The organism is Kitasatospora sp. NPDC058046, from assembly GCF_042885595.1.
In the GTDB taxonomy this organism is placed as follows: domain Bacteria; phylum Actinomycetota; class Actinomycetes; order Streptomycetales; family Streptomycetaceae; genus Kitasatospora.
The window spans coordinates 1-54,063 of the sequence record NZ_JBHVRS010000023.1 but is presented as its reverse complement, the minus strand read 5'-3'; the positions used below and the strand labels follow the sequence as shown (position 1 = coordinate 54,063).

The following is a 54,063-nucleotide window of genomic DNA, read 5'->3' as shown; positions in this document are numbered from 1 at the left end:
TAGACGAACTCGTGCGTGTGGCGGCGGTAGGGCCCCGAAACGGCGGCGAGGCGGTTCGGCGGCCACACGTCGGAGCTCTCGCTGAGGCTCAGTTGGCCGTCCTGGCGCACCATCCAGACGTCCTCGTAGTCGAGGTGCAGGACCGCGTCTCCGGGCACCCGCGCGAGGAGGGCGTCGGCCAGGCGGACCATGTCGTCCTGCTGGCCCGAGAGGTCTGCGTTCTTCCCCAGCCGGAAGTCGATCGAGACGGTCGGGGTGAAGACGCGGCCGCCGATCTGCGGGTCCCCCCAGGCGATGGGCCTGCGCTGGGTTACCCGGATCCAGGTGCCGTACGCAGTGAGTGCTCCGGGCGCGACCAGTGTGTCGACGGTCTCGGAGAGTCCACCGCGGGCAAGCGCTGCTGGTTCGAAGCCGCGAACGCCGCGACCAGCTGGAATGGCCCCAGGTCATTGGCGAACCCGCGGTGCTCTTCCATGGTCCAGACGTCGGCAGCGGCTGACGAGAGCGTCATTGCGGGCCTGATCTATTCCTGGGTCGGTGCTCGCTGTCTTTGTACTCGCGAGACGGTGGCCGCTGCCCTGCCCGTCCTGCTCCGCGTCACCTGGCCCGGATCCACACCCCGCTCCCGTCCGACGGTCCGCCGCCCGCCGTCACCTGCACGGCGGGCGGTACGGCGTGCCAGGGAAGTAGCGGTGCCATTGGTCGGCGGTGATGGTGGCGCCGACCAGGTCGCAGAGGCGGGCGGTGACCCGGTCGATGTCGGGGTCGACGAGGTAGGCCCGACCCTTCCCGCTGCTGTAGAAGTCATTGGGATCGGCTTGTTTGTCGATGAGGAGAGCCTGCCCGTCGGGGCTGAACGAGGCGGCGTCGATCACGCCGGGGAGGGTCAGCGTGCCCACTTCGGTGGCGGCGCGCGGATCCTCCACCCGCCACAGATGGAACTGGCCGACGAGGGGGTCGGTGCGCCGCAACGCATTGGCAAAGCTGACAAGCAGACGGCCATCGGGGCTGAACCCGATCCCACCCGGCCGTTCGGCGGTGAGTGCGTTGGTCTTCACGGGGTGGTGGATGTCGGAGACGTCCCACAGGTCTATGGTCTTGTCGGTCGTCACCGCCAGGGTCCGTTCGTCGGGGCTGAGCCTCATGCCGTTCACGATGCCGTTGAGAAGTTCGGCGTGGTCGGGATGACCGGGGTCGGCGAGATTCCACAGCTGGATGGACTTCGGGTTCTGGGACTCGCTGCCGGTGGCGATGGCTAGCAGGTCCGATGTCCTGCTCTCGAACACGACGTCGTTGCCGAACGCGAGTGAGGGCGAGGCGACGGGTCGGCGGGGATCGCCGAGGTCCCAGACATCGATTCTCTGGCGGTCCTGCCGTTGGTCGATGGACACCAGTTTCCGCTTGTCGAGGAGGAGGCGGCCGGGCGGCTGCGGGGACTGCACGGTGGACAGCGGCTTCGCGGCGTTCGGGTCGCCGACGTCCCACAGGTGGATCAGCCCGTCGCTCCCGTGGAGGGCGAGGATTCCGTCCGCCAGGGCCACGTGGGCGTCGTGATGGCCGAAGCCGCTGTGGGGGACGTTCTCGGCGATCTCGTTGAGCGTGCTCCCCGGCGCCGGGTGGTCGGGGTCGGTGATGTCCCAGAGCTGTGCCGGACCGCCCTTGACGTACGAGAGCAGGGCCCGGTCATTGACCAGCAGGACGTTCGGAGCCATCAGCGTGCCGGCCGGGCGCACGTCGTAGGGCCCGTTGGTCCGCCACAGCCGGTACCTCTGCGTGAAGCTCTCGTAGTGGATGCGGGCGTCGGTGGCCCAGGCCAGGACGCGGCCCTCCGGGGAGTAGTCGCCGTCCGCGCGGGTGTTGGGCAGGGTGGAGTCGATGGAGGGGTACCAGTGCATGATCTCCGGTTCGGCGCCTGCGCTGAACAGGGACCCGCGTTCGCCGATCTGGACCGAGGTAAGCATCCCAGGGGTGGGAAAGTCTGTCAGGACGGCCGGCTGGTGCGGGTCGGTGATGTCGACGGTCTCGGCATGGCCGAGCTGGTAGCCGTCGTCGTTGGAGGCCCCGAGGGCCAGGGTCCGGCCGTCCGGGGAGAACCCCACCGTCCCCACGAGCTGACCGGGTGCGATCTTCACGGGGTCGGTCGAGTAGGGCGGATCCGCGATGTAGTTCGGTGTGGTGACCGGGGCTGGTCTGGCCGGGTCGGTGGTGTCCCACAGCCGCACACCGTCCCCGCCGCTGGTGCTGCCGACCGCGAGCAGCGGCTGGCGCGGGCTGAAGGCCAGTGAGAGGGCGTGGCTGTCGCCGAGCACCGCGGTGCGCGCGGGGTTGGCGAGGTCGGCGACGTTCCACAGCTCGGCCGCGTAGCTGCCGCCGGCGACGTTGACGGCGAAGGCGAGAACGCGCCCGTCCGAGCTGAACGCGACGGATTGGACCGTACCGGTGCCCGGGGGGATGGCACCCGCCCGGGCCGGCTGTCGGGGATCGGTGAGGTTCCACAGCTCGGACCGGTCCTTGTCGACGGCTGCCAGCACGTGGCCGTCCGGGCTGAAGGCCAGGGTGCCGTGGGTGTCCGCCAGGGTGGCGACGGCAGCGGGGCGGGCGGGGTCGGAGACGTCCCACAGCTGGACGGAGTCACCGGAGTTCGTGGTGGCCAGGAGCCGACCGTCGCTACTCAGAGCGAGGCTGGTGTCGTGGGTGTCGATCAGACCCACGGGCCGGGGCTGGCGGGAGTCCGAGAGGTCCCAGAGCCGGACGGTGTGATCGCGGCCGCCGCTGACCAGCAGGTGCCGTTCGGCGTTGAAGGCGAGCTTCCGGACGGTGTCGGTGTGTCCCTTGATCGGCGTGTAGTACGGGGCGAGCGCGGCGTTGTAGACGCTGCTGCGGGCCTCCGGGGTGTCGGCGATGTGGCGGGCGGAGAGGGCGAGTTGGAGGGCGAGGGTGGGGTCGGTCGTCCGGAGGCGGTCGGCTGCCTGGGCACCGAGCTTGGAGGCCAGGAGGTCGCGCTGCTCGTTGGCGACCCGGTTCTGCCAGACGGCCGCGCCGACCCCGGTGACGGCGACCAGGAGCAGCACGGCGAGGGTGGCGGCCAGGGCGCGCAGGCGGGTGGTGCGGCGGCGGGCGGCGTGCTGTTCGGCGGTCTGTCGGGCCAGGCTCGCCGTCACGAACTCCCGGGCCGCTGGGACGGTGCCGTGCCGTTCGGCGGACTCCTCGATCCACTGGCGGGCGGCGGCGAGCCGTACGCCCTGGTAGAGCGCTCCCTCGTCGCGGCCGTCCTGCTCCCATGCCTTCGCGGCGTCGTGGAGGCGTTGGCGGACCACCAGGCCGGCGCGGTCCTCGCGGATCCAGTCGGCCAGCCGTTTCCAGGCGCGTAGCACGGCCTCGTGGACGAGTTCGGCGTGGCCGTCGTCCACGACGACCAGGCGGGCCCGGACGAGTGCGTCGAGGGCGGTGGGTGCGGCCGGGTCGGTGTCGAGGCCGAGGTCGGCCAGCGGGGCGCGGCGGCGGGTGTCCTCGGCGCCGTCGACGATGTGTACCAGGTGCAGCAGGATCTGTTGGGCGGCCCGCTGTTCCTCGGGGGTGAGGGCTTGGTAGGTGTCCTCGGCGGTTTGTCGGACGGCGTGCCAGATGCCGCCTGATGCCTGGTAGCCGGTCAGGGTGAGGACTCGGCCGGTGCGTTTTTGCCAGGTGGCCAGCAGGGCGTGCGACAGCAGGGGGAGCGCGGTCGCGGTGTCGCGCCGTTCGTCGCTTCTGGTGCGGAGGTCCTGGAGGAGGAGGTCCACCAGGCCCTGTTCCACGCGTAGTCCGGCGAGGTGGGCGGGCTTCTCGATGGCGTCGCGCAGTTCCTCCGGGAGCATCGGGCCGACCAGGACCTGGCTGGCCTTCAGCGCGGTGTGCAGGGCCGGGTAGGCGGCGCAGTGTCCGTAGAAGTCGGCGCGCAGTCCGAGCAGGATCACGGCCGGCGGGGCGTGGCCCCGCTCGGTGCGTGAGCAGAGGGCGGACAGGGCGCGGATGAACGTCTCCCGTTCCTGCTCGTCCTTGCAGGCGGTGAACAGTTCCTCGAACTGGTCCACCACCAGAAGCAGGCGGGATCCGTCCGTCGGCAGGTCGGCGATCGATTCCGGGCTCGCGGTCAGGGTGTCGAGGAGGACTTCGCGGTGGGTGCCCGGGTCGTCTGGGAGCAGGCTGGCGAGGACGTCGGCGAGCCGGGAGAGCGGGTGCTCGCCCGGGGTGAGTACCGCGCGGGGCCAGCGCCAGGCGTTCTCGGCGCCGGGCAGGCCGCGGTCGAGTGCGGGCAGCAGGCCGGCGCGTAGCAGGGAGGATTTGCCGGCGCCGGAGGGGCCGACGAGCATGATCGGGCCGTCGAGTGAGAGTTTGGCGGATACCCGGGCGACGAGTTCGGCGGTCAGCTGCTCGCGGCCGAAGAAGAACCGGGCGTCCTGTGAGCCGAACGGTGCCAGACCGCGGTACGGACAGGTGTCCAGTTCGGGAGCGGCGCCGGGCTCCTCGTCTGGTCCGGTCGGCGGTGACGGCTCCGGTGGGGAGGTGTAGGCCGGGTTGGTGGTCAGTACCAGGTCGCCGGCCCGGTCCTCGGAGTGGCAGTACGGCTTGGGGAAGCCGCGGCTGGGCAGCGTCCGGGCCAGGTGCCGGTGGATGTGGCCCAGTGTCAGCTGTGGCGGGCCGGTCGGGTCGCCTTCCCGTAGCAGGCGCAGCAGTTCGCCGCTGAAGGCGGTGTATTGGGCGCCGACCGGGGCCAGTGCGAGTTCTTCCGGGGCGGCCGAGGCCAGCGTGAACCCGCCGCCGGGGTAGGAGGTGTCGAACAGGCTGGCCGCGCCGGCGACGGGGGCGGCCCGGCCGGAGTAGCAGCAGTCGAGGACGAGGACGATCGAGCGCGCCCGGGAGGAGGCCAGGACCTCGCGCAGCGCGGAGTAGCGAAGGGCCCGGAAGGCCAGGCCGCGGGTCAGGTGGTCGGTGGTGCGGGTCGCCAGGTGGAGTTCGCCGTCCAGCCCGACCAGGCCGTGGCCGACGTAGTACACGAGGAGTACTGATTCGGCCGCTTCGGCGGTGGCCGTCAGCGCGTCGCCGAGGACGAGCGGGTCTTCGGGGTCGATCACGGTGCGCACGTGGTCGGGGTCAAGGCCGCAGCGGGTGACGAGCTCCTCTCTGATCGCGTGGACGGTCCCGGCGGCCGCGGGGACGTCGGGCAGGACGGATCCGGGGATGTGGGTGCCGGTTCCGATGATCAGGGCCCGTGTGCCGGGCAGGCTCAGGGGCAGGCCGAGGGGGCCGGCTGGTGTCATCCGGGGGCCTCCGGTGTCACTCGTCGCCACCTGGCGTTACTCGTTGTCGGCCGATGGGGCGGCGGCCGACTCGGATGGGCTGGCGAGTAAGGTTCCGACCTCGCGGACGAGGGTGGCGAGGGCATCCGGGTCGAGTCCGTGGACGGCCGTCGCCCGCAGCTCGATCGAGCTGCCGTCCGAGCGTGTCACGTGGACGACCGTGTCGCCGCTCTGCCGGCGGATCCACGCGATCAGGGCGCTGGTCAGGCCGGAGGCGACTCCGCCGGCGCCGAGGGCGACGGTGAGCACGTCCGCGAGGGTGCCCAGCGAACCGGGTCGCGGAGCCGTCCCGACCGGTTCGACGCGCCCGCGCAGGGTGGGCTCGGCTCGGAGCCAGGCCAGTAGGGAGCCGATCGCGGTGGTGTCGGCGTCGTCCACGCGGATGAGCACCTTCTCGTCCAATGCTCCCCCAAGTCTCGTTTCTTGAACGTCTGTTGACTTAGCGTCAGTGTTGCGAAGGGCTCGGGTCAAGTGCCGAGGCAGGGGGCTGCGGCTCCGTGGTGGGCGGACTGGGTGTCCGGCCGGGCGAAAACAGCCGTAGCCCACCGTGTGCGTGGCATCATTCTGTGTGCGTGTCACCGTTGAGGGGGAGCGATGGCCATCGAGTTACCCGGTGGACTGGTATGGGTCGTGGACCTGCTGGGCGTGCCGTGGCCCCAGGTCAACGAGGACAAGGTCAGGGAGTACGCCGGTCATGTTCGCGGCTTCGCGACGAACATCGACCACACGCACGCGGCGGCAACTGCCACCCTGCGGGAGATGGCGCAGCATTACCAGGCGCAGTCGTACAACCAGTTGGTCGCGCGCTGGTCGAAGATGACTCAGGATCACCTGCACGAACTCGTTGCCGTGTGCAATGCGTCAGCGACCGCTCTCGACGTGGCTGCGGATGCCATCGTGGCGATGAAAGGCGCGGTGATCGTGGAGCTCGGCGTCCTGGCCGCCGAGGCGGTGGGTGGGACGATCGCCTCTGTCGCGACCCTTGGCGTTGCTTCGGTCGCCGAGGCGGCGGCGATCGCGGCGACGCGAAAGATCGTCAACCAGTTGATCAAGGAGGCCGAGGAGGAGGTCGTCGCCGTTCTCATCACCAAGGCCATGGATCCGCTTCAGAAGCAGGTCGAGAAGGCGGTGAAGGGGTTGGTGTTCGAGGGGGTGAAGAAGGCTCTGGCCGGTGCGGGGCCTGGCGCGGCCGGCAATGTCGGGACCGGGTTCCGGGTTGATCCCGCGAAGCTTCTGGCGACCGCGGAGAAGCTGAAGAAGCATGCGGATGACGTGCGAGGGCATGCCAGGACCTTCACGACGGCGACTGCGGCGGTGAGCTTCGGATGAGCCGGCACCCGATCACAAAGGCACTCGAAGATGCCGCCAAGAAGATTGGGAGGACCATCAGCAAGGAGGCGGCCGACGCGGTCAGTGGCATGTACGAGCATGCCAGCGCGGGTGCCAAGCAGGTCGTGAAGAACGTCACCGCGGCCGACGAGGCGCACAAGCGCAGCATCATCGAGCTCGCGGAGAAGATCGCGAAGAACCCGGGTACAGGTGGCAAGGGGGGAAAGGCGAGGCTTGCGGCGCAGGCCGACGCCAGGACCAAGCTCGCCGCGGCCGTCGGGGCCAAGGGGGACTTCGACGTCGAGTACCTGATCGACAGTGGCAAGTATCCGGAATCGGCCAGGCACATTGCGGAGGCTCAGAACGGGCAGATCTGGCGCGGCGCCTCGCACAGCCCCGGCGCGCCGCTTCCCTCCGTCCTGACCATCGACCGGGCGGGCGGTGACGATAATCGAGATAATTCGCTTCGCGGAATTCCAACCAGCCCTTCCGGGCAGCGTGACGAGTACCCCCCGGCCATGTTTAAAGAGGGAGGCAGGGGGGCTAGTGTAAAATACATCAACGGATCGGATAATACCGGCTCCGGCTCGACCATGGGGAAGGCCTTAGGCGGACTCCCCAACGGGACGAGAGTAAAGATAAAAGTGAAATAGATGAAGATCGGAGGTGGTTGTGAACAAGAGTGAGAAGATTATCTCCAACGCAAGGGGGGGCAACTTCCTTGCCGATCTTCCTGCCCTGTTGGAGATCGCCGGCAGGAAGGGCGGGGCCCGTGGGCCGGTGTGGGAGGCCGCAGCCGCCGCTGTGCAGATCCTCTTCTGGACCGGGGAGTTCGGGCAGGCCGCCGATCTGGCGGAGGCGTTGATCGAACGCGACGGTCCCCTCGGCGGGGAGCTCTGCGACCAGTCCACTCCCTTCCGGCAGGCTCTGCTCGCCGCCCAGCTCCATGCGCAGAAGCCGGCCGCGCCGCGTCTGGCCGCATGCGCCGAACATGTTCCGGCGGGTCGCGTCATGCGCAGGGACTTCGAGTGGGCCTCCGGGGAGCTGGCCCGGCAGGGCGCGGAGCGTCTTCTTCCCTGCCACAGCGACTGGGGCGGTCCGGTTCTCCCGCAGGACGGCGTCATCGGCGCGGAACTCCTGGACCGCGACTTCCGCGACCTGGACCAGCGGCAGGGCCGACTGGTGTGGGAGGCGCTCTGCGAGACCAACGACTTCACCCGGGCCCACCAGCTCCTGACCGAGACGGACGCGGAACCCGAGCAGTACGCCATCTGTCTGTGGATGGCCGGCTGGTACGCCACGCGCGGCGAGACCGAGCACGGCGAGCGCATGCTCCTGGCCGCGCACAGCCGTTGGTGGCCCTACGCGAAGTGGGACGCGATCCCGGACGCGCCCGTCCTCCAGCCCACCCTGCGCCTCGTGGCCACGGACCGGGTGCGGCATCATTACCTCACCAGGGCGATCGGCCCGGAAGCACGAGCAGCGGAGTGAAGATGCCCGACAGTCCACTGGACCAGCTGCTCGGCCGTGCCCGCGGCCCGATGGGCCCGGCCATCGACCTCGACTTCGGTTTCGACACCGGACCGCTCCAGGAGCTCGGGGCCCTGCTCAGCCGGATGAACGGCTTCTTCGTCTTCAACGCCGGCGTGCAGGTCTTCCGGGCCGGAGACGAGGGACTGGGGCCCGACCTGCTCTCCTGGAACTCGGACGAGGTATGGAAGAGCACCTACGAGGGCCTGGCCGATCACGTCTTCTGTTTCGGCCAGGACCTTTTCGGCACCCAGTTCGCGATCGTCGGCGGCGAGCGCGTCGTCACCTTCAACCCCGAGACCGCGGACGTGAAGGACCTCGGCGCCGGCCTGGACGACTGGGCCGCGTGGCTACTGAGCGACCCGGACGTGAACGGCGTCGCCTCCTTCGCCCACGCCTTCCAGCAGCAGAACGGCGCCCTTACCCCGGACCAGCGTCTTGTACCGCTCCAGTTCTTCGTCGCCGGCGGTGAGTTCGCGTTCGAGAACCTCGTGGTCCGGGAGTCCGGCGAGGCGATGCGGATCAGAGGCCCGATCGCACAGAAGATCCACGAGCTGCCCGACGGCGCCACCCTCCGCCTGGGAACCACGCAGTAGGCAGGAACCTCCTCGACCGGCCTGTCTAGGCTGCGCGGGGTCGCCCTGAGGCTGGAACTTCCTGAGGGTTCCAGGGCGACCCCCGTGCCGCCATGGCCGACGACTGAGGGGAGTCCGGCCTCTGCTTCGACCGGCCCCTCTTGGAGGATCACCTGCGCGGATCCTCCATGCTGGCAGGGCAGTTCACACTTCGATGCCGACGACCTGGCCGAATACCCCGAACCGGTGCATGACGTCGGCAAGGATGCTGTGTCTGGCAGCACGGCCGGCACACCGTCGAGGCCCTCAGCGGGAGGGCCGGTGCTCCTCACAAGGGGTCGGCACGCGGCTGGCTGCGTCACGGCGCCGGGCATCCGTTCGCCGCCATCGAGCAGGGTCATCACCGCGGCCTTCCCGGTTACCGGGACCTGCGGACGCCCATCGACTCGGTGAAGACGCGAACCCACAAGGACCAAGTGGTGGGGACACGACCCGGGTCCGGATCCTGGACGGCTACGATCTCGATGGCCCCGTGCCTTCCACGCCCACGACTTATCCCGAGGACTGGTCACGTGACCCCAGAAGCGGTTCCCTCCGGCGACTTCGGACCGGACGAAGTCACGACCGCCACAGGCAACAACGTGAACCGGCTTGTGGACTTCATCAACCAGCGAGCCTTCGACCAGGTCAACGTCATGGCCGAGAGCCTTCGCTCAAACCCTGGCGCCCTGCTCCGCGCTGCCGCATACGCGCACGGCGCTGTCGACACCGCGATCGCCGCCGGGCGGCCCGACCTGGCCGCCAAACACGTCCGACACCTGATGGAGCAGGCCCGGAAGTGGGCCGACCACCCCGACTACCCCGCCGGCACGATGGCTGCCCTGGCCCGGGAGGCGGGCGGGCCCCTCCCCTGCCCCGAACCCCCGGCACCTGCCCGGCCGGCAACCGACTCTCCTCGCGTCGCCACCCGAACGCCAGCAGCGAACGGAGGATCGCCGCAGAAGATCACACTCGTTCAGGCCCAGCGCTTGTTCCGCGAGATGGGACTGGCCGTCGGCGACGACGACCAGGCGGGCTTCACCTTCCATGCCGTCGGCGGCCGCACCGGCAACCTGCCCGTCAAGGCCGCCCACCGAATCGATGTCGAATATCAGGTCCAAGGCGGCTACACCCTCACGAGACGTCACATGGAAGACAACCCCGACGTGCTGGAGCACTTCCGATGGGCAGCGGAGAAAGCCCCGATCCACGGCTATACCATCACCTGGGAGCCGAACAGCGCTCGAATGGAACTGACCCGCTCTACCGGTACTCCTGGCAACGGGGACGGCCGATGACCACCACGGGCATACGATCTCCCTGGCATCAAGGGCAAATCGCGGCCCCGCCTCGATTCACCGTGCCCTGGAATTCAGGCACGTCACGTCCGGTCCGTTCCCGGGCTGCGGCACGGATTGCGGACGACGGAGAACAGGCATGACCACGCCACCGGAACTCACGACAGCCGAAGCCGACCTTCTCGGCTACATCCGTATCCACGCCGAGCTGTACGAGCGCTCTGCCCCAGGCACCGCGGGCTGGGCATACCGCTCTACGTACCATCTTCTTCTCCAGCACGGTCGCTTCTTCGAACCGGCCGCCCTGCCCATCGGCATCGCGCCCATGACCGAGAAGCTCTGCTACGGCAACGCATCCACCACCGCCCGGCGACGCCCGGGTCTGGTCTACGTCGAGGGCTTCGCCGCCGCCGGTGTCGGGGGCGACAGCGTGGTACCGCTCGCGCATGCGTGGTGTGCGAGCACCGACGGTACGGTCGTCGACCCGACGTGGAAGGACGGATGGGGCCAGACGTACTTCGGTGTCCCTGTGGTCGACCCGGACCGGTGGCCCGACCCTGCGGCCGGCGGCAGTGTTCTGGACTCCTTCGACCTTCTGCGCACCGGGCTACCCTCCCAGGCCTTCGGTGACATCGGCCGGCGCTCTCCGTGACAGGCCGCAGGGCTGCGGCGCCGAACGGCGGTTCGGGGACGCGGCCGCCGAGGTAGGCGTAGAAGGCGGCCGGATACCGGGCGGGGTCGTGCGTGCAGACGCGTGGTGCCGGCAACCTTCTACAGCCTTGCGCTGGTGACCCAGCGGACCGCCTCCCAGGTCGACCAGAGGGGTGTCAACGTCGCCCAGCCGCTGCGGCTCTTCGACTCCCCCGCAACCTCCAACACACTGCTCGGAGACGGCGTGCTCACCGCGTACGGCACCTGAATCCAGGTGCCCCCGCCGCGAGCCCAGGTGCTGGTGGGACCGGCGGCCGTGTCTTCACCCCGACCGTCTTGGTCGCCTTCCGACTGGGCAAGAACAGCGGCACCGCCAGCCGACCAGCCGGGCGACATGACCCTCCTGGCCGACGGCCTCCTCGCTCAGGTGCCCGGCCTCGCGGTCCTCCACCTCGACCACGAAGACGTCTGACTGGTGCGCCAGGACGGCGATCTGGCCCTCAGCAAGCGATCCGACGCCTTGGTCGCCGAACCGCCTCACCGCCATCTCGGAGGCCCTACCGTCGCCGGACGCACGAGTTCGTCGACGAGGACCGAAGCGCAGAGCCTCTGGCGACCCCGGGCCCGCGCTGTCGCCGACGCGGGCCCGGAGGCGCAGTGGGCGGCCAGGTCCTCGTCAATCCACGTTGCACGCACCGGCTCCGGAAACCGCGTCTTCCCGTCACGGTCGAAGTCGGCAAGGCATACCTTCTCCGGGACGACACCAGCAGCAGCCAATACACCGCCCCCGGCCGGAGCGCTCCCTCCCAGCACTCCTCCCACTACATGAGCGCGCCCTGCCAACGCCTCTTCCAGGTGACCGGCCGTTCCGTCGCCATCGAAACTCATGAAGTGCGGTGTCAAACCAGGGAGTTCGTCGACGCCTCGCCTACAAGAGCATTCCTTCGCGACCGGTGACGTCGAACGGGCCGCGCCGCCTGCCACCGGGCGCCGGCTGGGACTCAACCGCCCTGGCCGCCCGACTACTTCCTCACCTCAGGACCGCCCGCCCGGAGGCTCAGCCACCCGGTCGGCCGACGGCGCAGCAGAGCTCGATCGCGGCCCAGATCAGCTGTCTCCGGTACGGGGGCGTGGCATGGGGGGTGTGCTGGCGGGTCCGTCGGGGCCGGTGCCGGGCAGGTCGGTCCAGCGCCATTCGTTCCGGGTTGCGAGTCGCCGCAGGTGGACTTCGTTCGTCGGGGTGCGGGGAATCAGCCAGGTTCCCTCGGCGCGCTCACCGAGGCGGTTGAGCACGACATAGATCGGGTTGGCCAGCTCGGCAGGGTCGGCGGCCTGGACCTGGAGCCAGTCATCCCAGCGCGATACCTCCACGGGCATGCTGCCGCGGTCGTCGACCTCGTTCTCGGTGAAGAGCGCGCCCTCGTGTTCCGCCTCTGGGGAGACGCCGTACTCGTTGGGGGCGAGGTGCAGCGGCGCGTCCTCTCCGACGGCGATCCGGTAGCTGCGCCCCCGGACTCCGAGCATCCGTCGCACTTCGTCGAGTTCGGGTTGAAGGGTGCCGACCCGGGCGGGACAGACGGCGTAATGGATCACCCTGCAACGGCCAGCCTTCCGGCCCGGCCCTACCAGGCCTTCGTCGTCCTCGTGCCAGGCGACCCTGGCCGGCACGCGACGGCTGGGCAGGTCCCTGGGCTGCAAGGGGATCCACTTGCCCCCGGTGGACATCTTCCACTCGACCGTGGTCAAGCACTCCTTGCAGCGCGAGTAGGGAGAGTAGTTCTCCCCTACGGGCTTGCCGATCGTGCTGGCCCACGTCTCCAGGGTCTGCCTGCGGGCGTCACCACCGTCATCATCTCTGGCCACTCCCAACACCCCACCTTTTTGACGGAACATCAAAAGCTGGCCATTCAGCAGGGTAGGCGACTGTTCCGACAATCTTCAGGTACTTCACGCACGCACGCAGGATGCCGGCGTCTCCGCCCTGGCAGGTGGTCACCGAGGAGGACGCCGTGCCGCCGAGGCCGGCAGTACGCGAAGGCACCACCCAGGGACGACCCCCGGTGCAACCCAACGGTGCAGGGCAGCAGGCGCGGGCAGCGGCGGACAATGCAGACTCGGCACGTCGCTTTCAGAGGCCGGGCATCCCGTCACCCCCATGACGGTATACGGGTACGCTGATCTGCGCAGTTTGCATACTCACCAAGACCTCGGGGGATCCGTGCGCCGCCGTTCCATCATCTCAGCGTTGCTCGGCACCGCCGTCGTCGCCAGCTTGTGCGCATGCGGCTCGACGCCGGCACCGGTGGCAAACGCGGCAGCACCGGCCGTCAGCAGCCCATCCACTGATTCCCCGGCTGTCCCCTGCGCGAAGCAGGCATGGCCGCAGCCGATTCCCGCCAGTGCCATCGGCAACAGCCTCATGCATGCGATGGTCGGCGAACTCGACTGCTTCAACGTCACCAAGGCGGTGGCACCGGATGGCCACGACGCACTCGACGACGACCTGTCGGTAAGTCGGGCCTACGTCATCGTCAAGGTCACCCCGGATGTCGGCTCCGTGGTCGACACGGCCGACGAGGTCGTCCTCACAGTGGACACGCACATGCCCGAACACAGCTTCTCGTAGAGCCGCGACTTGGCACCTGGAGAGGTCTGGGCGCGCGGGTCGCCCCGGTCCAACACGCCCATGGCACCACTTCGGCCAACGGTTGAGAGCAGTTGGCCGTTCCACCGCTCCGCGGCCACCTCCGCCGCGAGGCCACTGGCGCCTTCGGCACTACATCAGGGTCGGATGGGCTTCAGTACCGTCGCCGGGCCGGGTCGAGCTCCTTGGTGAAAGAGCCGAGGCGGCCTTGAGGACCTCGCAGGGCCAACGGGGCTCGGCGTTCTCCTTGCGCAGAGCGGCCGGCTCCTCCTTCTCAGCCGTGGTGGGCCGGTCGTCGCACTCGCCCCGGCCCGCCTCGTCCTTCCGGGTCCGGTTCCACAGGGCCTTGTGGTGCACCCTGAGATCGCGAGCCGTCTGCCGGATCACGGGCTTCGGATCGGCGGCGCGGCACTCGGCAACAGCTCACTGCCGAAACTCGGGCGGATACTTCATCGATGCAGCCATGGCGGAGGCTCCCTTCTCACGGCCCATCAGGCCGTGTCCGACAACCTCCCGCGCCTCGGGAACCTCACCCCAAGACTCGCGGGACACCCTCTGAGGTGGCCGACCCGCCGTGCTACAGAGCGGGCCGACCCGAGTAGCTACGCGCAGGCTAGCTACTTACGTCCTTTGAGCCAGGCAGTCACCTCAAGGGAACGTTGCAGATCGCCTTCGAAGCGGTCAGGGAGTTCCAGAGCGAGGGTGTGGTAGTAGCCCGTCGCCTCCTGAACGGCAGTCAGACCCTCGGTCCACCGCTCGGATCTGCCGAGCAGGGTGGAGAGGTTGTTGAGGGAGTCGGCGAGATCGGGCAGGTAGGCGTCCGGGTTCTCCGCGGCGAGAGCGCGACGGATCGTGACCGCTTCCTGGATGGCGGCCAGGCCCTCGGCCCACAGAGCAAGGTCGTCGGACCTGAGGGCAAGAGTGTTGAGGATCATGGCGAGGTTGGGTAGGTAGGCGTCCGGATTCGCCTCGGCGAGCGTGCGGTAGTAGCCGGTCGCTTCCTGAATGGCGGTCAGGCCCTCGCCCGACCGGCCGGCGTCGCCGAGCAGGGTGGAGAGGTTGTTGAGGGTCAGGGCGAGGTCGGGTAGGTAGGCGTCCGGATTCGCCTCGGCAAGGGTGCGGTAGTAGCTGGTCGCCTCCTGAATGGCGGTCAGGCCCTCGCCCGACCGGCCGGCCTCGCCGAGCAGGGTGGAGAGGTTGTTGAGGGCCAGGGCGAGGTCGGGCAGGTAGACGTCCGGATTCGCCTCGGCGAGCGTGCGGTAGTAGCCGGTCGCCTCCTGAATGGTGGTCAGGCCCTCGCCCGACCGGCCGGCCTCGCCGAGCAGGGTGGAGAGGTTGTTGAGGGAGTTGGCGAGGTTGGGCAGGTAGGCGTCACGATTCGCCTCAGCGAGGGTGCGGCGAATCGTGACGGCTTCCTGGGCGGCGGTCAGGCCCTCGGCCCGCCAGCCGATGCCGCCGAACTGGTAGGAGAGGTTGTTGAGGGCCATAGCGAGGTCGGGCAGGTAGACGTCCGGATTCGCCTCGGCAAGGGTGCGGTAGCGGCGGGTGATGGCGAGGGTGAGGCGGGCGGCGGTGGTGGCGAGGCGATGGCTGGCGTGGGGGAACCGGTCGTAGATCGCGGCGAGAGTGTCGCGGGGTGTGTCGGGGCTGGTGGCGATCGCGTCGAGGGCATCGATGAGCGGTTGGGGGTGGTCGGTGCGGGTGGCGGTGGCGACGATGTGCTGCGCGAGCTGGTGGTGGCGGCGAACACACAGGTCGATGAGCTGCGTGTCGAGTCGGAGGGCGGGGTGGGCGCCAGCACGGGAGTAGACGGTGAGGAACTGTTCGATCTGGGTGTCGTCGGCGCCGTCGAGCAGACGGTCGGCCAGATGGGGGTCGGCTTCGAGCGTCCGGCCGGCGTGGCGTTCGGCGAGACGGTCGGGCTGCAGCGCCCCCCAGGGCGGCCTGTCGGTCAAGCTGGCACCGGTGGTGGGCGGGTAGAGGGCGGCGAGCCAGGCGGTGACACAGTCGCGGCGGTCACGGGGCTGGTCGGCGAGGGCGGGCAACCGCTGCCACAGTCGGTCGGCCTGGTCCCGGTCGGCGGCTCCGGCGAGATGCGCGGCGGCGAGCGCGACTTCCAGCGTGGGGATGCTCAGGGCGGGGGTGAGGCCGGTGGCGACAGCGTGATGGCGCCAGTACCGGCGCTCATGGGCGAGCAGCCGGTCCTCGACCGCCTCGGCTTCGTCCGCTGTCGCCCTGGCGTGTTCGGGTGCGGACCGGGTGGCGTCGAGGAGGTCGGCGAGGGCGGTCATCTGGAGGGTGAGGGCGTTGCCGTAGGCATCCGGGGTCAGGTCCCTGTCTGGGAGGGCGGAAACCACGGGTGTGCCCTGGTCCTGGCCGATGGGGTGCTTGAACTGCGGTAGGACGGCGGCGAGCGCGCCGGCGGCCTCGCGGTAGTGGTCGGACCGCCGGAGCGGGTCGTCCTCCAGCGGGGCGAGGCGGTGGGTTCGTACGGTGGCGAGGTAGTGCTCTGTCAGGCGGCTCTCGGTGGTGGTCTGGCGCCACCAGTCGCCCTCGGTGCGGGCGAGGAGCAGGAGTTTCAGCGGGGTGGCACCCGGGTGCTGGGCTGCTGCCTCGACGAGGGCGGTGAGCTGGTGGGTACGGGTTTCCGCGTAGTCGAGGACGACCAAGAGCGGCCTGGCCGCGTAGCGGACGGCCGCCAGTTGATCGGCGGTGGCGGCGGCCCGGGGCCACAGGACGGTCCAGCCGTCGGCGGCTCGCAGGTCGGCCAGGTGGTGGGCGAGCCTGGTCTTGCCCTGGCCGCCGGGGCCGTGCAGGAGCCATGCGCCGAACTCGCCCAAGTCGCACCAGGCGGTCAGTTCGGCCAGGAGGTCGTGCCGGCCGTGGAAGGGGACAATCTGCCGCCAGGCTTCGAGGAGGGCGGCGGGCGTCGCCGGTGTCGGGCGGGCTCCGGGGGTCTGGGCCGGGTCGGTGAGAGCTTGGAACTCCACGCCCTCCAGCCCCGCGAGGGTGCCGCCGCCGTGTTCGAGGAGGGCCGCGCGGAAGGCGGGATCGTGGGTCAGGACGTAGGTGGGGATCACGTTGAGCCGGGCGTGGCCGGAGTGGGCGCGGTCGGCGGCCACGACTCCGGTCAGCAGGGGTCCGCATAGGACACCGGCGCCGGACAGGCCGCCCCACGGCGGCGCGCCCTCGGGCGACCAGTGCGGGGGGTGCTGGTCGAGGTCCATGACGTACTGGTTGTTGACGAACCCGGTGCCGGGGTTGATCCGGCCCGCCAACTGCTCGGCCTCCACTGCGAGGCGCGGCCGCTGGGCCTCGTCCGGCACCCCCCACGTCTCGCACCGCGCGCCGGGGCGGGTGGTGACCAGCCGCCCCCACCGCACCGGGCCCGCGGGCGGCTGCCAGTGCGGGGAGTCGTCGACGAGGACGAGTGCGGCGTCGCCCCGCTCGCCGGCTGTGCCGGCCCATGCCACCTTCCCGCCCGCCGTGCCGCTCCCGCCCGGGTGAAACACGTGGACGCTGGTTCCGGCCGGGCCGGTGACATGCGCGGAGGTCAGCACCAGCCGGCCGCCGACCGCATATCCCGACCCCGACCCACCCACCCCGGTCACCGCCGCAAGACGCCCCTGCTCCATCCCGGACCCCCACCAGCCCTGCTCGCTCTTCCGCCTGCCACCCGGTCGCTGCTCCCAGCCCCTGGTGCTGTCCGGGACCGGAAACAGCCCGAGGCCCTACTCGATGCGCCCGGAGGTGTCACCGGGCCCGACCGGGCGCTCCCCCGCAGAGCTGACGAGGAGGTCGCCGCCGTCGGCCCGCTTCGGGGTGAGAGTGAAGGAGACCCGGTGGGTGCGAGCGCGGGAGACGCCGGCTTCGGTCTCGGCGCCGACTGCCCAGAGCTTGAAGCCGGCCTTCGCCGTCGCATCGGCACGCAGTTCGACCTCGAACTCCATCTCCACCGGCCCCACCGCGAACACCACGCCCGGATCAGCCCCGATTCGTGCCGCCGCCTCGATCAGTTCGTCGCGTACCGCCGCGACTGCGTCCGCCAGCGGAACCCTCATCCGTATCCACCCCTTGAACACCTGACCTGCGGTCATGCCGATGCGGACACCGTAGGGCCCGCAGAGCGGTCTGCGCAGGCGAAGGCCGACTTCGGCCAGGCGGGCCCACCGGCCCCGAAGTCAGACGGCTGATCGGCCCGGTTGGCCGCTACGCGTAGATGGCCAGCGTCTCGGTCGCCGGCGTCTTCTCGGCTTGGGATGTACCGAGAGGCAGGTCCGGCAGGGCTCGGACGAGCCCAGCCGCGCTCATCCGAGTTCGCGTAGGAAGCGACGCCGACCGGCCGAGGCGTGTGGCGGGGGTTCGCCGGTCGGCGGCGGTCCGTCGATCTGGGCGCGGGACTCCCGCTCGGCGTCGTCGGGTCGGACCCGGGGACGTCCCTCGGCCGCCCAGGGCCGCGCGGCAGACCTGCCCCTGGCACTTGCCCTCCTACTCCCTGGATTCCAGCTCTCGGGCCGGCACCGTGAGGAGGAGCTCAGGCGCTTCTCTGGAGGCTCGGGCGCGATAGCCAGGTTGGTCCTTCACCCGCCTGCTTGTCTCACCCCCTCCGCATCGTGTGATCTACACCACCATAGTTCCGGAATATTCTGCTCCGGTCATTTGCATCTGCAACCGGGGGGATTGCAAAGGATCGTCAATCTTGCGTTCGAACATTGGACCGCAAGGTCAAATTCCAGGACTCGGAGGGCAATCCCTGACGCTGACCCGACGCGAATCCGCGCATCCCTGATCAGATCCGCACGCCTATGCGCCACCATGCGGGCATCCACTGATAGTTACTGCGCACGACACCCCTGCGACCAGCACCCCTAAAGGTGACGAGTCCCCGTCAGTCCTGCCATTCCCATCGACTCCCGCAATCGGCCAGAAAAGGTCCCGTTGATGCAAGTGGTCTTCGGGCGCGCCGAGTTAGCGGTACCGTTCTCCGCACAGCAAAAGGACGGCCCCGGCCTTGGTGTCGGAAACCGCTGGCCGGGGCCCGGAGCGAGGAGTGCGTGTGCACAACTACGCCCTCACGGGGCTGCCTGCTAGCCGACCCGTGATCGCCACCGAACCTACCAGTCACCCGCGGCTGTCGCGCGGGTTCGTTTACTGGGACGTATCGGTCTCCCTCGGCTCGGTGACCGCAGCCGTCACCGTGCCCATGGCATGTGCCAACGCGGTGCCGTGGTGGCTGCTCGCCGGACTCGGCGCGCTGATCACCGCCGCCGGTCAGGCTCGATTCCGCTACCGGCACCTGCGCCTGCAGTAGGCACCGTCCCGGCAGGGGTAGGCCCGCATGCTCTGGCACACCCCTGCCGGGCGCCCCGGGCGGACCGCCGACGCGGTCCGCCCCTGAGGGCGGAAATGCCGCCGGATGAGGGAGAAAAGGGCAATCAGAGATGACGACATGGGTGACCGCGACGTGCGCGCTGGAATCGTGCGGACGGGCGTTCCAGCGGCCGGTGCGCGCGGGGCGGCCGAAGCAGTACCACACGACGAAGTGCCAGAAGCGGGCGCAGCGGCTGCGCGACAAGGGTCGGGCTGCTGTGCGGCGAACCGCCCAGGACGCCGGCGGGTGGGGGCAGTTGGTGGCGGAGGACGTGCACGCGGCGGCGGGCAGGCTGCTGGACGCGCAGTCGCGTCAGGCGCCGCTGGTGGTGCTGGTGGCACGTGCGCGGGAGCTTCGCGGCGAGGTCGACCACTACGCCGCGGCGGTGGTGCACGATGCGCACCGTGGCGGTGCGTCGTGGTCGGAGATCGGGGCGGCCCTGGGGGTCGAGGCGGATTCGGCTCGGCGTCGGTGGGCCCCGCAGCAGGTGGAGCAGCAGCTGGTTCGCCGCCGGGGCCGGCAGGCGGCGGCCGAGCCTGGCGGGAGTGGCCCTGTGTCGGGGGAGGTGGCTGTGCGTGCGCCGGGGCCCCGGTATGCGGACCATCTGGCGGCGGCGCTGACCGTGCTGCAGGTGGGTAGCGAGGTGAGTCTTCAGGCCGCGGCGGAGCAGGCTGGGTGTTCGGCGTCGTACGTGTCGAGGATTCTGGCTGGGGACCGGGTGCCGACGTGGCCGATCCTGCAGACGCTCGTGGAGGCGTTCGGGGGCGATCCGCGGTCGGTGCGGATGCTGTGGGAGTTGGCTCAGGGCATCGTGTTGCCGGGTCGGGTGTCGCTGGCGGTAGCCGCCGACCGGATGCTGTGGGCGCTTCGTGGCCTGCATCTGGCGGCTGGCGAGCTGCCGGTGGAGCGGGTGTGCGCGCGGGCGCCGGGGCTGACGGAGAAGCTGGTGCGGTCGGTGCTGGAGTTCGAGACGGTGCCGGACTGGCCGGTGGTCAGTGCCCTGGCCACGGCGCTGGGCGGGCGCCCGGCGGACCTTCGTCCGTGCTGGGAGCAGCTGCACTACGCCGTGCTGGTGGAGTTGGTGCACGGGGGCTTCGGGCGGGCCGGCGGTTTCGAGCGCGCGGCCGTGCCGGAGGGGGAGGCGAGTCATGGCTGGGAGTGATGAGGTGCTGGATGCGTTTGTCCTGCGACACCGGGGCCCGTACTGGAGGTATGCCGTGTCCCGGTTGGGGTCGGCTCCTGGTGCCCAGCAGGCAGTTGATCGGGTGGTGGTGAGGCTGGCGGCGGATTGGCCTCGTCTGGTGCGGGAGCAGAATCTGTCGGCTGTCGTGTGGGCGCTGGTGCGCGAGGAGGTGTCGGCGCGCTGTGAGGGGCGGCATGGTGCGCAGGAGGCGGACGCGTTGCACCGCCTGTTGCCGAGCGCCGCTGCCGATGCCGCTGTGTTGCACTACCGGTTGGGGATGCAGCTGACGGAGGCGGCGGACCTGATGGGCGTCGAGCCGTCGACGGCGGCCGGCTTGGTTCTTGCGGCCGAGAGGAGTCTGCCGCGGGCGGTCGGGGGGCGGCTCGCCTTCCGTTCGGCGGGTACGTGAGCCAGGCCTGGTCCGTGAGACCGGCGCGAAGGGGTGGCGCGAGTTTTCGCACTCGCGCCACCCCTTCGCTCAGCTGCGCCAAAATTGCGCGCCAGGTTCAGTCTTACGAGCCCTGAACGCTCCTGGCGCGTCGTCATATTGGCCTCTAGCATGGGGACTTCGATCAAGGAGCTACAGCCGGGGGTGGTCGCGTGCAGTCGGGTGCGGAAATCGGTCCTCCCGCGATGTTCGACCCGAATCAGCCCAGCGTCGCTCGTATGTACGATCTCCTGCTGGGCGGGCACGAGGGCTACGAGTCGGACCGCGTGGGGGTGGAGCGACTGCTGCAGGTGGCGCCGAGCAGCCGGACCGTCGCGCTGATCAACCGGGCGTTCCTGATGCGGGTCGTCGAGGTGCTGGTCAGGGACTACGGGGTCAGACAGTTCATCGACTTCGGTTCGGGGCTGCCGACGCAGCGCAACGTGCATCAGGTCGCCCAGGGGATCGATGCCGCCTGCCGGGTCGTCTACGTCGACAACGACCCGATGGTGCTCCACACCGGCCGGACCCTCCTGGCGGAGAACGACAACACGGCGATCGTGTGGGCGGACATGCGCGATACCGACCGGATCTTCTCCAGCCCCGCGGTCGAGCGGCTGATCAAGCCCGATGTTCCCACGGCGGCGCTCTTCGTCAGCGTGCTGCACTGCATCCCGCAGGCCGGTTCGGTCCCGCCCGCCGAGGTGGTGCGCCGGGTGCGCGGGCGCCTGCCCGCCAGCCAGCCGGCCTACATGGCCATCTCCCAGCTCGTCAGCCCGGACCGGGCGGTCCGAGAGCGCATCACGGCGCTGATGGCCGAACTCACCCGCGACACCTGGGGCGAGGTGCGCACAGCGGCCGAGGTGACCGCCTACTTCGAGGGCATGGAGATTCTGGAGCCCGGCGTGGTCGAGGTGTCCCAGTGGCGTCCGGCCAGGAGGGTCCGGCCCCCGGAGATCGAGTGGGAGGAGTTCGGCGGCATCGCGAGGGCGCACTAGCCCGCGAAACCGGTCCCCCGCAGTCGCCCCCCGTGGACACTGATCGCGTTCTTGATGAGCGCCAGGCCCTCCGTGCGGTCTGCCACGTGCCCCATCAGCGTTCGCAGCAGGTCCCGGTAGTGGTCGACCTCGTGTGGCTTGCTCAGGTAGGTAGCGCCGGCGCCCGGCCCCTCCACGTAGATTATGTCTCCGGGCCCCCCGTACTCGAAGCCGAGCCGGGCGAAGGCCATCGGCGGCGGGGTAACGTTCGCGGCGAACGGCAGGATGCGGATGTAAACGTTCTCGTGTTCACCGAGGTCCTGCAGGTGCTCCAGTTGCTCGATCATGATCTTCGGGCTGCCGATGTTGCGGTGCAGCACGCTCTCGTCCAGCAATGCCACCACCGTGCGGTCGGGCTTGTCGTACAACAGCTGGGCCCGGTCCATCCGCTGCTGCACGCGACGCTCGACCTCGCGCGACGGCGCCCGGTGGCGACCCGCCTGGATGATGGCCGCCGCGTAGCGGCGCGTCTGCAGCGGGCCCGGAACCACGACTCCCTCCCAGTACTCTGCCTGCGCCGCCTCGACTTCCAGACCGATCATGCGCCGGAACCACCCTGGAGTGATGTCCGCGTACTCCGCCGCGAAGGGCCCGGCTGCCACGCGGTCCAGCAGGGTCTCCACGTTCGCGCGGTCCTCGTTGCCGACACCGTAGAACTTGATCAGGTCGTGCACGTCGCGCGCCGACGGGGCGCTCTCGCCGCGCTCCATCCTGCTGAGTTTGGACACCGATGCGCGGATGTGCGGGGCGACGTCGGACAGGCGCATCCGACGTTCCACCCGCAGGTCCCTCAGCGCCGAGCCGAGGACTCTCGCGGCAACAGCCGGCCCGCCGTTTTGTGGGCGCTTGCACATGTCGCCGCCTTCCGGCTCGCTCAGTGCGGGACGGGCGGGGTCGGCAGGCATGCAGGACTCCTGAGGGCCGGGTTCGGGAATTACTATCCCACGGCCCGCGTCCCGCATGCCCGCCGTTCTATGGATCCCATCGGCTCGAACGGATCAGTTGAAGAACAGGTGGTTGAACGCCCCGCCCCCCATGCCCTTGGCGAACGCCATTCCCTCGTCGTGCGTGAAGATCAGCGCCGGCCCCTGCGGGTCACGGGAGTTGCGGAAGGCGATGTGGCCGTTCGGCAGGCTCGCCACCTCCACGCAGTTGCCCTCCGAGAAGCTGTAGGGGCTCTTCTCCCACTCCACCGCCAGCAGCGCCGCACATACACCGTTCTGCGGAATTCCAGCATTCATTCGACCTCTCCCCTTTCATCGCACGAAAATGCGAACACTCAACCCCTTGCAATCCCATTTGCAATTGCAAGGGAGTGGTTACGGGAATGCTAGCGACAGGGAATTCGAACGCGGTGTCCTCCAAACGGGTGCCTTCGATCCGCATCACGGCGCCCCCTTCTCTCGGGTTGCGGACCGTCGAAGGGGGGAAGGGGACGGCAGACATTCGCGCCGCACTCGCTCAGGAGGACCGTGCCGACCGGGCCCGACGACCCCTGCTTCACCCGCGACCCGGCGCTGGGTCCGGCCATGCCCCGGCTCGCCGTGCACCGCACATGCGGCACACCGGCCGCCGTAGAGACGGCACAAGCGTTCGCGAGGTCCACGGTGCAGCGGTGGCGGACTCCCGTCGCCGACGAGGCGGTCACCGACGCCGTCGACATTCTCCTGCACAACGTCGGCCAGGAGGAGGCGTGGCTTGGACTGGTCGAATCCGCCACCGACCTACTACTCCTCCTCACCCTGAACCCGCCCATCGCACCCGCCGACACGGCCCGACCCGCCCCCGTCCTCCCACGCGCCGACGACGCCACACGCTGGATCAGGATCAGACTCCACGCGGCCCCCTCGAGCGCCCCAACGCCCCACCACCCCAAGGAACGAGGCCACGGCTAAGGCCCACCCCGAAACGGATCTCGGATCGGGTCGCAGTACCCCCTCCTGCCGGCAGACCTCCTCATCGCGGAAGCCGGTCCTCCCGCCGGTGGTGGCGCCGAATACCGAAACCGACGTCCACCCCCGGCTGTCGCGACGGCCGTTCGCCCACCGGACCAACCGGCTCGCCCCCGCCGGCCATCTTCAAGGAGCCGGGGAACGGGCCTTCGCCGCCCTGTCCGGGAGAACCGGGACCAGGCCGAAGACCGCGGCGATGCCTTCCGCTCGCCCTCAACCGCCAGGCCGAGTGCACGACGCGCTCGCCGGGCACGTGGGCCGTCCGCCGCGCACAGGACGACGAGGCTCTGCGAGAACGGCTCTGTCCGCAGTTCCGTAATGATCTCCATGGGCCTGCGGGGATTCCAACTCTCCGCCATTGGTAGCGAGTTGATCCACAGCCGTAGGATCCACCCATTCCGACGTCGTCGAGACGACCTGTCGGCCCTACAGGGAGTCCCTGAGGGCCTGGAAGGCCTTGAGGATCTCGCCGAGGGCAAGCCACCCCTCGGCGGCCAGCTCGTCCGCTTCCCGCCGACGGCCGGCACGACGCAGTACCTGGATATGCTCAACCAGCCGAGTCGCCTCCGCGATGACCTGACTACCCGCCACCTCAATGATGTACAGAGGACTCTCGGTGGCTTCCACGATCCCGGCGGCCACCCGGGCGACCGCGAGCAGTTGATCGGCACTCAGGTGAGCCAGCCGTGCGAACGCGACGGTCTCCGTGTAGCCGCCTTGCGGTAACTGATCCTGCCTGAGGGTCTCCCGCGCGCCGCACGTCCGCAGGAACGCCAGGACGGCCTGCTCTGCAACGAAGGCGTGCCGGCCGTCGTCAAAAGGGATCTCAGCCGTCGTGCGCCACCCGTGTCGAGCATGCTGTCGAACCCGACTGGTACGACTGGCCCGGCTTGTGACGCCTACCTTCAGCGCATCCAGCTCGTCGCACTCTGCGATGTACAGCACAGCCCCCGCCTCGACCAGAGAATGGAAGTTCCGGCCCTGGCGGGCGCCAGCACCTGCCGTCTTTGTATGCACGCCGCGATCGTGCCGGATGACACCGACAACCTCGCCACTCCCGATGCCGGTAAGCCATCTATACCGGGAGGCCGGTACCGATGACCTGGCCTTTCACGGAACTCCGGTCAGAGCCGCTTTCAACGAGCATCATCAAGGACGAGCCGGTCAGATCAGGCCTATCCAGGGTGGCCGGGTAGCCGTAGTGTTCGGCGCCCGCCAGGACCGGGTCGGGCTGCAAGAACAGGTCGGTGGCAGAGTTGTACAGGCGGCCTACCGGTCGCAGAACGGAGGACTGCTGCTCCCCGGCCCGGCCGTCGGGATCGCCGATCTCGGAGCTGGGACGGTGCCGAGTTCTGCACCGGATTCTCGCAACCGGGCAGACGGCAACCAGGCCGAGCACCGACTCGACTCGGCGCGCCGGACCTACGGTTGGTAATAGCAGGCCAGGTCTACCTGGCGACTTTGGAGGTCTACGGAGTCCATGGGGCGCGCCTCGATGGGGGTTGGCCTGCCCAGGCGTCGCCCCGCGTCGATCTCGTGCGCGAGGGCTATGGCAGGGAGCGCGGCGGGGAAGTCGGGCTGCGACCGATGCCGGGGACCGGCGGGGAACACAGCGCGGGTCGTACCGGCCACGCGGAGGATGTCCGCAAGTCGTCGCGCAGCCTCGTCGGGCATCGGCAGCTCCCGGCGGCGGACCTTGCCGGGATCCAGTTCGACGGCTTCGCCGCCGGCGTCCGCGGCCTTCAGGCCTGCGATCTCCTGCGTGCGCACACCCTGCAGGACCGGACCGAGGACACGGTCGGTGGAGGTGCGGGAGGCCCGGTCGACCTTCGCCTTTGCCACCCGGGCAGGGAGGATCAGCGGGTCCCGCTCGACCTCGGTCTCGCCCTGGTGTCGCGCCCAGCTTCGAAGTGCCTCTTCCACCCGCTGCCGCGCATCCTGGCCCGTCATGCAGTACACGCTACCCGTATCGCGTGCTGCGTGGCGTTGGGTCCGGTCCGCGCGGCCCACCAACTGTACTGGGACCGTGCGGGCTTCGGATCACTCACCGGCGGCGAGCCAGTGGAGCCGGCCGTCCTTGGCGTAGGTCCGGCACGTCAGGGCCAGGCCCGCCGAGGAGGTCACGGTGGCGCCGGCTTCCCGGCACTTACGGTGCGGCTCGTTGCAGCTGCCCTTCTTCTTCCCCGCCGTCTGGGCGCAGTTCTCGGTGTCGTTCGCCTCCCGCCCGGCGGGCGAGAGGTTGTCGTAGTTGCTCCCGTCGTGCCGTCCGGGAGAGTCGCTGCCCGCGGTGCCGGCGCCTGCCTCCGTCCCGGTTCCGGCACGCTTGGTCGGCGAGGCGACCGTCGCGGGCGGAGTCGGCTCGGTTGTCGCCGTCCTCGGTACGGGCGGCGGGACCGGCACGGGCAGGGCCGACGCGGTCCGCGAGGTCGGCAAGGTCGGCGGCGGCAGTGTGGGTGGCAAGGCCGAAGTCACCGGTTCGATGGAGGAGACCGGCGCCGGGGACGAGGCCGTGTCGGACCCGCCGGGCCCGCAAGCCGCAGTCGTGGCGAAGAGCAGAGCCACGGTGGCGACAGCCACCGCCTTCGGCATGGTGCGTACGCTGATCTCAAGGCGGGGCATCAGGCCAGTCTAGGCAACCGGTGATCTTGGCCTGCTGGGCGGCCTGGCTCAGAAGTCTCTGAACACCCCGTCCTCGTCGACGGCGCGGGCGGCGTCGTCGAAGTCCATGTTCGAGATCGACAGGTTGTTCTCGATCACCCAAAGCTCCGCGGCGACCCTCGAACTGCATCACGAGCTCGGGGACCGGGAACGCCTTGGCCCTGACACCCTGCAATGACGGGAACCTGGCGCAGCGGTGGGTCGTGAACACCGGCCAGGAGCACACCACCATCGCGAACGAGAAGAACAAGAACGAGGTCCTGAAGTCGCGGGGCGCTGGTTGTTACATCTATCTCGCCGAGGTCAACGGCAGGCCCACAGCCGACGAGCTCTGGACCCTGATCTTCAGGTAGGCCCGCAGCACTTTGCCCCGTCGAGCCATAGCTCGACGGGGCAAAGTCGTACGAGGCGGAGCCGACCTGCCGGACGTCGCGGGAGGACGGACTCCCGAACGTCCCCTGGTGTGCCGTGGTTGCGCACGGGCATCGGGCGCACCCCTTCGTTCACATCCGCTTGGCCGGCGGCGACACCTCGACGATGCGACCGAAGGCGGCGCCGACGCGCAGCGCGAAGATCGCGTTGCCGTGGGCGTTGACGAAGCCGCGGCAGATCGCGCCCTTCGTCCCGGGCGGGGCGAGGGCGGGCAGGGTCGAGTGGCAGACGATGTGTCCGTTGGCGGCGAGCGCCCCGGCGGCGAGTTGTCGCACGCGGCCGGGGGCGAGGTTCATCAGGTTGCCCGGGCGGTAGATGCAGGTGTCGCACAGGCGGGCGAGAACCCGTACCTCCCCGGTGGCGGGGTCGGCGACGGCCGGCGCCGGGTCGTCGTCGGGCTCGAGCCGCGCGTCGCTGTCGTTCACGGTGTCCTCCTGGTCGTCGCAGAGGTCCGGGGCGGGCGTGCGGTGCCCGCCCGCCCCGGACCGGGTGGTCAGTTGTCTCGGCCGCGAAGACGGGCTTCGCGCTCCTCCCGGAACTCGTCAGCGATGTCGTCCACGGAGCCCGTCATCACGAGTTCTTCCATCAGGAGCCCGGCCAGAAGGTAGCGCGGGTCGGCGGTCCTTGCCCGTTCGAGGGCGATGAGAGCGGCCGGGACTTCCCCGGCGACGGCGGCGGTGAACGCCGCGAGGGTCAGGGGAGGCGCGACGAGGGTCGTGGTGGCGCTGGCGCAGCGGCGGGCCAGCAGTGCCCACAGCTCCCGGGCGCGCGGCAGCTCCTTCGGTTCGATGTATTCGAGCGCGACGTCCCGCAGGGGCCGGTGACTCAGCCCGACGATCAGTTCTGCCGTCTGGTCCGGGGTGAGGTCCTCCAGGGGGGTGCCGTCTCCTCCGTCGAGCAGCAGCCGGTCGAGGATCGCGGTGAGCCGTTCGGTCTCGGCGTCGAAGCTGGTGGCCTGTACGCGGGCGGCGCGCTCGCCGACGGCGTGCAGGATCGCGGCGCGCTGGGCCGCCGCATCCTTCCCGGTGACGGGTTCGAGGGCGGCGGCGATCGCGGCTTGGCTGGGCGGTGTGGGGATGCCGACGGCGCGCGCGTTCATGGTGACCACGCCCGGGTTGTCGGGGCCGTCCACGGGCATGCCCTCGTGCCGGTAGTTGGGGTTGTCGTGGTGGTACACCCACCAGTGGGTGGGGGTGACGAACATGGCGGCGAGGGTGTCGATGCCGTGGGTCTCGGCGGACAGCAGGAGCGCGGTCGCCACCGTCCGGTGCCGGGTCATCGCGGCGTGGCCGTCGCCCGCGTCCTGCTGGCGCGCGCACAGGTACACGAGGATGGCGGCCGGACCGGTGGCGAGCTTCTCCAGGCGGTGCAGCGTGCTGTGCATCATGCTGTGCGCGGCCTCGTTCGGGTCGTCCTTGGCGCTGGGCAGATCGAACTTCTGGCAGAACAGCGGGCGATCGTGCAGGGTGTCGTGGACGAGGACGAACACCATGCCGTCGGGGCCGTCGGGCTGGTAGCTGAGAAGGTAGGGCAGTGCTTCGACGGCCTGGGCGGGGCTGCGGACGTCGAATACGGGCACCGTGTTGATGGTCAAGGGGTTCTCTCCGCTCGCGGTTGGTCTGGGGGGTGGGGCAGGGGCCGCTCGGCGCGGCCCCTGCCGGGGGCGGCTCAGCCCGTGACGGGGCCGGACCGGGTGGCGCGGAGTTCGCGGAGGTGTTCCCGCATATGGTCGAAGGTGAAGCCGGTGTTCAGGATGTGCAGCAGGAACGTCGTCAGTTCGGCCTCCGGCAGGCAGCGTTCGGCGGCCTGCAACGCGAGGCGGGCCGGGGCGTCGTCGTCGAGTGCCCATGTCGTGAAGGCGTAGAGCCCGAGCGGAGCGGCGGCATGGTCGGTGTAGGAGGCGGGGCAGCGGCGGGCGAGGGCCAGCCACAGGCTTCGCGCGGCCGTCAGCTCGTGGTCCTCGCAGTGCAGGAGTCCGGCGTTGACCACGTCGGGGTACTGGAGGACAAGGAGCAGCCGGGCGGCGAGGGCGTCGGGGATGGCCTTGGCCTTCTCGGCGTCCGGGATGAGGTCGGCGATGGTATCGACCAGCAGGGCGATCCCGCTGTCCACGACGCTCTGGTGGCCGTCGGAGCGGATCTCGGCGTGCATGGCGCGTACGGCGGCGTTGAGGACGGCCGTGGTGGTGGCGGCCCGGGCCCCGGTGGCGGGCTTCAGGGATGTCAGGACGTCGGCGCTGCGGGGAAGGCCGGTGGCGTCGAGTTCTGCGGGCGGTTGAGGGATCGGGCGTCCTTCGCTGGCTCCGGTCGTCAGCATCGGCCAGTAGTGGGTGCGGGTGACGTACAGCGTGTCGCTGAGGTCGAGGCCCTGGTCGTGGCACGCGTCCCGGAGGTACTCGGCGATGGGCTGGTGGACGAGGCGGGACTGGGGCCCGTAGTCCGCGTCGGCCAGGTCGGGGCAGATGTAGGCGACGAGCTTGCGGGTCGGCACGGTGGCCGAGGACCTTTCCTGGTAGTGGTCCACGAGTCCGCGCGCGACGGGCCGCCAGCGCGCGGGGTCGGCGGGCAGGTCTGTGCGGAGGATTCCGAGCGGTTCATTGTCCGGGGTGATGCCGGCGATGACCACGCTGGCCTCGGGGTGGAAGCCGAAGAGGTGCGGCAGCAGGTGGACCAGGTGGTCTTCGGTGCTGTAGGGCTGGTGGGTCATGGGTCCCTATCAGGGTTGGTCCGGATTCGCGGTCCGGAGCGGCAACAGAAGAAGACTTCCGCCTTCTTTCTTGACTTAAGTCTATTTGAGGGGCGCGCCCGTTGGGCACACCCCAACTCCCCCGACTTGGGGCGCAGTCGGAGCCGGGCCCGGGTGCCCGCCCCCGCAGGGACGGGCACCCGGTGCCACGCACAGCCCCCGACTACTCCTCGCGGTCCTCACGAAGGGCTGCCCTCAGTGCCTCCGCCACGCTGACCGGCGCGCGGACGACCTGCTCCAGCTCGGCCCGGAAGACCAGCCCAAGCAGCACCTGCGCCTCCTCGTCCCCCGGCTTGACCTCCAGCGCGAGGAATGCCGCGCCTGCGGCCGCCGGCACGTCGCCGTCGAGCAGCAGCGCGATGCCCAGCAGGGTGAGCGGCGCGGCAGCCATGCGGCGATAGGGGTCGACGCACAGGCGGGCGACGCGCGACCACAGCGGCGCCGCCCTCTTCACCTCCTCGGGTTCGCAGTACGTCGAGGCCGCGTGCAGGATGTCCCCGTTCTGGACCGCGAGAAGCAGGCGCGCCACCTCCTGATCGGTCAGGTCCTCGACGTCACGACGACCGGTCAGCACGGCGGCGAGCAGCGGCTTGAGGCTCCGCTTGGCGGCCTCATGGCCGGCTTCCAGCTCGCGCGCGAAGGCGCGCACGGCGTCGGCCACCACGTCTGCGCCACCCTCCGCCCCGACCGTGGGGCCCCCGTCGGCCGTCCGCCCCGCGGCAGCGCGGGGCGTTCCCGGACCGGTCTCACCGATGGACGGAAGACCCCACCACTGGGTGGGAATGATGAACTGGCTCGCGACGACGTTCAGTCCGCGCTGCTCGCACACGATCAGGAGGTTGAGCCACACGGCGTTGTAGGGGCGGACGTCCTTGAGGCCGTGGCCGTCGCGGGCGTAGATGAGCAGCGCGACGTCGCGCTGCCCGCGGCCAGTGGCGGGCATCCCGGCGATGTCGCCGATGAACGCGCGGGCGAAGGCCGACGAGCGGGCCGACCCGTGCCGGCCTTCCGGGATGTCCGCGAGGTACACCCTCAGGGGGTCGCCGAACTCGGCGACGGCGATCTGACCGGCCGGTTCGCGCCCGAGCGCACCGGCCACGAAGTCGGCCAGGCCGGCCGCCTCGATGGCGACGGGCGGGTTGCTGCTGTCGGACATGACGGTTCCTCGTTCCAGGGGAGAGTGGGGCCGCGCGGGCGGGCGGCGCGGCCGAGGCGATGTGGAGCGGCTGGCGGTCGGCCGGGGGCCCGCAGGCCCCCGGCCGTCGGGGGTTAGGCCGCGAGCAGCAGGGCCTTCGCCGTGTCCTTGAGCGGGTTCTTCTGGTCGTGCAGCAGGGTGGTCATCGCCAGGTTGGCGCGGTGCTCCCGCTCGGTCAGGGCCTCGGGGGCCTTGACGGTGCGGAAGTAGTCCTCGAACTCCACGACGGCCTGGAGGGCCGCCCAGCGGGTGCCCCGGATGTTGTCCTGGGTGTCGGCCTCGGCGAACAGGTGGTGCAGCCGGTCCCGGCGCTCCTCGTGGGCGGCGACGATGTGCTTGCGGGCGCCGTCGCCCGGGGCACCGAACAGCCGGGTGATCAGCTTGTCGAACTCCTGGTTGGTCATCGCCTGCTGGTAGAGGGCGGTGGCCTCGGCTTCCAGGGCGGCGGCGTAGCGCTCGGTGAAGCCGAGGGCGCGCCGGGCCTCCTCCAGCCGGTCGAGGGCGTCGATGGTGTGGCGGACCTTCCAGACGCGCTGGGCCTCGTCGACGGCCATGTCGAGGGTGTTGGTGCACACCGCCCGCACCGGCGTCTCGACGGCGACGGCGGCGGAGCGGCCGTCGTGGCTGTTGGCGAACAGGGTGTAGAGGTCGATGCGGTCGGCCGCGCCCTCGGGGTCGAGGGTGATGCTCGGGGACTTGACCGACATGAAGACGACCCGGCCGCCGTCGAGCGCACCGGCGGTCTCGTAGGTGACGTGGCCGCCGCCGACCAGCTCGTCCAGGAAGGTGAAGGCGTCGCGGTTCTGGATGGGGGTCCAGGTGTTGCCGACGAGGCCGCCGACCCAGTCGCCGGTGTCGGTGCGGACAGTGGCGAAGCGGTTGGGGATCTTCTTGCCGAGCTTGCCCTTGTTCATCGGCAGGATCGGCAGCTTCTCGACCTCCCAGTCCAGCTTGGCGAGGTGCAGGACCTCGTCGCTGGCCTTGGCATCCTCGGTGACGGTGCCGAGGCCGTGCCAGGCGGGCTGACGGTGGGAGTAGAAGGCGGCCTCGCCGGTGGTGTTGTCGATGGCGCCGAGGTCGGCCCGGCCGGTGATGACGTCGCTGTCGCGCATGGGGTTCTCCTGTGAGGTCTGCCCGGATTCGCGGTCCGGACTGGCAACCAAGCTGACTTCCGTCTGCTTTCTTGACCTCAGTCTATTCGTGGGCGGGCGCCCTTGGGCACACCCTTCGAGGCACGAAGTTCAGGCAGTTCCCGCACCGACCGAAAGCACCGAACCGACGTCTCGGCCCTTACGTCACCGACGACCGTCAGCGCCGAACGGGCACCGAGACGCCTGGACAGAAACAGATCAAATTCGCGGAAACCAGCAGGTCATCACACCGAAGCTCATTCCTCGACCGCTTGACGTCGACAGGGTCCCCATCCCGAACGGAGTAGCGCAACAACTCGCGAAGCACGGAGACTCATGGTGTAACCGGCCTCCACCGCCGCCGAGTTGGCCCACCCCCGCACGGGGCGTCAAAGCCCCCTCCACGCCCCTACTCAGAAGGAGATCCGCATGAAGTCCCTGCCCGCTCCCGCCGCTCTCATCACCCACGCCCACCTGGCCGGCCCCGAGGCCGCGCTCCTGGTCGTCCTGATCCTGGCGCTCGCCACCCTGGCACTGACCGGAACGCCAGTGCCGGACGCGCTGACGGTGGTCGCGACCGCCGCCTCGACCGGGCTGCTCACCCGCCGGCACCCGGGCGGCAACCAGCTCGACGGACGGGGTCGCTGACCTTGGGTCGCCACGCCAACCCCGTTCCGGCGGGCACCAACCCGCGGCTGCGGGCGCTCGCCCTGGCCCTGCGCCGGATGAAGAAGGCCAGCGGGCTCACCTACGCCGGCCTCGCCGCGCGCACTGAGGCTCTCGGCACGCCCAGGGGAGCCGCGACCCTGAGCCAGGCCGCCGCCGGCCACCGGCTCGCCCGGCTCGACACCGTCCACGCGTTCGCCCGCGCAGCCGCGGACCCTGCGGACACCAAGGCCCAGCACCAGGCCGCGCAGGACATCCGCGACCTGTGGCAGGCGGCGGCCATCGGGCGCGCTGCTCCTCTGGCCTCCGAGCGGGCCCCGAAGACCGAGAAGTACCAGCCCAGACGGACCTTGGACAACCTGGCGCTGGGGCTGCGAAAGGTGCGGGCCCGGGCAGGTCAGCCCACGCTCAAGGCCCTCCAGGACCTGTCTGAAGCGGCCGGGCACCGGGTGGCGAAGAGCACGATCCACCTCATCCTGGCCGGGCGCGTCTTGCCGACCCGGGAGCAGCTGGCCGCGCTCCTCACCGCTTTCGACGCCGCCGCGGGTGCCGGTCGGAACGCGGTGCGCAGCCAGTGGAAGTGGATGGCGCTGCGCGACTTCATCGAGTCCCGGACCCGTCCCGCCGCGCCTGTTCGCGTCACCGGCTACGGGTGCGTGGACGGCTTCCTCGACACGGTGTTGGAGAGTCAGCAGCGCAAGGAGGAAGTCCTGCGGAAGATCGGCAAGCTCGCCAAAGACGAGGACGAAGACGAGGGCGAGTACCGCCTCGGCGTCGTCACCAGCCGCATCCCGTGGGAGTACATGGACGACGACGAGCTGGCCGCGATGCAGGAGGCGGCCCACGAGGCTCTCGAGACCGACCTGGCCCGGCAGGGCAGCCGCGACCTTCTCGCCGAGCTGCGCGCCCTGGCCGGCGGCTAGCTGCTCGCGCGGCGGTTGCGCAGCTCCAGTCCGGCCTGCTTGGCGTACCGGGTGACGAGGGCGGGGGACAGCCCGGAGGCGTCGGAGATGCGGTAGACCGGCACGGACCGGTCGGGGTAGGCGGCGAGGACCCCCTCGAGGCGCATCTCGCGCATGGCGGTGGCGGTGTCGTCGATCACCGTGAGCGGGTCTCGCAGCTGCTCCAGGAGCGCCATCGGCTCCAGGCCTGCGTCCTTGACGGCCTCCAGCGCGGCCTGGAGGTCCTGGACGACGGCGGCGAGTTGTTCGCCGGGGCTCGTGGCGGTGCGGCGCGTCTTGCTGCGCTTCGGCGTCGCGGCCGGCTCCTTGCCGCTCATCGGTGCTCTCCTTCGTGCTGTGGTCCAGCCGGGGCCGGGGGTCGTCTATGTCTACCAGGGGCTGCGGGGGCTGGCGAACAGCGCGGCGTGCCCGCGCCCTGCGGGGCAGGGCACGGGCACGGACGCGGGGGCACGGGTTCGGGTCCTACAGCAGGGTGCCGATCGCATCGACGGTCAATTCGACCAGCAGGCGGGCGGCGCTCTCGCCGGGCGGCTGGTGCACGCGCTGGGTGAGGTGCCCGACCACGATGACGCGGTCGTTGGCCCGCAGTGTCTGCGCCGTCTTGTACGCGAGGTCCCGCCAGACGACGCAGCGCACGGTCAGCTGTTTGGTCTGCGGGTCGCGTGGCTGGCCGGGATTGGCGAGCTGCGGGCGCTGTAGCAGGGTGAACTTCGCCCGGGCGTGCGTGCCGGGCTCCTCGTAGAAGTCCGGGTCGCGCAGCAGGCTGCCGATCAGGGTGACGTGGTTGGGGAGGTTCACCGGCCACCGCCCCGGTGCGCGGCGTCCAGCTCGCGGGGGTCGGTGGCGGCTGCGGCGTCCAGGCAGCGGGCGATGCGCTGGAAGTGGCGGGCCGTCTCCATGGGGTGGGCGTCACGACGCGGCCACCGCGGCAGGTCCCCCAGAGGCAGGGCGAGGCGGTGGGCCTCCTGTCGGAGGCTGCCCACCCAGTCCGGCACTCCGAGGGGCAGCGCGCCGAGGCGGTGACACATGCGTCCGAGGACGAGGTGGTCGGAGTCCCCGCGCCACGACCACAGTTCGGGGCTGGCGGTGTCCTTGAGGAACCACCCGAGCTCGCAGGCGAGCCGGTCGCGGTTGCGAACAGCCGGGTCGCGGCGGTCGAGGCGGCCGTCGCACCACGACAGGTGGGCGAGGCCGGGTCCGACCGTCTGGGTGGGGTCGAGGCCGGCGCGCCCGATCGAGGCGTCGATGGCGTAGTAGGAAGCGCCGTCCTCGCGCAGGAGGGCGATGCTCACCGGGGTGACGGTCAGGCCGTCGTCCTGGTAGGTGGTGGCGATGAAGACGCGCATGGGTCCTCTCATCGGGTTGCAGCGGAGTGGCTGGCGCGCGGCGCAGCGGGCGGGCCGAGTTCGAGCGCCTGCATGCGCTGCTCGAGGCGGTCGGCGCAGCGCTCGTAGGCGTCGGTGATGGTGTGGTTGCGGTCGGCGGCGAGGTCGTCCAGGCACACGCGGATGTGCCAGGCGAGCAGGTCCTGCGGGGAGGTGTAGCGGGAGCGCGTGGCGGTGCGGTCGTCGCGGCGCACGTGCGCGGACAGGATGATCCAGCGGCCGGTGAAGGCGTAGTAGTGGATCCACAGGGTCCAGGGGCTGGTGCCGGGTTCGGCGTAGGCGAAGCGGACGTCGCCCCGGCCGGGGATCCATGTCCAGTCACCGTCTTGGGCGTCGCGGTGGATCGGGTCGCCGTCGGGGGCGAGGGTGGTGAAGCTGTCCGGGTGGACGTGCTGGAGGCCGGTGCCGTCGGGGGCGAGCAGGACGATGCACTCGTCTAGTCCGCCGAAGGGCCCGCCGGGGTGGCCGGCGCAGTCCTCGTTGGTGGTGACGGTGAAGATGCGGCCGTGCAGTTCGGTCTTGCTGCCGTGGTAGACGGCCCTGGTCGGTGTCACGGGTGTGCTCCTGCTCTGGTGACGGGGAGGGCGGTCGGCGCGGGCCCGGCGGCAGGGTGGTCCCTGCCGCCGGGCGGCTCGTCAGCCCTGCTGCGGGGAGGAGGAGTCGAGCGGCAGCTCGTTCCCGTCCGTCGCCGGGCTCCAGGCCGTGAGGTCGTCGGGGTGTACGTGGCTCAGCGCCAGTTCGCCGTCGTCGAGCAGGTCGTACAGGTGCTGCTGCGTCCCGTTCTCGTCGGTGTACGTGTCGTAGGTGCTCGTGCCTCGGCGGGTGGTGAGCATCCGGTGGTGCAGGTCCTCCACCCGCCCGAGGTACTCGACGGTCGTTCCGTCTGCCAGGGGCGGGTGGGTGCCGTTGCTGAAGGCCATCGTCGGTCTCTCCTAGGTCGGGCCGGGGGTTCGCGGTCCCCGGCTGGCAGGACCAGCCTCCCCCAAAAGTAGACCTAGGTCAATAAAATAATCTCAGGTTAATCTAGCTGGGCTCGGCGCGCTCCTCGGCGGCGGCCAGGTGCGGCGCCAGCGCCCGTTCGACCAGGCCTTGGACTGCGCACACCGCCTCGTTCCAGCCCTGCGCCCGCTCGTCGCCCCCTCGCTGCTGCCCGAGTTCGGCGATGGAGACGAGCGCGGCGAACATGGCCGACACCGGCAGGAGGACGACGCGGGTCGCCCCGTCGTGGCCGTGGATCGGCTCGACGTCGACGGCGCGGTCCCAGGCGACGGTGGAGCCGCGCTCCCCACGCCAGCGGGTAACGCCTGTGGATCCGGCGGCGGACGAGAAGATGCACCCCTCCGCGACCACTCCCGTGCCGGAGACGCCGGAGACGTCGATGTCGCGCTGCAGGATGTACGGGGTCGGCGGTTCGGGCTGGAACTGGGCGAGCAGTGCTGCCAGCCGCGCCGCGAGGCCGCTCATGCCGCACCTCCGGTCGAGGTGTGGGTGCCCTTGGGGTCCTTGCGGATCGCGCTACCGTCCTGCGGCACGCCCCGGCGGCCGTCGGCGAAGTCGCGGAACCGCGAGTGGGGGCGGAAGCGGGGGACTCGACGGGCCGGCACGACCATCGTGTCGCCGGTCTTGGGATTGCGGGCGGTCCGGCTCGCGAGCTCGACGGCCTCGAAGGTGCCGAAGCCGGTGACGGACACCGGCTCGCCGTCGACGACGGCGCGCACGATGACGTCGAGGACCGCTTCGACGGCGAGGGCGGCGGGTCGCCGGCCTCCGAGCGTCGGGGCGATGCGGTCGATGAGGACGCGCTTGTTGACGGTCATGGGTCTGGCTCCTGGATTCGGTGTTGGACCCCGGGCCGGGGACGGTGCGTGGTCACGTCGCCCGGCCCGGGGGGTCTACGGGGTGCCTACGCGGATCGGGGCGCGGGCACCGGGGTCGGGCCCGGGGAGGGCTGCGGCGAGCCCGTGGCGGGCTTGGCCGGGGCGGGGCAGGGCGGGTCGGCGGGCTGGGAGATGGTGACGGCCGGGGCCGGGGCCGGGGCGGGGCCGTCGGCGTTGCGGGCCACGGCGGCGCCGCTGATGCTTCCGAGCACCAGTCCGGCGAGGAGGGAGCCGACGAGCAGGGCGGTGCCGCGCATGGGCGGTGTCCTTTCGGGCGGGAGGCTGACCGGCCCCGCCGGGGGCGGGGCCGGTCAGGGGTCAGTGACTGGGGGTCGGGCGTCCGGGGGTGACCGGCGGGCTGGTCGGGGTCGGGTTCGGCCCGGGGGTCGGGCTGACCTCACCGGTCGGGGACGGGGACGGGTTCGGGACGCAGGCGCTCGGGCCGCCGGTCGGGGACGGGGTCCCGACCGACGGGGCGGTCTGCACGTGGGTGACCGTGACGGTCACGGTCGGGACGGGGGCCGGGGTGCCCTGCTCTCCGGGCTGCGACGGCAGGGCCGGGGCCGGGCTCAGCTCGGAGGCCACCGGGACGGCCAGCGCGGCCGGGGCGGCCTCCATGGCCGGGGTCAGGGTCGCCAGCGCGGGGGCCGGGGTCGGCAGCGCGGGGGCGGTCGGGGCCTCGGTGCCCAGCTGCGCCGGGGATGCCGTCAGGCTCGGCGCCACCGGGGTCTGGGCGGACTGGGCACCGGGGGCCGGGGAGGCCGCCGGGCGGCTCATCACCAGCGTGCCGGTGATGAACCCGGCCCCGGCCAGGCCGACGGCCGCCAGGGTCCGCAGGTCCAGGCGCAGGGTCACCGCCCGGCGGGGGCGGCGGGCTCCGTCCTCGGCGGGGGCCTCGGCGGGGGTGGTCTCGTTCGTCATCGGGCTATCTCCTTCGTCGGGCCGGGGGTTCGCGGTCCCCGGCTGGCAGGACCAGCCTCGCACAAAACAGACCTGAGTCAAATAATAATACTCCAGTAACTTTTAGTTCGGGGTGGACACTCAACGCGCCCGCCCCGCGACCGAGTTGACTCCTATCGACCCCGAAGCCCGTGGGCCGTCTGGTAGGCGTACAGCCACGTCAGCGGCCCGGCCAGCCCGTCCGCCGGCCCGAGGTCGCCCACGTAGTACTCCTGAAGCGCCTGCACCTTGCGCAGGTCCAGCTGCTCCATGTCCTCGCTCGGCCCGACCCGGTAGGGCGGGCCCCAGCCGCCCGCCTGGAGCCAGGTCTGCAACTGCTTCGCGTAGGGGCTGTGCGCGCCCAGTACGAAGTGCTCGCGCCCCGGGAACTGCGGGGCCGGGATCTGGAGCTGCTGGCCCACCTGGATCTGGTCCAGGTTGGCGATGCCGTTGAGCGCGACCAGCTGCGCCACGCCGGTCTCGAAGCACCCGGCGATCGCGCTGAGGGTGTCGCCGGACTGCACGGTGTAGACGCCGGCACTGTCCCCCGACGGCTGGGGGTCGGGCGTCCCGTCGCCGCCCCCGCCGCCGGGCCGGGGCGCGCCGCGCTGCACCCAGGCATACAGCTCGTCGCCGGGGCACGACGTCGGATAGCCGTCCTTGTGGCCGCGGACCTCGCCGCCGGCGCCGCCCTGCGCCCGGCAGTACTCGATGGCGTCCACCAGGCCGTCGAGCATCGCGTCGGTCGGCGAGGTGATCCCCGAGGTGCCGACCATCGAGCACACCGCGTAGTGCGCCCCGTTCAATGCCGGGTTGCCGTTCGCCCCGTTCCTGCGACCGAGGCCTCGCCCCTCGAACACGTACCCGTGCGGGCACACCATGAACGAGTACGCGATGTCGATCCAGTCTTCCTTCGGATCGTTGATGTGGGAGCGCTGGATGTCGCGCATGTGGCCGGCGCACCGGCCGTGGTCGCCCAGCAGGCCGCCGGGGACCGCCGAGCCCTCGTAGTGGATCTTGACGCCTCGGGTGGCGCCGATGCGGGTGTAAGAGCCGGTGGGCGCGGCGGCGCCCCACTCGGAGCGGGAGACGAGCTTCATCGGCTCGCCTCCCGCCCTCGGTCGGCCTGGTTGGTGGTCGGCACGGTTTCCTCCCCTGGTCGGGTTGGTTGGTGTGCCGGGACGCTAGGCCGGGCCGGTCGTTAAGGTCGCGCTGTCAGGCGGCGGGTGTCTCGGTCAACGCGCCGTCCTGGTAGCCGAATCGGCGCTCCCGCATCCGGTCACGCACTACAAACAGCGGGACCAGGCCGCCGCCCTCGGCGGGCACGGCGCCGACGAGGTAGCCGGACGCGATGACCAGCACCCATTCCTCGGGCTTCTCCTCGGTGAACCCGACCGGTATGGAGGCGTCCTCCGCGACGCGCCGCTCGCCGGCGCGGCGGGCGTGCGGCCGGGCGATGTGCGGGCACAGGGTGAGCGCGGCCTGCGCGCAGGCCTCGTGCATCGGCGGGTCCGAGTAGTGGCCCGCCTCCGCTGACATCGGGCCGCCGAGGAACGCGACCGGTCCCGCCAGCGGCTCGTCGCACAGCGAACACTGCTTCGCGAGGGCCAGCCGCAGGGCGGCCGTGCCGTTGAGGGTCACGAAGTCGACAACACCACCGTCGTGCATGTTGACGACGGGGATCGGTAGGCCTCGCTTCTCGTCACGCGGCCGGGCCGCCAGAGCGGGGGGCAGGTCGGGCAGGTCCTTGCTAGTCATCTCGTCCTCCGGGAGGCCCCGTTCGCGGCGGGGCTCGGCAACAGGAAGTCCGCCAGCGCCGGGGCCCGGCGGTGCCGGAGCGACACAACTCCGGCACCGCGCCCTCCCCGAAGGGGAAAGGAGGGCGGCCTGCTGCAACAGGCTCCGGCCCACTCCTGGCCTTCCCCGACGGGGACGAGGAGCGGGGCCCGGTGCCGGCGGACCCCACCACCCTCCCCACCCCGCCCGGAAGCGGACAACACCCTTACCTCAGAGGCCGGATGATGCCTTCGGGGGCGTGCCCGTCCTCATCGAGCAGGTCCTCCGACACCCAGTACGGCTCGATCAACCGCGAGTCGGAGAGCGTCTTCCCCGGCCCGTACCAGACGGTCTTCAGGTGCCCGCTCCGAAGGTGCGTGTACTGCCGCCACCCTCCTGCTGCGCCGCCTCCTCCGGTGCTCTGGGCAGCGCTGCGCCGCATCTCCTGGACTCGCACCCGGGCGGCCTTCAGGCGCGGGCCGAGCCGCCAGCCGAGGCGCAGGAAGGTGTCCGGCTTGTTCCATCGCCGCTGCTTGCCGGGTTTGGCGGCCTTGCCTCGCGGCACCGGCTGAACGATGTCCGCCTTCGAGGAGCACAGGTAGACGGCGACCTGAAGCGCCCGCGTCGCCAGCGCCTGCTCTGCCGCAGTCGGTTCCGTCCGACCGGCCTTGCGCGCGAGCCTCAACGCCAGGTCCTCGGCGGTGAACCTGTCGCCCGCCCTGGCCGGGATCGACAGGTGGCAGTACTCCAGCACCGGTGTCGTCCCACCAGGAGGCGGAGGCAGCGGAGTGCCGTCCTCGGCCAGCGGCTCGCAGATCACGGTCACGGCGACCTCGTCCATGCGATGGTCGCTGGTCAGGCACAGCAGCTTGTCCGGGTCGGTTCGCCCGCAGAAGAGGATCGCCAACAGCCGCCCCGGACCGGTCCCGCCGACACTGACCTCCATCGCGGGCGGCTCGGCGAAGACGACCATGATGTTCGGGATTCGCCCGAGGTTGCGGAACAGCTCGCCCGGCAGCGTGCCGAGCCGGTACGTCGTCAGCTCAGCAGCCATGTCCGGGTGCATCGCGGCGACGTTCTTCCCCCTCGCCCACAGCCGCCACAGCGCGGCCAGGGTGGCCGACTGCCGCACCTCGTACAGATTCAGCACGTCCTGCGGGATGCCGCTGAGCACGACGCCCCCGTTGATCGCGTAGTCCGGCAGCTCCCCGAGGCCGGCCTTGTGCAACACACGGTCGGCCGCTGTCAGCTCACCGACGACCCGCTCGGCTACCACGGCCGTGGCCCGGCCGAGTTCGATGTCCTTGCTCACCATGCGGGCTCCCCTGTCCCCCTTTGGGCCCATTTGGCCCGACTGCGCCCACACTCGCCAAGGGAGGGCAATCGGAACAACAGCCTTAAATGGCAAAGGAGTTGAAGAGCATGGCCTGCCCGGACATCCGAGCCGATCACGCACGGAACCGGCCCGCTCCCCTGGGAACGACAGACCCTCGCCTCAGCCCTCCAGGCCGTCCACCAGCTCCGCGTCGACCACCGCGGCGTCCTCCTCCAGCTCCGCCGCGAAGTCCTGCCGGATCTTGGCCAGCCGGACCGCCAGCCGCTCGACACCGGCCCCCTGGTCCACCGCGGCCGCCGACAGCTCGCCTCCGCCCGCCGGCGCGACCTCGATCCGAGCCTGCGCCGCCCGGCCGAACGTCTCCGGCGCCAAGCACGCGAGGAGGAACTGGGCCGCCCGCCAGTCCGGCTGAGCGAAGTCCCGCTCGACCTGCACGACCCGCTCGCCGGTCTCCGGATCGCGCACCGTCCGGGTACGCTCCCGCACCACGTGGCCGCCGCTCGCCGCCTTCCGTACGAGCAGCACCAACTGCGCCTTGCCCTCGCTGCGCGCGCGCGTGAACCTGTCGCGGAACTCGCAGAACACCTGCTCCCCGGACCGGGCACGCAGGCCAGCCTCCCGCCGCTGCTGCTCCTGCTCCCCGCGCTCCAGCCACCGATACACGGTGCTGGGATGAATGCCGGCCATCGGCGCCGCGTCACTGACCGGAACGCCCGCTCGCACCGCATCCAGGAGCCGTTTCTCTACCTCCGGATCGAGGGCGGGACGGCGACCGCGGCGGCTACTCACGAAACCGACCGTACGCGGAACCCCAGGTCAACGACTCGCCGAGAGCACCCGGGCCTGGAAACCGGGCCAGCGACCGGCCCGGGTTTCACACGCCTAATACTCTCAAGTTTTTGACCCCCACAGAGAGTCGAAAGTCCAGAAAATGCAGTTCTGGCACCTCAATTAAAGCATGCTTTCTGGCGCAATGGCCTGAACTCAGGCTCCAGAAATCGGCGCCAATGGCTTTGCCTGGACTCCTTGCACACCCCGCTTGGGGTGTGCGTCCATTAGCCCTTTCAGGCTAATCCGGCGCCCCGGGTGGAGCTCGCCGCCGGTCAAAGAGGCACCGCCGAGCGACGGCAGGGACCCTCCAGCATCGTAATAACGGGCCCGGTGCCGGGTCGAGGGAGCGGCGCCGACTTGGAGGAATGCAGGCCCACGCCCGACGGTCCCAGGATGACGATCAGGGACTCAATCGGGGGCCCACCCCCGCGCGGCAAGGGGGTCCTCGGATCGCCGACCGGGGCCCCAGCCTTTCGATGGCCTAAATCCATGAACCCGCCAGCTGGGGCGATTCGTATGACGACTTTCAGGATTTGGCGAGGCAACAGCCAAGTCCTAGGATCGGTGCGCGGATGCGAGCCGCCCTCGGGAAAGGGCGGCTCGCGTGTCCCGCTTTTCCGCACGCGTTTAGCAGAAATGGAACGATGCCCATGATGACACAGCCCAAAGGCTCCACGCCTCCGCCTTCCATGGCGGACCGGCCGGTGACCTGGCGGGACCTCGCGGTCTGCGGCCACGGCGCCCTGACCACGGCGAGCCTGCACCAGCAGTTCGGGTGGCCGACCGCCACCTCGGCGCTCATCGGGCTCACCGGCCCGGTGCTGTGGTCGATGCTCCGCCGGCGGTAGCAGGCCAGCGGCCGGACGCCGACCACCTACAAACGTTTGCATGTGGTGTCGAGCGAGGGTGGGCACCCCGTAAATTTACGGGGTGCCCACCCTGGCTGTTGGACTACTCCCAGCCGAGGGTGTCGACGATCTCGTCGTAGGCGAAGCCAGTGGCACCGCTGAACTCGAACGGCAGGGTCACCGCAGGCATAGTCACTCCGGTGGCCTCGCTCACGTAGAAGGTCCTGAGCGGCGCGCTCACGGTGCTCTGGCGGGTGCCATCGTCGTCCGCCCAGACGGTGACCACGAGGGCGTCGTCCGGCATGTCGGCCAACCGGACGCGCAGGAAGGCGACCCTGACGACACTCGTGTCCGCGACCGAGACGTGAGGCAGGGCGACCACAGGGACCTGCCGCCCGGACTCGTCGGGCACCGAGACCCTCACAGGCCATCCAAGCAACGAGCCCGCAGCCCCGTTGAGGCCACCGAAGTCGGCGGTGACGAGGTGTTCGTCCGGCAGCAGAGAAAGGTACTTGCGCAGGTCCCGCACACGCAGGACCTCGTCGGGCACCTCAAGGGGAACAGTCAGAACCGTCATGGTGGGTCTCCTCGACCTGTCGGCGACCGGGGTTCGCGGTCCCGGTCTGGCTCTGCCATCCTCCAGCCCCTCCAGCACCCATGGGAACAACTCACCTGCTAAATACAGGATTTGACTACCACGGGGCGGAGGTCCTCGACGTGTCCTACTGAGCCGACGCCGAGCGCGCCAGGCAGGTGGGCGGCGGTCACCGCGGTGTGCCGCGCGGGAACCGCAGTCCCGCGCTCGGATCAAGCTGTCGGCCGCCCTGGCTCGCATCGACCCACCGGCCCGCTCGTGTGGCTGCCGATCCGCCACCGGACGTTGGCCTGCGGCCGGGCGCCGGCCAGCAGTCGCACAACTGGCCACCTGCCACCCGCACCCCACACGAGGCGGCGACACGCCAGGGCCCCGGGCGCCTACTGCCAGCAGTAGGCGCCCGGGGGCCAGTGGCCTCTCCGGCTACTCCCAGCCGAGGTTGTAGGCGATCTCGTCGTAGGCCGTGCCGGTCGCGCCGCTGAGCACGGCGGGCAGCACGACCGCACGGATGGTGAGCCCGGAGTCCTCGTTGACGAGGTCGCCGAACTCGGGAGTGCCGACCGTTGTCTGGCGGGGGCCGTCTTCGGCCTCCCAGACCGCCACCACGAGCGCGTCCACGGGCAGGTCCGCGAGGAGCCCGTACAGGTGCGAGGCCGTCATGGCGTACTCGTCGTCCGCGCCGACCTGCGGGAGGCCGATCACGGGCACGCGTTGACCGGACTCGTCGCGCACCGCAGCCTTCACCGGCCAACCCAGCGGGACACGGACCGGGCCGCCCTGCCCGGGGCAGTCGGCGACAACCAGCAGGTCTCCGGGCAGCACCCCCAGGAACCCGCGGAGGTCGCCGACCCGCAGCACGGTGGCAGGCAGGTCAACAGGAACCCTAAGCAGCATCGTCGTCTCCTTGGTGTGGACGGCCGGGATTCGCGGTCCCGGCCTGGCCCTGCCATCCTCCCGTGGAACAGCCCGCTTGGGCACAACTCCCCTTCCGTGTCAGGCTGGTGGCGGCATGAGGGCGAGCACTTCGGCGCGACGGGCCAGGTCGGCGTGGAGCGCCCCGGTCAGGTGGGTGGTGACCATCGCGGCGCCGTGCGCGCGGGCGCCGCGCGCGGTCATACAGGCGTGCTGGGAACGGATCAGGCAGCCAGCGCCCTGGATATCAAGGTGCGCACCGAGGGCGTCGACGACCTGCTGGCCCAGTCGCTCCTGGACCTGTGGCCGGGCCGCGAACTCCTGGACGAGCCGGGCGAGCTTGGACAGGCCGACGATGCGGGCTCCCGGGGTCGGCAGGTAGGCGACGGCGGCCCGGCCTGTGAACGGCAGCACGTGGTGCTCGCAGAGGGCGGTAAACGGCACGTCGACGGCGGCGATCAGCCCTGCCCGCTCTCCTTCCGGGGGGAAGGTGACGGCGAGGTGCCGGGCCGGATCCAGGCGCACGCCGGCGGTCAGCTCGGCAAGGGCCTTCGCCATGCGGCGCGGGGTGGCCGCGGTGGACTCGGTGTCGCACGGGATGCCGAGGGCGGCGAGCAGGCCGGCGGCGTGCTCGGCCGCGCGCGCCAGGTCGGCGGTGTTGGCAGGGGTGGTCATCGGTTGCGTTCTCCAGGCCACAGCAGCACGTGCTGCCGCATCGTCAGGTTCCAGTTGCGGGCGATCACGTCGTCGGCCAGGGCCCGGGCGACCTCGATGGTGCGCTCGGCGGTGGTCCCTTCGGGCATCACCCAGGTCGCGTGCGGGGGAAGGCAGAAGCGCTCAACCAGAGCGGCGATCTCCTCCAGGTCGTCCGGGCCGGCGGCGACGAACTTGAAGCGGGCGCGGCCACGGTGGGCGAGGTCCGCGAAGACCTCCAGGGCGTCCGGCTTGATCCGCCGTTCTTCCGGCATGCCGGAGTTCGACAACTTGGCGCTGACGTTGAAGGTCAGCCGCGGTACGCCGAGGCTGACGGGCTGCGGCGCGAGGGTGCCGTTGGTCTCGATCTCGACGCGGCGGGTGGTGTAGCGCAGCACGGCCATCAGCGAGCGCCAGGCGTCGGTGCGCTGGTGGAGCAGCGGCTCGCCACCGGTGATGACGATGATCGCGTGCGGGTGCCCGGCTGCCCACTCGGCGAGCTCGACCACCGGGACGCGGCCGATCTCCTTGCGCAGGTCGTACCGCTTGCCGTCCCAGGTGTACGGGGTGTCGCACCAGTCGCAGGCCAGGTTGCAACCGCCCAAGCGCAGGAACAGGGCCCGCTGGCCGGCGGTCGGCCCTTCTCCCTGGATGGTGGGCCCGAAGGTCTCGGCGACGGGCAGGCCGGCGTCCGGCAGGACGAGGGCGCTCACGGAGCCACCGCCGTCCAGGAGGCGGCGTTGACGGCGGTCTCGGACACGCCGACGTGGGAGACGTACGCCCCTGCGGCTCGGGGCAGGGTGTGCAGGGCCTCCGTGGCGACGCGGCCGAGCAGCTCGGCGACGGCCTCCACGCTCGGCCAGCCGAGGCCGGCGGCGTGCTGCTCCTGCTCGGTCGGATCCTCAGCACCGAAGCGGAACAGCTTGCTGCCCTGCCCGGCGAGGACGGGGGCGAGCGGGTCGCTGGCCCCGAGCATGGCGCCGTGGTCGAGGAAGCTGTCGATCCACGTACGCAGGGCCCGCTTGAACGCGCCGAACTCCACAACGGTGCCGGCCGCGAGCACCGGGGCGGTCACAGTGACCTCGACCACCCAGGAGTGCCCGTGCAGGTTCTCGCACTTCCCTGCGAGGTGCGGCAGCCGGTGTGCCGTCTCGAAGTTGTGGCGGACGGTGACGGCGTGGCTCACAGCTGCTCCCCCGAGTCCCCCAGGTGCACGACCGCGCCGGCTTCGCCGTCCTCGGAGACGGCGACCATCGTCGCCCTCAGGCCGGCGCTCCTGACGTGGTCGGCGAGGGTGCGAGCCAGGGTCTCGCACGAGGCCGGCCCGCACTCCCGGGCGCCCGGGCCCCACCAGCCGCGGATCAGGTCGCCGAGGTCGTGGAACTCGGTGTCGCGGTCGTCGTGGGCGACGGCGACGCCGACCGTGATGTGGAACAGGTGCCGGTGCCGGGCCCGCAGGTAGGAGCGGTGGTCGGGCGCGGCAGGCCAGTAGTGGAATCCGGGCAGCTCGACTTTGGCCCAGACGGTGGCAGGTGGCTTCACGAAGATCGTGCCTCCGGTTCGGTGAGGAGCGGGTAGGACGGCTGCCCCAGCAGCTCGTCGCGGGTGGTGCGGGCGAGCCGCCACACGGCGGTGGTCGCCGAGACGGTCTGCGCGCACATCAGGCAGCAGGCGGTACGGCCGCGGGTGGGGTGGGCCGGCTGGTCGAGGTCGTACGTGAATCCGCGGCCCAGTTCGCCGACGCGCCGCAGCAGCGCGGAGTCGATGCGGACCTTGGGCCAGCGCAGCGGGCCGATCCAGGTCGAGGAGTCGCAGGAGTCCGGCGGGACGGCCAGGCACCATTCATTGACCGTCAGGCCGAGGACGTGCACCCACAGGTCGGGGTACTGGCGGTGCCGTTCCCAGAGGGTGTGCAGCAGGCGCAGCCGCACCGGCGCCGGTGCCTGGACCACATTGCCGAAGCAGATCCGGTCGTACTGCTCGGCCAGCTCATCGAAGTAGTCCCAGCCGTCCACGAGCGGGTGGTAGACGGGGATCGGCGCGAGGCCTTCGTCCTCGAGGCGGGTGCGGGTGCGGATCTTGTTGTCCCGGCCGCCCTGGTCCAGCTCGATGTAGCCCCACAGCCGCTCGCCGTGGCGCTGCACCAGCTCGACGTACCGGGAGTACAGGTCATCGAACCCGTCGATCTCCTCCGGGGCCAGGCGCAGGGCCTCGTCCATGGAGACGCCGTGGGCCCGCTTGTACTGGTTGGTGAGCCAGAAGATCCCGGAGTCGAGCAGGACGCGGTGTCCGGCGTCCAGCAGCTTGACCAGGCGCCGCTCGTGGCCGGCGGTGAGCAGGTCGTTGGTGGCGAGCAGCACGTGGTGCGGGTAGTGCTCGGAGTCTCCGGCGGCGAAGTACAGGTGCCGGTCGGCCGGGTCGAACGTGCCGCCGCCGGTGCGCTTCACCGCAGCGGGCTGGAGGCTCGGGCTCACTGCTGTGCCCCTTCCAGCGCGGTGCCGTCGGGGGCGCCAGTCAGCTCCTGGACGCGGTGGGCGGCGTGCCTCCAGCAGGTGCCCAGCGCCGTTGCGGCGTCCGCGCACAGCCGGGCGGCGGCCTGGTAGGAGGCGCTGTCGCCGGGGGCGTAGCGGAAGCCGGCGGGCAGGTTGCCGACGCGGCGCAGCATCGCGGTCTCGATCCTCTGGTGGTTCCAGCGCAGCGGGGCCAGCCAGGACGAGGAGTCGCAGGAGTCCGGGGCCAGCGGCAGGCACCACTCGTTGGCGGTCAGGCCGAGCGCGTGGATCCACAGGTGCGGGTGTTTCTGGCGGCGTTCCCAGATGGTGTGGAGCAGGCGCAGCCGCACCGGGGCAGGGGCTTGCACGATGTTGCCGACGCAGATCCGGTCGTACTGCTCGGCCAGCTCGTCGAAGTAGTCCCAGCCGTCCACGAGCGGGTGGTAGACGGGGATCGGCGACAGGCCGAGGTCGTGCAGGGCTCGGCGCTGCGCCCGTTTGTGCAGCAGGCCGCCTTGGTCCAGCTCGATGTAGCCCCACAGCCAGTCGCCGTAGGTGCGGGCCAGGTAGACGTACCGCTCGCGCAGTTCCGCGAACCCGTCGATCTGCTCCGGGGGGAGCGACAGGGCCTCGTCCATCGAGACGCCGTGGGCGCGGCTGTGCCGGTTGGTGAGCCAGAAGACCCCGGAGTCGAGCAGCACCTTGCATCCGGCGTCCAGCAGGTCGCGTAGCCGCCGTTCCTCGGCGTCGCCCATCACCTCGTTGACGGCCGTCAGCACGTGCGGGCCGGCGTTGAACTCGCCGCCGCCTGCGGTGAAGTAGATGGGCCGCTCCGACCGGTCGAAGGTGCCACCGGCGGTCGGCAGGGCGGTCGTCACGACTCGTCCCGGAGCGTGGGGGTCTGGCCGCTGATCCGCTCCCACTTGTCGAGGAGGTGACCGGCCAGGTAGCGCTCGGGCTGCACCATCACCAGGCGTCGGCCGACGGCCCGGTCCGCGAGCGGGGCGAGCGGGGTGGGGTAGGGCAGGAAGAGGCTGCCCTCGATGAGCAGGGGGGCCCACTGCGGCCAGCCGTCGAAGACCTCGGCGACGACGAGGCGGTGGTCGCCGAGTTCCCACACCTGGCCGGTCTCGACCTGGTGCTCGGGCTCGCCGACGGTGACGCCGGCCAGGGCCAGGAGGTCGCCGCGGTTGATCTGCTCGGGCTCGGCAGCGCCGTCGTCGTCCGCATCGCTCGTGTCGTCGGCTTGGCCGCCCGCGGCGACGTCTTCGAGCATGGCGTCGATCTGGGCGTGATCGAAACCGGTGGCGGCGAAGAGCGCCGGGTCGACCTGCTCCAGGTCGGAGAGCATCGCCGCAAGGCCCTCGCCGTCCCAGCCGCCCACGGTGGTCAGCTGGTTGGAGGCGATCAGGTAGGCCTCGGCGTGGGCGTCGTCGCGGGATGCCCAGCCGCGCACCACGGGGACGGTCCACGTGCCGTCGGCGGTGACGACCACCCCGTCCGGGGCCGGCTTCCCCGCGTCGCGGCGGCGCGCGAGGGTCTCGTAGCGGCCGTGTCCGGCCACCAGCCGGTCAGTGCGTTCGTCCAGCAGGCCGGGCTCGGTGAAGTCGAACTGCTCGACGGAGCGATCCAGCCCGTCGTCGTCGTGCCCTTTCGGGTTGCGGGCGGCGGGCCGGATCTCGTCCAGCGGCACGTAGTCGATGTAGCGGGGGGCTGCCATGAGCGGGGAACCTAGGCGGCCGCCCGGGGTTAGGTCGCGTCGAGCAACTTCCGGCGCTGGGGTCGGGGTTCAGCCTCCGACCGGACGGCCGAGGGGCCGGTGCAGGTACCGGGCTCGGATCGGGCCGAACGGGCTGAACGGATCACCGAACTCGGCGACCATCTGCTCGTAGATCGGTGCGCCGAGGTCTCCGGAGGGCCGCACCGGCACGAGGTACGCGGCGGGCTGAAGGGCGGGCGACTGCCGGGAGAACCAGGGCGAGCGCGGGACGCCTGGGGCGGGATCGTGCGGGCTGGTCACGGTGTTCCTCTCAACTGGCCTGTGATGGCCGGACGTTAGAGGGTGTTCTGCGAGTCTTGGGTGGTTCTCGCAGTCCTTGACGGCAGGTTGTCCGGTTCCGGTACTTCACGGCGGGCCGTCGGCGCGGTGTGCTGACGGATGTGGGTGAGCGTCCTGCGTACCCGAGCGACCTGTCGGATGAAGCCTGGGAGCTGATCCGGCCGGTCCTCACCGCGTGGAAGGCGAGGCATCCCTCGGTCAGCGGCCATGCGGGCCGGTACGAGATGCGGGAGATCGTGAACGCGATCCTCTACCAGGCCCGCACCGGATGCCAGTGGCGCTACCTGCCCCACGACCTGCCACCCAAGAGCGCGGTGTACTACTACTTCGGTACATGGCGTGACGACGGGACCGCCGAGACCATCCACGACCTGCTGCGCTGGCAGGTCCGCGAAAGCCGCAGGCGACACGAGGACCCCACCGCGGTCGTCCTGGACTCCCAGACCGTGCGGGCCTCGACGAACGCGCCGAAGGAGACGACCGGACTGGATCCCGGCAAGAAGAGCCCGGGACGCAAACGGGGCATCGCCACCGATGTACTCGGCCTGGTCATCGCCGCCGTCGTGGTCGCGGCGAGCGTCCACGACAACGCGATCGGCATCGCGCTGCTGGACAAGGTCGCCCGGAGCGCGCCGACCGTGACCAGGGCATGGGCGGACGCCGGGTTCAAGAACGCCGTGGTCGAGCACGGCGCCGCCCTTGGCATCGATGTGGAGATCGTCCGGCGTGATCCCGGCGCACGCGGGTTCACACCCGAGCCCAGACGGTGGGTGGTCGAGCAGACCCTGGGCACCCTCATGCTCCACCGCAGGCTCGCACGTGACTACGAGGCGAAGCCGGCCAGCTCGGTGGCGGCGATCCACTGGTCCATGACCGACGTGATGCTCCGACGCCTCACCCGCGCCGCCACCCCGACCTGGCGTGACCCGCCACCCTGGCATCCACCACCTGTGACCGGCAGGAGCATCGATGAGGGAACTCCTGGACAAAATCGAGTCCCGGCAACGGCTCGTCCGCGAGACAGTCGAACAACTGCGTGAGCGGATCGCCCGTCTCACCGAACAACTCGCGGCCGCCGAAGACACCTTGAAGCGTCTTGAGATCACCCGGGAGACCATCCTGGAACTGGCGGCCGAGACCGGCACAGAGCCGCCCGAGGCGTTGCCGCCCGGATACCGCGCGATCCTGGCCGTCATCGAGGCATCGGAGGAAGGACTCCGGGCCAAAGACATCTGCCAGGCGATCGGCCTCGCCCCCGAGCCACGGCATATCGAAGGCACCCGCGCCAAGCTGAAACGCCTGGTCAGCCGCGGCATCCTCACCGAACCCGAGCCCGGCCTATTCGCCCTCACCAACCTGACACCAGCCGCCCTGACCTGAACTCCGGCGAAGCCTCACAGAACACCCTCTTAGATCAGGCGACGGACAGCGGGCCGCCTCAGCGTCCGGTGTGGACCTGGCCAGGCGCAGGCAGGGAGCGCCTGGCCAGGGGGACTGATGCGCGCAGGGTTTGGCGGCCTTACCGGCGTCCACGTGCCGGCGGGTCGCCGCGCTTGGCCGCGCGCACCCGGCGGACCTGGGTGCTGCCGCTCGTACGGGTCCGCTTGGTGGGGTAGTCGAGTTCGTGCAGTGCGGGGCGCTCGTTGGGCGGGTTGTCCCAGAACGCTTCGAGCTGCCGGACGCGTCCTTGATGGTCCGGTTCGGGGTCCTTGAGCCGTCCGGCGGTGCGCACGTACTCGTAGTCGCCGTAGGTGTCGGGCTGCACCCCGTCGAGCAGCGCCTTGGCGACGTTCTGCGCCTTCTCGGCGGCGGACTTCGCGGTGCGGTGCCGGTCGTACTCGCCGAGCGCCCATTCGACGTCGGACCTGTCGGTGACGAGGGTGTACGACTCCGGGGAACGGCCAGCGGCCTGGGCCTCTGCCATGCTCCAGCAGTCGGTGCGGGCCGGGCAGAACCGCTTGCAGATCACGTCGGTGCTCGGCCCGGACCTGTCCCGGGGCAGTGCGGTGCCCAGGTCGAGGGCCGTGGCGATCGCGGTCAACCGGCCGAGTGCGCGACGGGCGGCCTGCTCGTCGAAGGGCCGGGTGAACTCCTCGTCCGCGCCGCTCTTGCGCTCGAAGTAGACGATCCTCACCTCGGTCACCCGCTCGCCAGCGAGGTGCAGAGCAAGGGCGTACAGCTGTGTCTGGTCCCACTCGGTCTCGGGCGGGCCGTCGTCGCCGACCAGCGCCCACTTCCAGTCCCCGGCGGTCTTGTAGTCGTAGAGGACGCCGGTGACCGGGTCGTACTCGTCGTAGCGGCTCGGCCGGTCCAGGCCCGGCAGGGTGACGGACTGCTCGTACAGCCGCCAGGGGTAGAGGGCGCGCCGGCGGCGGGACACCGAGTCGTGGATCAGGGTTCCGGCCCGGGCCGCGCGCCGGTCCACGGGGGCCGGGGTGTAGCCGGGCGGCGGGTTCTCCCGGTACCAGATCGCGCGGCGGCAGGAGCTGGTGTCGGACGCGCCGATCGACCACTGGCCGGGCTTCTTGGGGCGGCGGGAGCGTCGGCGGCGGCCGGTGCGCTCGGATGCCGCGAGGTCGTCGCCGAGCCGGTTGTGGGCCGCCGCCTGGGCGCGTTCGAGGAGCACGTCGGCGGGGTCGCGGCGGTAGCGGGCGCAACTGGTGGCGGGGTGGCCGCCGGAGCGCTTCTGTCCCCGGTGCGCGTGCCGGGGCGCGCCGCACCGGCACGGAAGGGGGCTGGGCCCGATGAGGCGGGCGTCGGCGAGCGTACGGGCTCGCTCGATGGGGAGCTTCATGAGGTGTCCGTGTGGGCAGGCCCGCAGGACCGCGCGGTCGGGGCGCGGCCCTGCGGGTGGGGTGGCCGGGGAGAAGCGGGCTAGCCCTGACGGGCGTCCTCTCTGCCCCACACGGTGGTGTCGGGGTCGAGCCGGATCAGCAGGCCGCCGGCCTCGACGTGCTCGGCCGCCTCGGGGTGGGACCCCAGCGCGGCAAGAACGTAGGGGCGCAGCTCGGCGAGCAGGGCGGCAAGCTGCCCGCCAGTTACCTCGTCGAGGCTGGTCCCCGTCGCCTCCCGCCACCGGTGGGTGATCTTGTCGACGGTGCTGCCCATCACGGAGGCGTAGGCGTGCAGCTCACGGCGCAGCTCATCTGCGGTGGGCGGCTCGTCTTCCGGTCCGGCGGTCGGCTCGCCTGCCTCCGCGCCAGTCACCGGTGTGCCCTGCTCCGTGCTCTCCTCGGGGGCGGTGCGGGTGGAGGCGGTGACGACGGTGCCGGGGATCACCGTGCCCGGCTGCGCCTGGGCGCGGGCCGCCTTGCGACGCTGTGTCGAGTCCTCTCGAACCTGGTTGGTCTGGGCGGCGTCGGCCTGTTCCATCTCGGCGTGCTCGTAGATGTTGACGAACTCGCGGGGGAAGGCCACCCGCCACGCCTGGGCCTCGGCCACCTTGCCGATCATGTGGACGCCCATGGTCGGCCACAGCCCCGAGAGCACCTTCTGCCCGGTCCGTTCGCCGCGCACCCACTCGTCCTTGGTCACCGCGAACTCACTGAACAGGGCCACGGCCTGACTGACTGTCGGGTCACCGGCGATGCTGTAGTGCTCGATGCGGCACATCGCGGCGGCGGGCAGTCCGGGAGCGAGCCACACCTCCACCCATCGGCGGCGGTTGATCCCGTCTTCGCCCTGGATCCACCATGCGGGGTCGGTCTCGGGACCGGTCCAGAACGGGCCGATGCGGCGGATGAAGCGTCCGCTCCGTTGCCCGATGTGCCGGAAGCCGTCGATCCCGGTCTGCGCGGTGTAGTAGATCTCGTCCTGGCCGAACACCTTGCGCTTGCGCGGGATGTAGTAGATCTCGCGGCGGAAGGGGTCCAGACCGGTGCTCTTGCAGATGTGGAAGAACGTGACCTGCTCAGCCATCGGGGCGTCCTTGAGGCCGATGGTGGCTATCGCCGCGCGCTGGGCCTTCGTCCAGAACCGCTGTTCGCCGGTGATCTCGAGGACCTGGTCGGCCGTCTCGATGGTCATCTCCGCGCGGTTGTCCGTCAGCGGAGTGACCTGCTCGGACACGGGCTGGGTCTGCTCTGTGGGTGCTGTCACCTCAGGGTGCCTTCCTTGTCTCCGTGGCGGCACCGGGGTTCGCAGGCCCCGGTGTGGCTGCCTGCCTCCACCCTCCCGCTACCGGCGTGCACGTGGGAACACCCACCACGTGGCCAAATCGGCTGCGGAGAAGGGAGATTAGGAAGTGTGGCCGCCGGGCCCGCGGGTTGCGAATCCGCCCGGGTCCGCGTGCTCCCCTTGATAGGAGACAGCCCCGAAGGGCTTGTTGCCAGAGCACGCGGTCGGTCGGCCCGGCGGCCACATCATCACTCTAGGGTAGCGCCGGCCGCAGACACAGGGCCCGCTACCAGCCGGACCGACGGTCCGGGGCCGTCGCACGCTCCAGCGCTCCGGCACCGGCGTACTGCCACAGCCCGTCGTAGAACGTCTTGGACGCCACGACGGCGAGGGCGACGGTGGTCAGGGCGGTCTGAACATGGGCAATGTCCCCGCGGGCGAGGACGGTGACGATGCCGACGGTCGCGGACGCCACGGTGCCGATGAGGGTGCGTACCCCCTTGCTCCAGTCGGGCTGCTGGATGAGCGAGGTCGCCCAGGGAGTGAGGGCGCCGAGCAGCAGGCCCCACGCCTCGGTGTCGGTGAGGATGTTCACGGTCGTCTCCGGTGGTCTGTGGGGCGGGGCGGGTGGTTCACAGCGGCCAGGTCGCGGCGATCGCGGCGCCGGCCGCGGCCAGGTAGCCGGCGGTGAACCGGTAGCGGGCCAGCAGGGGGCCGGTGCGCGGGGCTACTCCCGTGGCGGCCGCTCGTCCCTTGACAGCACGGCCGGTAGCCCCGCGAGTGTCAGGCCCGTGATGATCACGCTCGGGTCGACCGGCGGCGTCCACGCCTCCCTCACGATCACGACCGCTCCGATCAGGAACAGGACCAGGTCCCGGACCGTCTTCCAGTGCGCCATGAGGCGCCTTGTCGTATCCCCGATTCAGTCGGGAAGAATTCGGAGGGAGGTTCTTGGGTCTGATGGCTTACCCGATCCGGAAACGGTGACGGGACCAGAGCATGCCAGGAAAGCGATAACCAGGCTCAGGTATCGGAGATGGGGTA

General features: G+C 70.7%; 61 protein-coding genes and 3 pseudogenes (1 of these 64 only partly in view). 19 read left to right on the top strand and 45 right to left on the bottom strand.

Annotation, left to right across the window (positions count from 1 at the left end):
- From ACFVU7_RS35410 to ACFVU7_RS35400, 3 genes are all read right to left on the bottom strand, one after another.
- On the bottom strand, positions 1-359 hold the 5' portion of the coding sequence (locus ACFVU7_RS35410; RefSeq protein WP_375874444.1) for a SitI3 family protein. The gene continues 10 nt to the left of window position 1, outside the view; 359 of the gene's 369 nt are visible here — the first part of the coding sequence; it begins with the start codon at positions 357-359; its stop codon lies off the left edge, out of view.
- Positions 360-650: 291 nt separating this feature from the next.
- Positions 651-5,297 carry a hypothetical protein gene (locus tag ACFVU7_RS35405; RefSeq protein WP_388049405.1) on the bottom strand — a complete coding sequence of 1,549 codons (4,647 nt, stop codon included), beginning with the start codon at positions 5,295-5,297 and terminating at the stop codon, positions 651-653.
- A gap of 36 nt (positions 5,298-5,333) precedes the next feature.
- Complete coding sequence (locus ACFVU7_RS35400; RefSeq protein WP_388049403.1) at positions 5,334-5,714, bottom strand: hypothetical protein; 381 nt, start codon at positions 5,712-5,714, stop codon at positions 5,334-5,336.
- Between the two features lie 216 nt (positions 5,715-5,930).
- On the opposite strand from ACFVU7_RS35400, the gene ACFVU7_RS35395 reads away from it, so the two are divergent.
- The 7 genes from ACFVU7_RS35395 to ACFVU7_RS35365 all read left to right on the top strand — a co-directional run bounded on the left by ACFVU7_RS35395 (position 5,931) and on the right by ACFVU7_RS35365 (position 11,026).
- Complete coding sequence (locus ACFVU7_RS35395) at positions 5,931-6,665, top strand: hypothetical protein (protein ID WP_388049400.1); 735 nt, start codon at positions 5,931-5,933, stop codon at positions 6,663-6,665.
- Positions 6,662-7,318, top strand: coding sequence for a hypothetical protein (locus ACFVU7_RS35390; protein WP_388049397.1), 657 nt, complete (start codon positions 6,662-6,664; stop codon positions 7,316-7,318). The genes ACFVU7_RS35395 and ACFVU7_RS35390 overlap by 4 nt, the downstream gene beginning before the upstream one ends.
- A gap of 127 nt (positions 7,319-7,445) precedes the next feature.
- Positions 7,446-8,156, top strand: coding sequence for a hypothetical protein (locus ACFVU7_RS35385; protein ID WP_388049394.1), 711 nt, complete (start codon positions 7,446-7,448; stop codon positions 8,154-8,156).
- 2 nt (positions 8,157-8,158) lie between these two features.
- The gene (locus ACFVU7_RS35380; protein ID WP_388049391.1) at positions 8,159-8,791 is read left to right on the top strand and encodes an SMI1/KNR4 family protein; all 633 of its coding nucleotides are present in this window, start codon (positions 8,159-8,161) and stop codon (positions 8,789-8,791) included.
- A 551-nt stretch (positions 8,792-9,342) separates the two neighbouring features.
- Positions 9,343-10,107 (top strand): hypothetical protein, encoded by a 765-nt coding sequence (locus tag ACFVU7_RS35375; RefSeq protein ID WP_388049389.1) that lies wholly within the window; start codon positions 9,343-9,345, stop codon positions 10,105-10,107.
- Between the two features lie 139 nt (positions 10,108-10,246).
- Positions 10,247-10,759: a hypothetical protein gene (locus tag ACFVU7_RS35370; protein WP_388049386.1), complete on the top strand. Its 513-nt coding sequence runs from the start codon at positions 10,247-10,249 to the stop codon at positions 10,757-10,759.
- 135 nt (positions 10,760-10,894) lie between these two features.
- Complete coding sequence (locus tag ACFVU7_RS35365; protein ID WP_388049383.1) at positions 10,895-11,026, top strand: hypothetical protein; 132 nt, start codon at positions 10,895-10,897, stop codon at positions 11,024-11,026.
- Between the two features lie 839 nt (positions 11,027-11,865).
- Here ACFVU7_RS35365 and ACFVU7_RS35360 read toward each other — a convergent pair.
- The gene (locus tag ACFVU7_RS35360; protein WP_388049504.1) at positions 11,866-12,651 is read right to left on the bottom strand and encodes a DUF6083 domain-containing protein; all 786 of its coding nucleotides are present in this window, start codon (positions 12,649-12,651) and stop codon (positions 11,866-11,868) included.
- A 352-nt stretch (positions 12,652-13,003) separates the two neighbouring features.
- On the opposite strand from ACFVU7_RS35360, the gene ACFVU7_RS35355 reads away from it, so the two are divergent.
- The gene (locus ACFVU7_RS35355) at positions 13,004-13,384 is read left to right on the top strand and encodes a hypothetical protein (RefSeq protein ID WP_388049380.1); all 381 of its coding nucleotides are present in this window, start codon (positions 13,004-13,006) and stop codon (positions 13,382-13,384) included.
- Between the two features lie 150 nt (positions 13,385-13,534).
- On the opposite strand, the pseudogene ACFVU7_RS35350 reads toward ACFVU7_RS35355, so the two are convergent.
- The 3 genes and pseudogenes from ACFVU7_RS35350 to ACFVU7_RS35340 all read right to left on the bottom strand — a co-directional run.
- Positions 13,535-13,795 (bottom strand): annotated as a pseudogene (locus ACFVU7_RS35350) (hypothetical protein); the annotation flags it as partial.
- A gap of 224 nt (positions 13,796-14,019) precedes the next feature.
- Entirely contained in the window at positions 14,020-16,875 is a 2,856-nt protein-coding gene (locus ACFVU7_RS35345; protein WP_388049377.1) for a hypothetical protein, read from the bottom strand.
- Between the two features lie 258 nt (positions 16,876-17,133).
- Positions 17,134-17,499 carry a trypco2 family protein gene (locus ACFVU7_RS35340; protein WP_388049374.1) on the bottom strand — a complete coding sequence of 122 codons (366 nt, stop codon included), beginning with the start codon at positions 17,497-17,499 and terminating at the stop codon, positions 17,134-17,136.
- 959 nt (positions 17,500-18,458) lie between these two features.
- Between ACFVU7_RS35340 and ACFVU7_RS35335 the strand changes: the two genes are divergently transcribed.
- The 4 genes from ACFVU7_RS35335 to ACFVU7_RS35320 all read left to right on the top strand — a co-directional run bounded on the left by ACFVU7_RS35335 (position 18,459) and on the right by ACFVU7_RS35320 (position 21,381).
- Positions 18,459-18,713, top strand: a complete 255-nt coding sequence (locus ACFVU7_RS35335; protein WP_375874367.1) for a hypothetical protein — start codon at positions 18,459-18,461, stop codon at positions 18,711-18,713.
- A gap of 130 nt (positions 18,714-18,843) precedes the next feature.
- Positions 18,844-19,935 (top strand): helix-turn-helix domain-containing protein, encoded by a 1,092-nt coding sequence (locus ACFVU7_RS35330; protein WP_388049371.1) that lies wholly within the window; start codon positions 18,844-18,846, stop codon positions 19,933-19,935.
- 139 nt (positions 19,936-20,074) lie between these two features.
- Positions 20,075-20,365 carry a hypothetical protein gene (locus ACFVU7_RS35325; protein WP_375874365.1) on the top strand — a complete coding sequence of 97 codons (291 nt, stop codon included), beginning with the start codon at positions 20,075-20,077 and terminating at the stop codon, positions 20,363-20,365.
- Positions 20,366-20,589: 224 nt separating this feature from the next.
- A complete protein-coding gene (locus ACFVU7_RS35320) occupies positions 20,590-21,381 on the top strand; it encodes an SAM-dependent methyltransferase (RefSeq protein ID WP_388049368.1) in 792 nt (263 codons plus the stop codon).
- Here the strand turns inward: ACFVU7_RS35320 and ACFVU7_RS35315 are convergent.
- Positions 21,378-22,325, bottom strand: a complete 948-nt coding sequence (locus ACFVU7_RS35315) for a helix-turn-helix domain-containing protein (RefSeq protein ID WP_388049366.1) — start codon at positions 22,323-22,325, stop codon at positions 21,378-21,380. The genes ACFVU7_RS35320 and ACFVU7_RS35315 overlap by 4 nt on opposite strands.
- Before the next feature lie 93 nt (positions 22,326-22,418).
- Entirely contained in the window at positions 22,419-22,661 is a 243-nt protein-coding gene (locus ACFVU7_RS35310) for a DUF397 domain-containing protein (protein WP_375875687.1), read from the bottom strand.
- A gap of 231 nt (positions 22,662-22,892) precedes the next feature.
- Here ACFVU7_RS35310 and ACFVU7_RS35305 point away from each other — a divergent pair, with 231 nt between their 5' ends.
- A complete protein-coding gene (locus tag ACFVU7_RS35305) occupies positions 22,893-23,315 on the top strand; it encodes a hypothetical protein (RefSeq protein ID WP_388049363.1) in 423 nt (140 codons plus the stop codon).
- A gap of 483 nt (positions 23,316-23,798) precedes the next feature.
- On the opposite strand, the gene ACFVU7_RS35300 is transcribed toward ACFVU7_RS35305, so the two are convergent.
- The 4 genes and pseudogenes from ACFVU7_RS35300 to ACFVU7_RS35285 all read right to left on the bottom strand — a co-directional run.
- Entirely contained in the window at positions 23,799-24,317 is a 519-nt protein-coding gene (locus tag ACFVU7_RS35300) for a hypothetical protein (protein WP_388049360.1), read from the bottom strand.
- A gap of 477 nt (positions 24,318-24,794) precedes the next feature.
- Entirely contained in the window at positions 24,795-25,322 is a 528-nt protein-coding gene (locus ACFVU7_RS35295) for a hypothetical protein (RefSeq protein ID WP_388049358.1), read from the bottom strand.
- A gap of 90 nt (positions 25,323-25,412) precedes the next feature.
- A complete protein-coding gene (locus ACFVU7_RS35290; protein WP_388049355.1) occupies positions 25,413-25,805 on the bottom strand; it encodes a hypothetical protein in 393 nt (130 codons plus the stop codon).
- 234 nt (positions 25,806-26,039) lie between these two features.
- A pseudogene (locus ACFVU7_RS35285) lies at positions 26,040-26,135 on the bottom strand (DUF6924 domain-containing protein); the annotation flags it as partial.
- Positions 26,136-26,233: 98 nt separating this feature from the next.
- Between ACFVU7_RS35285 and ACFVU7_RS35280 the strand changes: the two are divergent.
- Positions 26,234-26,383, top strand: a complete 150-nt coding sequence (locus ACFVU7_RS35280; protein WP_388049352.1) for a hypothetical protein — start codon at positions 26,234-26,236, stop codon at positions 26,381-26,383.
- A 150-nt stretch (positions 26,384-26,533) separates the two neighbouring features.
- Here ACFVU7_RS35280 and ACFVU7_RS35275 read toward each other — a convergent pair whose 3' ends face one another.
- From ACFVU7_RS35275 to ACFVU7_RS35255, 5 genes are all read right to left on the bottom strand, one after another.
- The gene (locus ACFVU7_RS35275; protein WP_388049349.1) at positions 26,534-26,887 is read right to left on the bottom strand and encodes a hypothetical protein; all 354 of its coding nucleotides are present in this window, start codon (positions 26,885-26,887) and stop codon (positions 26,534-26,536) included.
- Positions 26,888-26,955: 68 nt separating this feature from the next.
- A complete protein-coding gene (locus ACFVU7_RS35270) occupies positions 26,956-28,056 on the bottom strand; it encodes a DUF4192 domain-containing protein (RefSeq protein ID WP_388049346.1) in 1,101 nt (366 codons plus the stop codon).
- Between the two features lie 74 nt (positions 28,057-28,130).
- Positions 28,131-29,168 carry a DUF4192 domain-containing protein gene (locus ACFVU7_RS35265; RefSeq protein ID WP_388049344.1) on the bottom strand — a complete coding sequence of 346 codons (1,038 nt, stop codon included), beginning with the start codon at positions 29,166-29,168 and terminating at the stop codon, positions 28,131-28,133.
- A 202-nt stretch (positions 29,169-29,370) separates the two neighbouring features.
- On the bottom strand, positions 29,371-30,363 hold the full coding sequence (locus tag ACFVU7_RS35260; protein ID WP_388049341.1) for a DUF4192 family protein: 993 nt from the start codon (positions 30,361-30,363) through the stop codon (positions 29,371-29,373).
- Positions 30,364-30,476: 113 nt separating this feature from the next.
- Positions 30,477-31,514 carry a DUF932 domain-containing protein gene (locus ACFVU7_RS35255; RefSeq protein ID WP_388049338.1) on the bottom strand — a complete coding sequence of 346 codons (1,038 nt, stop codon included), beginning with the start codon at positions 31,512-31,514 and terminating at the stop codon, positions 30,477-30,479.
- A 447-nt stretch (positions 31,515-31,961) separates the two neighbouring features.
- Here ACFVU7_RS35255 and ACFVU7_RS35250 point away from each other — a divergent pair, with 447 nt between their 5' ends.
- Both ACFVU7_RS35250 and ACFVU7_RS35245 read left to right on the top strand, forming a co-directional pair.
- Positions 31,962-32,180, top strand: coding sequence for a hypothetical protein (locus ACFVU7_RS35250; RefSeq protein WP_117490292.1), 219 nt, complete (start codon positions 31,962-31,964; stop codon positions 32,178-32,180).
- Between the two features lie 2 nt (positions 32,181-32,182).
- Entirely contained in the window at positions 32,183-33,121 is a 939-nt protein-coding gene (locus tag ACFVU7_RS35245) for a hypothetical protein (protein ID WP_388049335.1), read from the top strand.
- Here ACFVU7_RS35245 and ACFVU7_RS35240 read toward each other — a convergent pair.
- The 13 genes from ACFVU7_RS35240 to ACFVU7_RS35180 form a co-directional block, all read right to left on the bottom strand.
- Positions 33,118-33,477 (bottom strand): hypothetical protein, encoded by a 360-nt coding sequence (locus ACFVU7_RS35240; RefSeq protein ID WP_375875673.1) that lies wholly within the window; start codon positions 33,475-33,477, stop codon positions 33,118-33,120. The genes ACFVU7_RS35245 and ACFVU7_RS35240 overlap by 4 nt on opposite strands.
- 145 nt (positions 33,478-33,622) lie before the next feature.
- Positions 33,623-33,958, bottom strand: coding sequence for a single-stranded DNA-binding protein (locus ACFVU7_RS35235; RefSeq protein ID WP_375875671.1), 336 nt, complete (start codon positions 33,956-33,958; stop codon positions 33,623-33,625).
- Complete coding sequence (locus tag ACFVU7_RS35230) at positions 33,955-34,506, bottom strand: hypothetical protein (protein ID WP_388049332.1); 552 nt, start codon at positions 34,504-34,506, stop codon at positions 33,955-33,957. Before ACFVU7_RS35230 ends, ACFVU7_RS35235 begins: the two co-directional genes overlap by 4 nt.
- 8 nt (positions 34,507-34,514) lie before the next feature.
- Positions 34,515-35,099, bottom strand: coding sequence for a hypothetical protein (locus ACFVU7_RS35225; RefSeq protein WP_388049329.1), 585 nt, complete (start codon positions 35,097-35,099; stop codon positions 34,515-34,517).
- A gap of 81 nt (positions 35,100-35,180) precedes the next feature.
- The gene (locus ACFVU7_RS35220; protein WP_388049327.1) at positions 35,181-35,465 is read right to left on the bottom strand and encodes a hypothetical protein; all 285 of its coding nucleotides are present in this window, start codon (positions 35,463-35,465) and stop codon (positions 35,181-35,183) included.
- Between the two features lie 103 nt (positions 35,466-35,568).
- Complete coding sequence (locus tag ACFVU7_RS35215; protein ID WP_388049324.1) at positions 35,569-36,009, bottom strand: hypothetical protein; 441 nt, start codon at positions 36,007-36,009, stop codon at positions 35,569-35,571.
- Complete coding sequence (locus ACFVU7_RS35210; RefSeq protein ID WP_375875666.1) at positions 36,006-36,362, bottom strand: HU family DNA-binding protein; 357 nt, start codon at positions 36,360-36,362, stop codon at positions 36,006-36,008. The genes ACFVU7_RS35215 and ACFVU7_RS35210 overlap by 4 nt, the downstream gene beginning before the upstream one ends.
- Positions 36,363-36,448: 86 nt before the next feature.
- Positions 36,449-36,679, bottom strand: a complete 231-nt coding sequence (locus ACFVU7_RS35205; RefSeq protein WP_375875665.1) for a hypothetical protein — start codon at positions 36,677-36,679, stop codon at positions 36,449-36,451.
- A gap of 61 nt (positions 36,680-36,740) precedes the next feature.
- Positions 36,741-37,343, bottom strand: a complete 603-nt coding sequence (locus ACFVU7_RS35200) for a hypothetical protein (RefSeq protein ID WP_388049322.1) — start codon at positions 37,341-37,343, stop codon at positions 36,741-36,743.
- Positions 37,344-37,495: 152 nt separating this feature from the next.
- Positions 37,496-38,461: a LysM peptidoglycan-binding domain-containing protein gene (locus tag ACFVU7_RS35195; protein WP_388049319.1), complete on the bottom strand. Its 966-nt coding sequence runs from the start codon at positions 38,459-38,461 to the stop codon at positions 37,496-37,498.
- Between the two features lie 115 nt (positions 38,462-38,576).
- Positions 38,577-39,119 carry a hypothetical protein gene (locus tag ACFVU7_RS35190; RefSeq protein ID WP_375875662.1) on the bottom strand — a complete coding sequence of 181 codons (543 nt, stop codon included), beginning with the start codon at positions 39,117-39,119 and terminating at the stop codon, positions 38,577-38,579.
- 244 nt (positions 39,120-39,363) lie between these two features.
- Positions 39,364-40,452: a hypothetical protein gene (locus tag ACFVU7_RS35185; protein ID WP_375875661.1), complete on the bottom strand. Its 1,089-nt coding sequence runs from the start codon at positions 40,450-40,452 to the stop codon at positions 39,364-39,366.
- Positions 40,453-40,632: 180 nt separating this feature from the next.
- The gene (locus ACFVU7_RS35180) at positions 40,633-41,160 is read right to left on the bottom strand and encodes a hypothetical protein (RefSeq protein WP_375875660.1); all 528 of its coding nucleotides are present in this window, start codon (positions 41,158-41,160) and stop codon (positions 40,633-40,635) included.
- Between the two features lie 848 nt (positions 41,161-42,008).
- On the opposite strand from ACFVU7_RS35180, the gene ACFVU7_RS35175 reads away from it, so the two are divergent.
- Complete coding sequence (locus ACFVU7_RS35175) at positions 42,009-42,152, top strand: hypothetical protein (protein WP_388049315.1); 144 nt, start codon at positions 42,009-42,011, stop codon at positions 42,150-42,152.
- A gap of 103 nt (positions 42,153-42,255) precedes the next feature.
- Here ACFVU7_RS35175 and ACFVU7_RS35170 read toward each other — a convergent pair whose 3' ends face one another.
- The 10 genes from ACFVU7_RS35170 to ACFVU7_RS35125 form a co-directional block, all read right to left on the bottom strand.
- The gene (locus ACFVU7_RS35170) at positions 42,256-42,729 is read right to left on the bottom strand and encodes a hypothetical protein (protein WP_117490269.1); all 474 of its coding nucleotides are present in this window, start codon (positions 42,727-42,729) and stop codon (positions 42,256-42,258) included.
- Between the two features lie 441 nt (positions 42,730-43,170).
- A complete protein-coding gene (locus ACFVU7_RS35165) occupies positions 43,171-43,641 on the bottom strand; it encodes a hypothetical protein (protein ID WP_147409209.1) in 471 nt (156 codons plus the stop codon).
- 99 nt (positions 43,642-43,740) lie between these two features.
- Complete coding sequence (folE, locus tag ACFVU7_RS35160) at positions 43,741-44,334, bottom strand: GTP cyclohydrolase I (protein WP_375875657.1); 594 nt, start codon at positions 44,332-44,334, stop codon at positions 43,741-43,743.
- The gene (locus ACFVU7_RS35155) at positions 44,331-45,065 is read right to left on the bottom strand and encodes a 7-carboxy-7-deazaguanine synthase QueE (protein ID WP_375875656.1); all 735 of its coding nucleotides are present in this window, start codon (positions 45,063-45,065) and stop codon (positions 44,331-44,333) included. Before ACFVU7_RS35155 ends, folE begins: the two co-directional genes overlap by 4 nt.
- On the bottom strand, positions 45,062-45,538 hold the full coding sequence (locus ACFVU7_RS35150; RefSeq protein ID WP_375875655.1) for a 6-pyruvoyl tetrahydropterin synthase family protein: 477 nt from the start codon (positions 45,536-45,538) through the stop codon (positions 45,062-45,064). The genes ACFVU7_RS35155 and ACFVU7_RS35150 overlap by 4 nt, the downstream gene beginning before the upstream one ends.
- Positions 45,535-45,894, bottom strand: coding sequence for a hypothetical protein (locus ACFVU7_RS35145; RefSeq protein WP_117490258.1), 360 nt, complete (start codon positions 45,892-45,894; stop codon positions 45,535-45,537). Before ACFVU7_RS35145 ends, ACFVU7_RS35150 begins: the two co-directional genes overlap by 4 nt.
- Positions 45,891-46,826 (bottom strand): hypothetical protein, encoded by a 936-nt coding sequence (locus ACFVU7_RS35140; protein WP_388049309.1) that lies wholly within the window; start codon positions 46,824-46,826, stop codon positions 45,891-45,893. Before ACFVU7_RS35140 ends, ACFVU7_RS35145 begins: the two co-directional genes overlap by 4 nt.
- The gene (locus tag ACFVU7_RS35135) at positions 46,823-47,722 is read right to left on the bottom strand and encodes a hypothetical protein (protein WP_388049308.1); all 900 of its coding nucleotides are present in this window, start codon (positions 47,720-47,722) and stop codon (positions 46,823-46,825) included. The genes ACFVU7_RS35140 and ACFVU7_RS35135 overlap by 4 nt, the downstream gene beginning before the upstream one ends.
- Positions 47,719-48,564, bottom strand: coding sequence for a hypothetical protein (locus tag ACFVU7_RS35130; protein WP_375875652.1), 846 nt, complete (start codon positions 48,562-48,564; stop codon positions 47,719-47,721). Before ACFVU7_RS35130 ends, ACFVU7_RS35135 begins: the two co-directional genes overlap by 4 nt.
- A 69-nt stretch (positions 48,565-48,633) precedes the next feature.
- A complete protein-coding gene (locus ACFVU7_RS35125; RefSeq protein WP_375875651.1) occupies positions 48,634-48,864 on the bottom strand; it encodes a hypothetical protein in 231 nt (76 codons plus the stop codon).
- A gap of 140 nt (positions 48,865-49,004) precedes the next feature.
- On the opposite strand from ACFVU7_RS35125, the pseudogene ACFVU7_RS35120 reads away from it, so the two are divergent.
- Positions 49,005-49,826: pseudogene (locus ACFVU7_RS35120) on the top strand (IS5 family transposase); the annotation flags it as partial.
- A gap of 46 nt (positions 49,827-49,872) precedes the next feature.
- Entirely contained in the window at positions 49,873-50,283 is a 411-nt protein-coding gene (locus tag ACFVU7_RS35115) for a hypothetical protein (protein WP_388049304.1), read from the top strand.
- Between the two features lie 139 nt (positions 50,284-50,422).
- Here the strand turns inward: ACFVU7_RS35115 and ACFVU7_RS35110 are convergent, their stop codons facing one another.
- From ACFVU7_RS35110 to ACFVU7_RS35095, 4 genes are all read right to left on the bottom strand, one after another.
- Entirely contained in the window at positions 50,423-51,697 is a 1,275-nt protein-coding gene (locus ACFVU7_RS35110; RefSeq protein WP_388049301.1) for a hypothetical protein, read from the bottom strand.
- Positions 51,698-51,777: 80 nt separating this feature from the next.
- Positions 51,778-53,001: a recombinase RecT gene (locus tag ACFVU7_RS35105; RefSeq protein WP_388049299.1), complete on the bottom strand. Its 1,224-nt coding sequence runs from the start codon at positions 52,999-53,001 to the stop codon at positions 51,778-51,780.
- Between the two features lie 304 nt (positions 53,002-53,305).
- Complete coding sequence (locus tag ACFVU7_RS35100; RefSeq protein ID WP_388049296.1) at positions 53,306-53,614, bottom strand: hypothetical protein; 309 nt, start codon at positions 53,612-53,614, stop codon at positions 53,306-53,308.
- Between the two features lie 132 nt (positions 53,615-53,746).
- A complete protein-coding gene (locus ACFVU7_RS35095; RefSeq protein WP_388049293.1) occupies positions 53,747-53,917 on the bottom strand; it encodes a hypothetical protein in 171 nt (56 codons plus the stop codon).
- Between the last annotated feature and the right edge of the window lie 146 nt (positions 53,918-54,063).

Excerpts from the sequence above, each read along its gene's own strand:
- ACFVU7_RS35405 (WP_388049405.1), bottom strand. The coding sequence starts at position 5,297 with ATGACACCAGCCGGCCCCCTCGGCCTGCCCCTGAGCCTGCCCGGCACA.
- ACFVU7_RS35165 (WP_147409209.1), bottom strand. The coding sequence starts at position 43,641 with ATGCTGCTTAGGGTTCCTGTTGACCTGCCTGCCACCGTGCTGCGGGTC.
- ACFVU7_RS35330 (WP_388049371.1), top strand. The coding sequence starts at position 18,844 with ATGACGACATGGGTGACCGCGACGTGCGCGCTGGAATCGTGCGGACGG.
- ACFVU7_RS35195 (WP_388049319.1), bottom strand. The coding sequence starts at position 38,461 with ATGAAGCTCGTCTCCCGCTCCGAGTGGGGCGCCGCCGCGCCCACCGGC.
- folE (WP_375875657.1), bottom strand. The coding sequence starts at position 44,334 with ATGACCACCCCTGCCAACACCGCCGACCTGGCGCGCGCGGCCGAGCAC.
- ACFVU7_RS35255 (WP_388049338.1), bottom strand. The coding sequence starts at position 31,514 with ATGCGCGACAGCGACGTCATCACCGGCCGGGCCGACCTCGGCGCCATC.
- ACFVU7_RS35295 (WP_388049358.1), bottom strand. The coding sequence starts at position 25,322 with ATGACGGGCCAGGATGCGCGGCAGCGGGTGGAAGAGGCACTTCGAAGC.
- ACFVU7_RS35230 (WP_388049332.1), bottom strand. The coding sequence starts at position 34,506 with ATGCGCGTCTTCATCGCCACCACCTACCAGGACGACGGCCTGACCGTC.
- ACFVU7_RS35340 (WP_388049374.1), bottom strand. The coding sequence starts at position 17,499 with ATGACCGCAGGTCAGGTGTTCAAGGGGTGGATACGGATGAGGGTTCCG.
- ACFVU7_RS35390 (WP_388049397.1), top strand. The coding sequence starts at position 6,662 with ATGAGCCGGCACCCGATCACAAAGGCACTCGAAGATGCCGCCAAGAAG.
- ACFVU7_RS35220 (WP_388049327.1), bottom strand. The coding sequence starts at position 35,465 with ATGGCCTTCAGCAACGGCACCCACCCGCCCCTGGCAGACGGAACGACC.
- ACFVU7_RS35260 (WP_388049341.1), bottom strand. The coding sequence starts at position 30,363 with ATGTCCGACAGCAGCAACCCGCCCGTCGCCATCGAGGCGGCCGGCCTG.
- ACFVU7_RS35250 (WP_117490292.1), top strand. The coding sequence starts at position 31,962 with ATGAAGTCCCTGCCCGCTCCCGCCGCTCTCATCACCCACGCCCACCTG.
- ACFVU7_RS35170 (WP_117490269.1), bottom strand. The coding sequence starts at position 42,729 with ATGACGGTTCTGACTGTTCCCCTTGAGGTGCCCGACGAGGTCCTGCGT.
- ACFVU7_RS35185 (WP_375875661.1), bottom strand. The coding sequence starts at position 40,452 with ATGGTGAGCAAGGACATCGAACTCGGCCGGGCCACGGCCGTGGTAGCC.
- ACFVU7_RS35180 (WP_375875660.1), bottom strand. The coding sequence starts at position 41,160 with ATGGCCGGCATTCATCCCAGCACCGTGTATCGGTGGCTGGAGCGCGGG.
- ACFVU7_RS35265 (WP_388049344.1), bottom strand. The coding sequence starts at position 29,168 with ATGACCCACCAGCCCTACAGCACCGAAGACCACCTGGTCCACCTGCTG.
- ACFVU7_RS35360 (WP_388049504.1), bottom strand. The coding sequence starts at position 12,651 with ATGTTCCGTCAAAAAGGTGGGGTGTTGGGAGTGGCCAGAGATGATGAC.
- ACFVU7_RS35370 (WP_388049386.1), top strand. The coding sequence starts at position 10,247 with ATGACCACGCCACCGGAACTCACGACAGCCGAAGCCGACCTTCTCGGC.
- ACFVU7_RS35315 (WP_388049366.1), bottom strand. The coding sequence starts at position 22,325 with ATGCCTGCCGACCCCGCCCGTCCCGCACTGAGCGAGCCGGAAGGCGGC.
- ACFVU7_RS35310 (WP_375875687.1), bottom strand. The coding sequence starts at position 22,661 with ATGAATGCTGGAATTCCGCAGAACGGTGTATGTGCGGCGCTGCTGGCG.
- ACFVU7_RS35320 (WP_388049368.1), top strand. The coding sequence starts at position 20,590 with ATGTTCGACCCGAATCAGCCCAGCGTCGCTCGTATGTACGATCTCCTG.
- ACFVU7_RS35200 (WP_388049322.1), bottom strand. The coding sequence starts at position 37,343 with ATGACGAACGAGACCACCCCCGCCGAGGCCCCCGCCGAGGACGGAGCC.
- ACFVU7_RS35190 (WP_375875662.1), bottom strand. The coding sequence starts at position 39,119 with ATGACTAGCAAGGACCTGCCCGACCTGCCCCCCGCTCTGGCGGCCCGG.
- ACFVU7_RS35115 (WP_388049304.1), top strand. The coding sequence starts at position 49,873 with ATGAGGGAACTCCTGGACAAAATCGAGTCCCGGCAACGGCTCGTCCGC.
- ACFVU7_RS35395 (WP_388049400.1), top strand. The coding sequence starts at position 5,931 with ATGGCCATCGAGTTACCCGGTGGACTGGTATGGGTCGTGGACCTGCTG.
- ACFVU7_RS35205 (WP_375875665.1), bottom strand. The coding sequence starts at position 36,679 with ATGCGCGGCACCGCCCTGCTCGTCGGCTCCCTCCTCGCCGGACTGGTG.
- ACFVU7_RS35215 (WP_388049324.1), bottom strand. The coding sequence starts at position 36,009 with ATGAGCGGCCTCGCGGCGCGGCTGGCAGCACTGCTCGCCCAGTTCCAG.
- ACFVU7_RS35095 (WP_388049293.1), bottom strand. The coding sequence starts at position 53,917 with ATGGCGCACTGGAAGACGGTCCGGGACCTGGTCCTGTTCCTGATCGGA.
- ACFVU7_RS35110 (WP_388049301.1), bottom strand. The coding sequence starts at position 51,697 with ATGAAGCTCCCCATCGAGCGAGCCCGTACGCTCGCCGACGCCCGCCTC.
- ACFVU7_RS35380 (WP_388049391.1), top strand. The coding sequence starts at position 8,159 with ATGCCCGACAGTCCACTGGACCAGCTGCTCGGCCGTGCCCGCGGCCCG.
- ACFVU7_RS35240 (WP_375875673.1), bottom strand. The coding sequence starts at position 33,477 with ATGAGCGGCAAGGAGCCGGCCGCGACGCCGAAGCGCAGCAAGACGCGC.
- ACFVU7_RS35210 (WP_375875666.1), bottom strand. The coding sequence starts at position 36,362 with ATGACCGTCAACAAGCGCGTCCTCATCGACCGCATCGCCCCGACGCTC.
- ACFVU7_RS35130 (WP_375875652.1), bottom strand. The coding sequence starts at position 48,564 with ATGGCAGCCCCCCGCTACATCGACTACGTGCCGCTGGACGAGATCCGG.